Source organism: Ruegeria sp. YKSD179 (assembly GCF_059612885.1).
Genome location: NZ_JBXWRL010000039.1, coordinates 1 through 52,344, shown reverse-complemented (window position 1 = coordinate 52,344; position 52,344 = coordinate 1). Strand labels below are relative to the sequence as shown.

Here is a 52,344-nt window from a genome sequence, read left to right as displayed (position 1 = left end):
GGGTCAAATCACGCCCGGACTCTGTCCATTTCGCCAATTTGCGGAACTCGCATCTTAAACCCGCTGCCACACCGCGTTCTTGTTATCCAACCAAAACTTCGCAACGGAACCTTGTCAAGTCCTCACCAACAACTTCAGTAATATCCCAGGGCGGGGCTCAGACGATGCGCACCCTGTCTAACCCATCGTCATCGGTGACGGAACAACATATCGAGCGAAGAGTTCGTGGATAGCCGTAATCCCAGGGGCGCCCTCGGTGGAGTGTAGCGCGCTCGTCCCAAATCAGCACGTCGCCCACATTCCATTTGTGCGAGTAAACGTAATCAGGCTGCGTACAAAAGGCGATCGCCTCGTCCAGTATCTCTTGACTTTCTTCATGGCCCATACCTTCGATCGCAAAGGCGTGCGATGCGATAAACAAGGCTTCCTCACCGGTTACTGGGTTTGGCCAGACAGCGCGCCACGGTCGATCGGGCCAACGTGTCATGTTCGGTAATGCGGCAAGATCGGTCGATATCTTGGAACGAGAGTGTGACAAGCGGTGCCAGATGACAGCATCCTGTAGAACGGATTTCAAATGCTCGGGCATCTCAGACCATGCGGCGCGAGTCGATGCAATTTCGGTTTCCCCGCCAGAGGGTGGAACGACATGAGCCGTCAGAATGTTGATAAGGGCAGGCACCGGTAAAAAAGTGCTGTCGGTATGCCACAACATGTTGGCCTGCAAATCCAGCAATCTGAGATCATCCTTCGCCCGTACGCCAGACTTGGTTTGATTTGTAAGCTCGGGAACGTGAAACGAAACGTCGCGCCCGGCAGCCATTGCTTCGCGGTTTTCCAGCGGACCAAACAGCTCTCCCAATCGAATATGATCGTCATCGGTCAGGGATTGCGCCGGAAACAATAGTGCGGAATGCGTTTCGAAAGCTCTTCGGATTTCAGGATAAAGATTGCCCTTGTCAACTTCCCTGAGGTCGACGTCATGGATAGTGAGTCCGAATTTGGGGTGCAGCGGGGTCGAGTGCATTAGGTTCCTCCGTCACATGCCTAACCACAGCATGAGCGACACGTTGTGGGGCTTTCCGCTTTGATCGAGTCAAAGTTAGTCTTCTTCGAACGGGTCCCATTCGTCTTCCACCTCTGGCAGAGCTTCGGTCTCGACTTGGGCTGCCTTTTGTTCTGGTGTTTCAATATTGGTGATCCGAGCCTTTGGGAAATGCGCCAGAACCGCTTGAACCATCGGGTGTTGCTCTGCCTGATTACGCAAGGCTAAGTCAGCAGTGTCGCGAAGTTCCGCAATTGTAGGGGCCTCTCCCTCCGATACGATTGAGACGGCCCAACGATTTCCAGTCCAGCGCTGCAAAGCCGAACCCAGCCGGGCAGCCAAGTCAGAGGGTGCTTTATCGGCCGGTGTGAACTCGATCCGACCAGGCTGGTATGAAACAAGGCGTATGCCGTTCTCGACTTCGACCAGTAACTTTACGTCGCGGTTAGAACGGATCAGTTCGACAACATGGTCGAACGTCGGATACCGCGCCAGCGCGGTTTGAGTGTCTTGGGCCAAAGCAGCCGTCGGTGCGCCGGCGCTTCCACGTGGCGTGGCGGCATATGACGCAGGGGCCGACACATGCGTTGTAGTAACACTTTGGCCTCCATTCGGAATACCGCCGCCCGGGCCGCCGGGTGGCGGCGTCGGCGCATCTTGCAGACGTTTCACCAGCTCTTCCGGGCTGGGAAGATCGGCAACGTGCGTAAGACGAATGATTGCCATTTCCGCAGCCATCATACTGTTTGGCGCTGCGGACACTTCCTCCAACGCTTTAAGCAACATCTGCCACATTCGGGTCAGGACGCGCATAGGCAGCGTTGAGGCCATATCTTGACCGCGTGCCCGCTCATCCGGGGAAACAGTTGGGTCCTCCGCCGCGTCTGGTGTGATTTTCACAACAGAAACCCAATGTGTTATTTCGGCTAAATCACGCAGTACCGCCAATGGATCTGCGCCCTCAGCATACTGTGCGCTCAATTCCGTTAACGCACCTGCGGCGTCGCCCCGCAAGATCATATCCATCAGGTCCAACACGCGACCCCTGTCAGCCAAGCCCAGCATGGCACGAACCTGGTCTGCGGTGGTTTCGCCGGCACCGTGCGAAATTGCCTGATCCAGCAAAGAGGTCGCATCGCGGGCTGATCCTTCGGCTGCGCGGGTAATCAGCGCCAGTGCGTCATCTGCGATTTTAGTGTCTTCCGCCGCCGCGATCCGGCGGAGAAGTGCGATCATATCCTCGGGCTCGATCCGACGTAGGTCAAACCGTTGGCATCGCGACAGGACGGTCACCGGGACCTTTCGGATTTCCGTCGTGGCAAAGATGAATTTCACATGCTCGGGCGGTTCTTCCAGAGTCTTGAGCAGCGCGTTAAAAGCGCTGGTCGACAGCATGTGAACTTCGTCGATTATATAAATCTTATAGCGCGCGCTCGCTGCGCGGTAACGTACGCTGTCGATGATTTCTCGGATATCGTTCACACCCGTGCGGCTGGCGGCATCCATCTCCATGACGTCAACATGGCGGCCTTCCATTATCGCTATGCAATGTTCGCATTGACCGCATGGTTCAGTCGTTGGTCCGCCTTCGCCGTCAGGGCCGATACAGTTCATGCCCTTGGCTATTATTCTGGCTGTTGTCGTCTTACCGGTGCCTCGAATACCGGTCATGATAAAAGCCTGCGCGATCCTGTCTGCTGCAAACGCGTTCTTTAGCGTCCGAACCATAGCGTCCTGCCCCACCAGATCGGCAAAGGTTTCGGGACGATATTTTCGGGCGAGAACCTGATAGGCGGGGCTGGGCGTGTCGGTCATGTCTGCTTTCGCGGATTCGTATTCAGACCGCAGCGTAGAGGCCCCTGTCGTCCGCGTCCACAGCGGGTAAGCAGGATTTTGTTTTGGAAACTGCGCTGGCAGAGTTAAAATCACCGAGTCTGATGTCACGCGTAAGACTTACTGGGTAACGTTTCGGGGGGAACGGCAAGATGTCTCAAATGGTGATTCATGCGTTGCAAGTGGGCGGTGGCACACTTGCGCTAACCTCAATGCCTGGGCGGAATGGTGATTATTCCGGTGATCTTGAGATGATTTCCGGCTGGCGTCCGGGTCTTGTGATCTCGATGGCGACTGAAGTTGAGATGATCATGGACGGCGCTCGCGACTTTGGACGCGACGTACAAAGCCGCGCCAGCCGTTGGGTTCACCTTCCGGTCGAGGATTTTGGGGCACCATCGGCGGAAATCCGCAAACGCTGGGGTGTTGCCAGCGCATCAGCGCGGCAAGCGCTCTCCGGCGGTGGTCGCGTCTTGGTTCATTGCCGCGGCGGGTGCGGTCGTTCGGGAATGGTCGTACTCCGATTAATGGTCGAATGCGGCGAAAATCCCGATACGGCGCTGACGCGATTAAGGGCCCTTCGCCCCTGTGCGGTTGAGACTGATGACCAAATGCATTGGGCGACAGCGCCGGCTGTCGTTTTCGCGGCGCAATAGCCCTAGAGGATCGCACAGTAATCTGGTTCAGCCACATCTATTTCAGATATCGTTAGCGCCTGGAGCATGGCGCATGGGGGATTGTATGTCGCACTAGATGGCAGGATACCAAAATCTGTCCCAAACATTAGCTCGGCAAAGGTATCTAACAGATCCATTTGGGTGTCAGTTTCCACTCCGCAATAAAGGCGCACTTCGTCCACCCGTGCACGAAACTTTGCGGTGCATCCGTTTTTGCAATACGCCAGTTCAACGCTGCCTTCGATTTCGATATCGCGCGTTGCACTCCGTCCCGAGGCTAAGATGGATTTAGCCAGCTCACGGCCCGTGCGTGCCATCGCAGGGCACGCGGTGCCCGTGCGATGGCAAATCGTGGCCGTAAATCGATGTGTTTTCGTGTTCCAGATCATGATGTGCCCTCCGCACATTGGACGATGGGCTTTGTTCGGGAAGACCCGCGTATCACGGTCTGACCCCAACCGGACGCCCCGCCCGAGTTTCGGTTTCATTTTTTGATGGCAGGTCTCCTGACTTGCGGGTCGTCGCTTTGCCGACCTTCCCAGCCTGTTGGCCAGTGGTATTTCGGCATCGCTTTCCGCTTACAGTTGCGGGGGCAGTCTCGGACTTGAACCATTCCGGTATCCCAGGAAGGTCGCACCGTGTTCCCTTTTAATCCCGTCCTCAATCGAGGGCAGGGAAACCATCAGCCAACGGCTAATGGCCAAACCACACCCAAGTCAAGCTTGCTGTATTCTGGAGTGTGAGCTTAAGGCTCAAACTCAGGGAGAAAAACGCAAGGTAAATCCAAACATAGGGTTTTATCGGTTCACTCAGTTGGAACCTTTAGACTTCGGATTACGATAGGTCGAACACCTAGTGGTCGTTGCATATGGAAATGCAGCTGTTTGTCCCCGGATGATACCGGCATGAATATTGGGCGCCGGTTGCGCGGCGCCCAAATTTTAAATCCGCTTTTGTGCCTTCTTGTCCAGCATAACGGACCTTACCATTTTGCCGAATGCCTTGTCTCGAGCGCGGGCTTGCGCGACGGATTCTGAATTGTGCAATTCCTCACGTCGCAACTTGCGCCAACGATCAAGCCGTGCGGCATCCAATTCTCCCGCGGTGATAGCTGCCTGAATGGCGCAACCGGGTTCTGACAAATGTTGGCAATCAGAAAATCGGCACGCTCTCGCGAGGTCGATAACCTCCGAAAACACTTCATCTACACCCTCTTCGGCATTGAGCAACCGCAATGCCCGCATTCCAGGTGTATCGATAAGCCATCCGCCGTTTCGCATCTTGATAAGGGCGCGCGAGGTCGTTGTGTGCCGTCCTCGCGCATCATCTTCGCGGATACCAGCCGTTGTGTTGGACTGACCGGTCATCCCGTTTGCCAGCGTCGTCTTTCCAACGCCCGAGGACCCGACCAGAGCGCCAGTCTGACCCGTTGGGCACCATGACAGAAGATGTTGGATATCAGCCGCATCCAGCGCATTTACACTCAAGACAGTTATGAATGGAGCCAGGCTTTCAGCACGCGAACTATAGTCTGCTACGTCCTTGCAGGTATCGGCCTTGGTTAAGACAATCACAGGATAACATCCCGCCTGATGTGCCAGCGCCAGATATCGTTCGAGCCGAGGCAGGTTGAAATCAGCGTTGCAAGAGCTGACGATGAACAAGACGTCGACATTTGCTGCAATTAACTGTGACTTGGCATTTGTACCAGCTGCACGTCTTTGAAGCAGGCTGCGACGTTCCAACAAACGCTGAATGCGACCATGTTCATCGGCCAGTACCCAGTCGCCGACAGCAAAATCTCCGGTCGACTGATTTGGGGTCGTTAAAGGCACCTCGCCCTCAGGCGATAGGCCTATAAGGCGATCTCGATGAACCGCTGAAATACGATATGGATTCAGTGAGGCATCAACCGCGTGTTGTGCGGCAAAATGAGAGGACCATCCAAGGTCCGAAAGTGAAAAAACCATTGTTCTGCCTGTTTTCAGGTCAAAAGGCCAAGGGATGGCGAACGCGCATCCTCAGGTCGTGTGTTCAGGCAATGATCAGTTTGTGTGTTCTCAGAAACCATCAGCCCGAAGGGTCATTGCTACAATCATAAAGGCCCTCCTGCCGCTGATAGAATTTACGCGCGATACACGTTCGAGAGTGAGAGGCTGGACATCGACCCAAGCGGGGCTCGTTGTGGCTGCTTCCTTCCGGACCTGACCAGGTTGGCGAGGCGCTCGCCCGCGCCAACCTCTCACCGTGTGATATAAGTGTCAGGACATAAAATGGCAACCCATCACAGCGTGAGTTGGACTTGCATAAAGCCTTCGTCATCAAGTCCCAAATCAATCGGTCGGTACTCTGCAAGTTCATCAATGTAATTCCGCGCATTAGGCCCGGTTTTGAGGATTGCAGTTCTGCTGCCCATAGGGGCAAAAGAGAACGGTTTTACTGTTTCGGCCAAAAGGGTTGGCTGCAAATTCCCGGCCAGATAATCACGCAGTGCATCCTGAATGCGAAGCGATGGCAAAGAAATCAGTCGCTGGTTTTTCGCAACTGGAAAGTCGCCACCAGCATTTGCCCGATAGTTGTTTAAAACGACGACAAAAATCTGATCCTCCGTGATTGGCGTGCCATTGAAGCTTGCGTCGAGAATGCGTGAATTAGCAGCGTCTACCAGGCTACCGTCACAGTTAAAACGGGCAGGTTTTGAGAGGTCGATTTGCCAGGTCGCTCCGTAAAGGATGTCAAAGTTATGACCCGTCCAATGTGGATTAGTCAAAAGATGGGGGCCGTCTTTTGATAGCTGACTGAACAAGCCTGCAGACATTTCAAGCCAGTCCAGAATCTGTGCCCCGTTTGCAAGGACGGCGCGAAGTTCGTTTGGAAAAACGTGAATGTCCGCAACATGGCGCATCGAAATTTCACCGGCAGGCACATCGGTGTAGTATCGCGGTCCTGCCCTGCCACCGAATTTGGCTGGTGCGACCGCTGAGAGTACCGGAATATCCGCAAATTGCGTGTTGGCTAGAAACGGCTTCACAGCTGCGGCCTGTGCCTCGGCCAAAAGACTCAGGCTCCTGTCGGACCCACAATAAGAGAAATAGCTGTGCAGGGGTTTCGTAATTCGTCCAACCGGCTCGGCAGACTGTGCCCTGGTCTCTACATGGCCGGCCGCGAAAAAAGCCGAGATTTCTGCGTCCTCCGCCACTGTGGATCCGTCAACGTCCGATTGGATTGATCTTAGTTCGGCCTGGCTATTTTCGACCCGCCATTTTTTGTTCTGATCCCGTTTCAGGGATAGGTCAATGATCCCCAAATGTGATCCTGCCCATCCGGGCATAACGACGGGTTTGTCGTGTACAAGACCTCTTGCGTGGTCGACGTGTTTTAACCCCGCGTGCCCAGGACCCGGCAGTGTCAGGTGCGTGTGCCCTGCTATGATCGCATCAATGGCGTCTATTTCCGCCAAAGGTATTGCGGCGTTTTCCTGACCGTTTTCAAAAGTATCGGCTCCTAATCCGGTATGGGCCAGGGCCACAACCAAATCGCACCCCAATTGCTTCAAATTTGCGGCAGTGTGATGGGCAGAAGTGACAATATCCTCAACCTCGGCCTTACCTTTAAGTTTGTGGGCTTCCCATTGGAGTGTTTGCGGTGGCAACACTGATAAAACGCCGATGCAAATCGGTTCGTTATTGCCGTTTAAAACAACCGAGCGAGGAAGGATTGCATAAGGATGCCAAGGGCTTTTCAGGGCCTTGTACCGCATATTCGAACACAAAATCGGATACGTGGCCTTTTCAGCGATTTGTTCGAGAAATGCGACTCCGAACCCGAAGTCATGATTGCCCAAGCCTACGGCATCATAACCCAATGCAGCAAACGCTTGTGGTAGTGGATGGGTGTGCCGAATGGTTTGGGCTGCCCACTGACCGTAGGGTGTGCCCTGTAGGGAATCGCCGTTGTCAAACATCAAAACAAGGGCGTCATTCTGAACGGCTTGTTGCCGTGCTTCGCGGATCAAGGTTGCGGTTCGGGTGAGTTCGATCCGTGTGTCCGTGCAATCAGCGTAATAGTCGTAGCCAGTCACGTTCATATGGATATCGGAGGTGGCCAGAATCCGAATCATGGCGCGGTCGTCTTTGCGCTGGCCTACCGGCACTTTTGGTTTGGTGATCAAGTTATGAGCTTCTTGCGGTCAAAATATTTGTTTGTTCATAATGTTCGGGACGATTGCGACTTCCGCGGCGATTGTGCGGTTTTTCAAACGCGACATTTGCATTTTGCCCGATGAACGCCCGTTGCACCAGAGGGCAAGACGTGGCAGCCCTTGGTTCGGACTTGAGGGAGCAAAATAGTGAAACGCGCGGAACAGGTAACATTCGGCGGTTCGGGTTTGGACCGCGCGGCGCATATTCGAGGTGACGCGAAAATGCTGGCCAAGGTAAAGTCTGGTGGGGCCGCTAAATGTCATTTGATTTGGCGCGGTAAGGTTCTTGTGCAGGGAGAGGGGTTGGATTCACTTGCATCGGTCCCAATGCATCATGACATAATAACACAGGGGCCTGGCGGCGCGGTTGAACAACCTGTTTTTCTGGGTCTTGGCGATCAAGATGTGCCGCATTTTGCAATGGACATTTCAGGTTGGGACGCAGAAGGGTTGGACATTTCCGGTGTCGGCGCATTTGTAGATGGAAGTGAACAGCAGCATCCAGATTTGCCAACAGGCCATGTTTTTGCTGAGCTGCGTCGAATCATGACAAGGCTGTCACCGCGGGATGCGGAATTGGCCGCCTCCGCAAAGGCGGTCGTGGGGTGGCACGAAACGCATCGCTTCTGCGCCCGTTGTGGCGCGGGCAGCGAAATCTCGCAAGGAGGGTGGCAGCGCAGTTGTCCTGCGTGCGGGGCGCAGCATTTTCCGCGAACCGACCCCGTGGTGATCATGCTGATAACCCATGGAAATTCTGTGCTGATGGGACGGTCGCCCGGATGGCCGGAGGGGATGTATTCTCTGTTGGCCGGATTTGTGGAACCTGGTGAAACGCTAGAGGCCGCCGTCCGTCGTGAAGTGATGGAAGAAGCTGGAGTTCCCGTCGGCGCTGTGCAGTATTTGGCGAGCCAGCCTTGGCCTTTCCCGGCGTCGCTTATGATGGGGTGTTCGGGTCAGGCTCTGTCGCGCGACATTCAAATTGATCCGGTCGAAATTGAAGACGCCATTTGGGTCACCAGAACAGAAATGATGCAGGCTTACGCAGGTGAGCATCCAAAGCTGCTGCCTGCCCGAAAAGGAGCGATTGCACACTTTCTTTTGCAAAACTGGCTGTCAGACACGCTGGATTGACGAAAGCTTGGTTCGTAACAAAGACTAATAAGGCAAAAATGAAGTTTTCAGCGCAGGAAGACATCGAAGCTCCAATCGATGCGGTATTCGCCTTTGTGTCGGATTTCGATAGATTCGAGCGTTTGGCCGTTCGGCGAGGCGCTGACGTGCGACGAATTTCTGCGCAACACTCTGCAATCGTTGGAGCCAAATGGGAGACCGTAGTCAAAGTGCGAAGCAAACCTCGCCAGATCATGGTTGAAATGACTGAATTTGATCGGCCTTCTGCGATAAAATTTAGGGCCAACAGCAAAGGAATGAAGGGTGAAACTTCGATCGAGCTTCTAGCACTTTCCAAGGGTCGCACACGCTTGAAAATCTCAATGTCGCTAGCGGCCAAGACCCTTACGGCGCGTTTGTTGTTGCAATCCCTTAAACTAGGGCAGTCACGTGCCCGGCGCCAGTTTCAATCGCGACTGAGTGACTTCGCCCGCGATGCGGAGGAACGTTACCGTCACAGCATGTAGCCCGTCCACAGGTGGGTTTGGGTGCGCAGTGTTACGGTGACGCTGATCGTTAAATCGTTCTTCAAGGAGTTTCGTTCAGCTGTAAGACAGGACTGGTGCAGCGCTTAGCGGGGGTCCGAGATTCGTTGGTATAAATGTTCTAGCCTCTTGGCCGGGCCGCAGGGTACACGCCCAAAATTTCGACATTCGTTGTGAAGTGTTCAAGTTCGTCGAGGGCAAGTTGTACATTTCGGTCTTCTGGGTGGCCGACAATATCCGCGTAGAATTGCGTCGCAGTGAAAGATCCATCGATCATGTAACTTTCCAGCTTTGTCATGTTAACGCCGTTGGTGGCGAAACCGCCCATGGCCTTGTACAAAGCCGCGGGGATATTGCGCACCTGGAAAACGAAACTCGTGATCATTTCATGTTCGCCGCGTCGCGTCGTGTCGGCTTGCGGTGACATAACAAGAAAACGGGTAGTGTTGTCGCCGCGGTCTTCAACGTGCCGGGCCAAAACATTCAGACCATAAATCTCACCAGCCAATTCGCTGGCCAGGGCGGCCGAATGCCTGTCACCCAGTTCGGCGATCTCGCGGGCGGCGCGCGCATTGTCAGGGCTGACCCGGCCACGAATACCGTGTTCTTTAAGGAAACCTTCGCATTGTGGAAGCAACACTAAGTGGGAGTGAGCTTCGGTAATTTCTTCTAACGTCGCGCCGGGCACTCCCAAAAGGTTGATATGAACCCTAACAAAGGCTTCTTCGATAATATGCAGCCCACTATGAGGAAGCAGTCGGTGAATGTCGGCAACACGGCCATAAGTGGAATTCTCCACCGGCAGCATCGCCAAATCCGCCTCGCCGGAACGGACCGATTCGATAACATCTTCAAAAGTTCGGCAGGGTAAAGCATCCATTTCTGGCCTTGCATTGCGGCAGGCTTCGTGGCTGTAAGCGCCGGGTTCCCCTTGAAAAGCGATGCGTTTGGTCATTTGATCGATTCCGTGCAACAAGTTCCCACATTGGGCGTTTCGTCGCGGTGTCTATACCTTGCCTCTTGCGAGGGGAAGCCTTAGACACCCCGAAGACAGCTGAAATGGACTCGCGATCAATGTTCGACACGATGACAGTTACCAAGGCCGCAGCCGGCCTGTTCGGAACCTTCCTTGCGCTTCTTCTGGCCAAATGGGGCGGAGATATCCTGTATCATGTGGGTGGCCACAGCGCGGAGGCTGCTTACGTGATTGAGACGGAAAGCGCCGGTGAAAGTGCTGATGGTGAAGAGGTTGTGTTCGAAGAGCTTTTAGCAGCTGCAGACCCGGAGAAAGGTGCCCGTGTGTTCCGCAAATGCACGGCTTGTCACAAGCTGGAAGACGGCGCAAATGGCACAGGTCCATACCTGTACGCTATCGTTGACCGGCCGGTTGCGTCGGCCAAGGGCTTTACCGGCTATTCGGCGGCCATGCAGGCACATGGCGGCAATTGGACACCCGAAGCGCTTGATGCGTTCCTTGAACGTCCAAGCGGCTATATCTCGGGTACTTCGATGAGCTTTGCCGGCCTGAAAAAGCCTCAAGAACGCGCCGATTTAATTGCATATTTGCAAACCATCGGAAATTGATCCTGCTATTCCATCGCAAAGATTCAAGGCCGCCGCAAACCGCAGCGGCCTTTTTTTGTCTGATGAAATCTTCACAAAGCGTTCACGCAGTCTAAACTTGCAACAGGCAGTGTTGGACTTTTACCTAACATGAACGACATAAAAACCGTGATAGACACCAGAGGATGAGCACTATGATCTCCCTTTCGCCATCAACGCGCGTTTCAAAATTCCGGCCATGGGTGGCGGTTTTGGGTTTGTCTGCAACCGTTCTGTCAGGTGACCCAGCGCTGGCGTCAGAAGACAAGGTCACAAGCAGTCACGGATATTCCTATTTCGGGAATCTGGACTACCCGGCGGATTACACTCATCTGAACTATGTTAACCCAGATGCGCCCAAAGGCGGGGAGTTGTCTTTGGCGGCTTCGGGCACGTTCGATTCGCTCAACCCCTATTCCCGCAAGGGCCGCTCTGGTGCGTTGACGACATTGCAATACGATCGTCTGATCGAAAGTTCTGACGACAGCGTAGGGCAGTACTATGGGGTTCTTGCAGAAAGCCTGGAGTATGATGAGGGGCGCAACTACGTCATCTTTCACATGCGCCCGGAGGCAAAATTCTGGGACGGGACACCGGTCACCGCCGAAGATGTTGTTTACAGTCATAGACTGTTTATTGAACAGGGCCTCCCTTCTTACGCGCAGGCTGTAGGTCGGATGGTCACCGGTGCCGAAGCTTTGGACGATCACACCGTCAAGTTCACATTTAACCCAGAAGTTACAAGACGAAGCCTGATCGAAACGGTGGGTGCTACTCCTGTTTTCTCGAAAGCTTGGTTCGAAGCTGACGAATCTCGCAGGTTGGACGAACCTCGGCTCGAGGTTGCCGTTGGCTCCGGGCCTTACCAGCTGGATAGTTACGACATTAACCGACGCATCGTTTACAAGCGACGGGACGACTATTGGGGCAATGATGTTCCTTTCAATCGCGGGCGAAACAATTTTGACATTATCCGGGTAGAATACTTCGCGGATCAAACGGCTGCCTTCGAAGGTTTCAAGGCCGGAGAATACACGATGCGCATCGAGAGTGACCCAAAACTTTGGGCCACCGGATATAATTTCCCGAAGCTGAACGAAGGATCAGTGGTTCGAGACGAAATTCCTGACGGCAGCCCACCGACGCCTTCTGGGTTTGTGTTCAATCTTGGTAAACCTCAATTTACCGACAAGAACGTCCGCGAGGCTTTGGCTTTGGCATTTAATTTTGAGTGGACAAACGAGTCTCTTTTGTTTGGGCTGAATTCTCCTCGGAACTCCTTTATCCAAGGTACTCCGCTAGAGGCCACAGGTATTCCGCAAGGGGCCGAATTGGCTTTCCTGGAAGGTCTGGGTGATGTTGTTCCGGCGGATTTCCTAGCAGAAGAAGCAGTAGTCGTTCATGAATCGAACTCGGCGCGCTTGAACGATCGTCGGAACCTACGCAAGGCGTCTAAAGCATTGGACGAGGCAGGTTGGCCTGTTGGCGAAGGTAATCTGCGTCGCAATGCCGAGGGGCAGACACTAAAAGTCAACATACCATACCCGTCCAACCTCCCGACCTCGACCGCGACGATGATCGAGACCTATGTTCAGAACCTTCAGGCTCTGGGCGTGGATGCCTCGGCAGAAAAAGTCGACCCGGCCCAATACACCTTGCGTAGCCGTGAGCGGGACTACGACATGGTTTACTCAACCCGCTATGGATCGTTTTTGTCCACGGGTGGAGGCCTGAGCCAAATGTATGGATCAGAGGAGGCGGCATTCAGCCTTTTCAATCCGGCTGGTCTGGCAAGTCCATTGGTCGATGCAATTATCGAAGCATCCTTCGAAACCGACAATCAGGCTGATCAAGATGCGGCCCTGATGGCATTGGACCGAGCATTGCGTTACGAATTCTTCGTAATCCCAGTGGGGTACATCGCTGACTATTGGACGTCCTATTACGACATGTACGAGTATCCGGAAAACTTGCCCCCTTTCAGCCTTGGATATCTGGATCTGTGGTGGATCAACCCAGAAAAAGAGGCCGCTCTGAAAGCCAAAGGCGCGCTTCGATAACATGGGCGCCTATATCCTAAGACGTCTGCTGCTGGTCATTCCGACACTGCTGGGCATTATGGTCGTAAACTTCACGTTGGTGCAGTTCGTTCCCGGTGGGCCAATCGAACAGATTATTGCGCAGATTGAGGGTCAGGGAGACGTGTTCGCCGGGTTTGCCGGCGGTGGCGATGCCGGTGCAAGCGCCGAACCCGGAGGTGGCGTCTTTGACGACAAATATGTCGGGGCAAGGGGGCTGCCGCCCGAGTTCATAGCGGAGCTTGAAAAGGAGTTCGGTTTCGACAAACCGCCCCTTGCGCGGTTTCTAAGCATGATGGGCAATTATCTAACGCTCGATTTTGGTGAGAGTTATTTCAGGTCGATCAGCGTGATCGACTTGGTTTTGGAGAAGATGCCGGTTTCGATCTCGCTGGGTCTTTGGTCAACCTTAATTGCGTATCTGGTTTCGATTCCTCTGGGTATCCGCAAAGCCGTTAGGGATGGATCGCGGTTTGACACCTGGACCAGCGGCACGATCATCGTTGCTTATGCAATTCCCGGCTTCCTGTTTGCCATTTTGCTGCTGGTGTTGTTTGCAGGCGGATCTTATTGGCAGATTTTCCCGCTGCGTGGGCTGACATCCGACAATTGGGACAGCCTTAGCCTTTTGGGCAAAATAGCGGATTACTTCTGGCACATTGCGCTGCCTATTATCGCTCTGACAATCTCTGCCTTTGCTACACTGACCTTGCTGACCAAGAACTCGTTTCTTGATGAGATTAAGAAACAGTACGTTATGACCGCGCGTGCGAAAGGTTTGTCAGAGGGCAGAGTTTTGTATGGCCATGTTTTTCGCAACGCTATGCTGATCGTAATCGCCGGTTTCCCAGCGGTATTTATCGGTGTTTTCTTTGGCGGTTCGATCATAATCGAAACCATCTTCTCGCTTGATGGCTTGGGGCGGCTTGGGTTCGAAGCCGCGGTTGCGCGTGACTACCCGGTGATCTTTGGTACGCTTTTCATTTTCGGCCTTATGGGGCTGGTTGTGGGGATTATCAGCGATCTGATGTATGTGCTGGTTGATCCGCGCATCGATTTCGAAAAGCGGGAGGGGTAGATGGCTCTTTCCCCTCTCAATCAACGCCGCTGGCGCAACTTTCGCCGCAATGGACGGGCTTTCTGGTCGTTGATCATTTTCTCAGTTTTGTTTGGCGTGTCACTCTTCGCGGAATTCATCGCTAACGATAAGCCAATTTTGGTGAAGTACAGGGGTGAGTTCTACACGCCGGTTTTCAATTTTTATGCGGAAACAGAATTCGGCGGCGATTTCCAGACCGAAGCGATTTACAGAGACCCCGAGGTTCAGTGCCTTATTGACAGCGGTGGGCTGGACCAATGTTTCGATGACCCGGAGGGGATCATTGAAGAAATCCAGCAAGGCACGTTCCAGGCCGAAGGATTTGAGCGAGGCTGGGCCATTTGGCCGCCTATTCCTTATTCCTTCAACACCAGTGTGGACCGCCCTGGGGCCGCTCCTTTGCCGCCCAACGGACAAAACCTGCTAGGGACCGATGACACTAAAAGGGATGTCCTGGCGCGTGTTATCTATGGTTTTCGCCTGTCGATCTTATTCACATTGATAGTCACGGGCGCAGCCAGCCTGATAGGAGTTTTCGCAGGCGCAATCCAAGGATTTTTTGGTGGTTGGCTGGATCTGATTTTTCAACGGATTATCGAGATATGGTCGGCGACACCGTCTCTTTATGTAATCATCATTATGTTCGCGGTTCTTGGGCGAAGTTTCTGGCTACTGGTGATCCTAATGATCCTGTTCTCGTGGACTGGGTTGGTCGGCGTGGTCCGAGCGGAATTCCTACGAGCAAGAAACCTTGAATACGTGCGGGCCGCACGGGCGCTGGGCGTGGGGAACATGACAATCATGTTCCGGCACATGTTGCCCAACGCGATGGTTGCGACTTTGACTTTCATGCCTTTTATCGTGACAGGGACCATAGGCGGGCTTGCCTCGCTGGACTTTCTTGGTTTTGGCCTGCCGTCATCGGCCCCTTCGTTGGGTGAATTGACCTTGCAGGCTAAACAAAACCTTCAGGCCCCATGGCTGGCTTTCACCGCCTTTTTCACCTTTGCCATTATGCTGTCCTTACTGGTGTTCATATTTGAGGGCGTCCGCGATGCGTTTGATCCCAGAAAGACTTTTTCATGAGCTTGCTGGACGTGAATAATCTCAACGTTTCGTTCCGGCAGGACGGAAAGATATCGGCCGCGGTCAAAGCTGTCTCGTTCACTGTGGATCGTGGCGAAACCGTTGCGCTGGTTGGGGAATCAGGCTCGGGGAAATCTGTGACCGCTCTGAGCACCGTCTCGCTTCTAGGCGATAGCGCGGTTGTCGAAGGTTCGGTCACGTACGATGGCCAAGAGATGATAGGTGCATCCGAAGACCGCCTCATGCAGGTACGAGGCAACGACATCAGTTTCATTTTTCAGGAACCGATGACGTCGTTGAACCCATTGCACACAATCCAAAAGCAGATGGCCGAGTCTCTGGCCTTGCATCAGGGCGTTTCGGGAGATACCGCGCGTGAACGGATTGTCGAGCTCTTGACCAAGGTCGGTATCCGCGATCCCGAAGAACGGCTGGACAGCTATCCACATCAGTTGTCAGGTGGCCAACGGCAGCGTGTCATGATTGCAATGGCCTTGGCTAACAAGCCGGATATTTTGATTGCAGATGAACCAACCACTGCATTGGACGTGACGATTCAAGCGCAGATTCTCGACCTGTTAGCCGAATTACAGAAATCCGAGAATATGGGGATGCTGTTCATTACCCACGACCTAGTCATCGTGCGTCGGATTGCCGATCGGGTTTGCGTAATGAAGGATGGCGAAATTGTCGAGACTGGCCAAACTTCCGAAATATTTGATAATCCGCAGCATCCGTACACGCGTAAGTTACTGGCAGCGGAACCTTCAGGCAGCCCCGAACCAGTAGACGCAGACGCAGAAGAAGTGACCCGGACAGATCACCTGAAGGTTTGGTTCCCAATTCAGCGCGGATTTCTGAAGCGGACCGTCGGATATGTGAAAGCGGTCAACGACGCGACGCTGAGCGTGCGCGCCGGCGAAACGCTGGGCATAGTTGGGGAAAGCGGCTCGGGTAAAACAACTTTGGCATTGGCAATCATGCGTTTAATCGCATCTGAGGGCGGAATTACCTTTCGCGATCAGGATGTTCGTAGCTGGTCCACGCGTGAGTTGCGCCGCCTACGCAAGGATATGCAGATAGTGTTCCAAGACCCTTTCGGGAGCTTGAGTCCGCGCATGACATGTATGCAGATCATTGCGGAAGGTTTGGCAATCCATAAGGTAGACCCGGGCCGCCAACCCCGTGAGTTGGTTGCGGACGTGATGACCGAGGTTGGTTTGGATCCAGCAACAATGGATCGTTATCCACATGAGTTTTCCGGTGGGCAGCGTCAGCGCATTGCAATAGCCCGCGCGATGGTGCTACGCCCGAAATTGTTGGTTCTTGATGAGCCAACAAGCGCGTTGGACATGACCGTTCAGGTGCAGATTGTTGATCTGCTGCGTGATCTGCAACGCAAATATGGTCTGGCTTATTTGTTTATCAGCCATGACCTTAAGGTTGTCCGGGCGATGTCACACAATGTCATTGTAATGCGGAATGGCGACGTAATTGAAATGGGCACTGCCGACGCATTGTTCGAGAATGCTCAGACTGAATATACTCGCGAACTGATTTCAGCGGCGGGCTGAACACGGCCCGCCAAACTGGGATCAAGCGCTGGCCATCTTTTCCTTTTCCGCCGATTTGGGAACAGGGCCGCGCAATTCTTCGTAATGATCGAATTGCAATTTAACCCAACCGGTTCCGCGGGTTGCGCTGGCTAGAGTTCGATGCAATTCATCTTCGGCGACAGCAGGAAGTTGCGCGTTGAAGATCTCCCAACCGGAAGCGTTCGGATTTCCTTCGAATCCCAATACCTGCCCTTGCAACGAACTGATGGTGGGCACGAGATCGCCAACAAAATCGGACGGCAAATGGATTTCTGCATTCAGAATTGGTTGCAACACAACAGGCTTGGCCTGCGGCAAAGCCTCGCGTACTGCGTTTTTACCAGCAGTCCGAAACGCATAGTCAGAGCTGTCGACATTGTGGTGTTTACCGTCACTCAACGTTACTTTTACATCCACCACTGGGAAGCCTTCGGGACCTTGTACCAGAGCGTCCTTGGCGCCATGTTCGACTGATGGAATGTAGTTTTTCGGCACCGCGCCGCCTTTGACTATTTCTTCGAACTGAAAGCCAGATCCGCGGGGTAGTGGAGCAATTGAGATCACGACATCGGCAAATTGCCCCGCACCTCCTGACTGCTTGCGGTGGCGATGGCGATGTTCAATCGGCGCGCGGATCGTTTCGCGGTAGGCGGTTTCGACTGGATCTGCGGCAATTTCTATACCGAAATCCTCTGACAGTTTTGCGGTAACCCGGCGCATATGCTGAGGTCCCTGAGAACCTAGAACCGCGTGACCGCTTAACTCGTCTTGCTCCAGATACAGCCCAGGATCGATTTCTGCCATACGGCTGAGCGCGTTTGAAAGGCGAACGTCGTCACGCTCGTGTGCGGGCGAAACGACCTGACGGTGCGCAACCGGATGCGACGACGCCCATTCCGGCAACGGTGTCGCCAATTTACTGTCATAAAGATTGCCAGGGTTAAGGTGGTCCGACTTTACGGCCAACCCGATCTGACCTGCCTCAAGCGAGCCGATTTGAGTTTTGGCATCAAGTGTCGTCAGGTTACCGACTGTTTCACCGCCCAAAGACTCGTGTGCCTTGACACCATCACCCAATCCCCGAAGAACGATGATTTTTCCGATATGTTTCTTCACGTCGGCAAAACCAGCGATAGCGCGTGCGTTTTCTTCCGCTTCGTCGCGCCCCGCAGCGATGTCGAACTCAGGCGCCTCGTGACGCAATGCTTTCATCAGTCGCGTCAGACCATTGCCATGGCTTGCGGCACCAAGGCACGCTGGGATCAGCTGGTGCCTTTGCAATACCTGCGCAGCCAAATCGTAGACTTCGGCGCTGGGCGGTTGTTTGTCCTCGATCAGCTGTTCCAGTAAATGATCGTCGAAATCGGACAAAGTCTCTAGTAATTCTGTGCGGGCTTCCTGCTCGCGATCCTCGACTGATTTGGGCAGCTCGATCAAAGCCGAAGGCTGGCCCTCTTGATACTTCCAAGCGCGTTCCGAGATCAGGTCAACAGCGCCAACGATCGTGTCGCCTTCGCGGATTGGAACTTGCCGCAAGGCGATATGGTGCGTGCAGTATGTTTGGAGCGCCGCGATAATGTCACGAATGCGGCCGTTCGGATTGTCCATCCGGTTAATAAAGAGGAAGCACGGTATACCTGCCTCTTCCACCAACCGTAGGTAAGGAGCGCATAGAACTGCGGCATCCGGGTCAGGTGGAACGACCACTACAGCGGCGTCTGAAATGGCCATTGCAGGGCCAACGTAGGCCAGCGCGTCGCCGCCTCCGTCCACATCAATCGCGCACCAGGGCTCGTCCAGGTAAGAAAAACCGTGCAGGTGCACGGTTCCGGAAACATCGAATGTGGTGGGCCGCCCGTCGAGGCGGCTGATAGCCTCGACCAGAGTGGATTTGCCCGATTGGCTGGGGCCGAGGACGGTGAAAACGCGCATGAGTGCTGTCCCTCTTTCAAGTTGCATCATAGCTGCACGAAAAAGGCGGTCCGACACTGTGCGTCGGGCGGAACTGTCTGCAGATTTGCCTGCCTCAGGCCGTGGAATGTTGGATTTCCCACGTTCTGAGTGTGGAGAAAATCAGAGGTACACGTCAAGCCCCTGCAGATTAGGCGGTAAAACAGCTTTAAATTGCAGAACTATGGCCAGCTTTGCTTAGGTCATATGCGTCAAATTTACGGGCGATCATGCGGGTCAGTGCGCGAGCTTCGGGCGGAATGACAAGTCCTGCGTCACTAACATTTAGCAACCCATCAAATTCAGCGTTCACCGCATCGTACATCTGGATCAATTCAGAGCTGGTAACATCATGATCCCGCAAAATCTCGGTTGAATCGATTTGGAAATCGCACATTAATGCTTCGATCATGCGGGCCCGAAGAATGTCGCGACCCTTGAATACATGCCCACGCGCTGTCGAAAAGCGTTCAGCACGGATGGCTTTGATATAGGCTGACGTGGCAGCGGCATTCTGTGCGTATCCTTGTGGAAAGCGTGAAATCGAGCTGGCACCCAACCCGATTAGAACCGGAGCATCGTCGTCCGTATAACCCTGAAAATTCCGTTTCAGGCGCCCGGTGCGTTGCGCACGGGTCAGGCCGTCGTCCTTTGTCGCGAAGTGATCTATCCCAATTTCAGCATAGCCATCCCATAAAAACAGGCGCCGCGCGGTTTCGAATAAATCCAGCCTTTGCTCGGGCGTCGGTAATGCGTCCGAAGGTATCATCTGTTGGCGTTTTGCCATCCAAGGAACGTGAGCATATCCATACAAGGCTACCCGGTCTGGTGACAGTGACAGAAGTTTCTGGACGCTTTCGGTCATCCGTGACTTGGATTGGTTCGGTAAACCAAAGAGAATGTCGGCGTTCAGGCTCGAAATCCCCCTCGCTCGGATCATGTCTACTGCACGGCGAGTGGTGTCATAACCCTGAATACGACCGATTGTCTTCTGAATCTCTTCATCAAAGTCCTGAATTCCTATCGAAGCGCGGTTCATGCCCGCTTCGGCCAGTGTATCCAAGCGGGCCTCATCAATCTCGTTTGGGTCGATCTCAACTGAGAACTCACCGCAGCGTCCCAAAGGAACCGTTTCTTGAATGCGCGCCGCCAGATCTCGCATTAGCTCAGGCTTCAACAAGGTTGGCGTTCCGCCACCCCAGTGCAGCCGCGACAGTGTCACACCCTTTGGCAGCCGTGCAGCGAGCAAATCCAGCTCGGCTTTCAGAACATCCACATAGGCAATTACTGGATTGTCCGTTTGGGTTCCCTGCGTTCGGCAGGCGCAAAACCAGCAAAGCCTGCGGCAAAAAGGCACGTGAATATAAAGTGATATGGCGCTGTTCGGTCTTATGCCCGATATCCACGCGCCAAATGTGTCGGAATCCACGTCATTGCTGAAATGTGGGGCTGTCGGGTAACTTGTATAACGCGGTACTTTAGCGTCAAAAAGTCCAAGCTTTGCCAATTGCGGTTTTACTATCATGGCAATCCCGGTATACCGGAAGTCGCTCTGGTACTTTGACCGAGATCAATTGGGAATGTGAATGACACTCAAGGCCCTGTATGAGCATACAAATTGCGAAGAGTGCCCCATAAGGCATCGGGCCGTATGCGCGCATTGTGAAAAAGACGAACTCGAAGCGCTGGAAAAGATCAAATACTATCGCAGTTTTGAAGCCGGTCAGACGATTATTTGGTCAGGTGATCCAATGAACTTTGTTGGTTCGGTCGTATCTGGTATCGCCTCTCTGACACAAACCATGGAAGACGGACGCACGCAGATGGTCGGCCTGTTGCTGCCAAGCGATTTTGTAGGTCGTCCGGGCCGCGAAACAGCCCCGTACGATGTACAGGCAACTACTGATGTTGTGATGTGTTGTTTCAGAAAAAAGCCGTTCGAGGAGATGATGGCCAGCACTCCCCATATTGCCCATCGCCTGTTGCAGATGACATTGGATGAGTTGGATGCAGCGCGAGAATGGATGCTGGTATTGGGACGCAAGACCGCGCGTGAAAAAATCGCCAGCCTTTTGTCGATCATTGCGCGCAGGGATGCATCGGTTAACAAGACCGGCATTACTGGACCAATCGTCTTTGACCTTCCGCTAACGCGCGAGGCGATGGCCGATTACCTGGGCTTGACGCTTGAAACCGTAAGTCGCCAGATATCGGCCCTGAAGAAAGATACGGTTATCACCCTTGAAGGTAAGCGCCACGTCACCATACCCGATATGGGCCGCTTGATGGAGGAAGCGGGCGACGATGCCGACGGAGGTTTTCTAGTCTAAGGGCGCAGAAGGGCGCTGCAGAGTTCAATTGCTTCAGGAGAGTTTCATGGAATTTTCTAGCGTTTTGGCGATGCTTTTCATCGGCGCTATTGCTGGTTGGCTATCCGGAAAGATTATGGAAGGACGCGGTTTCGGCCTTATAGGTAATATTATTGTTGGTATCGTTGGCGCGTTTCTTGCCGGCACCGTCTTTCCTGCGCTTGGATTTTCTGTTGGTGGCGGACTATTTTCATCGTTCTTTTTTGCAACGATAGGAGCCGTGATTTTACTGTTCCTAATCGGGTTGGTCCGAAAGGTTTAAACGCGAAATGGCCGCTCAATCTGGCGGCCATCGAACGAGATCGGCACCTGCATCAGTGAGCCATAAAGATCGGGACAGCCGATTGTTCTAACATGTTGCGGGTTGCACCACCCAGAATGGCTTCGCGAAACCGAGAATGACCATAAGCTCCCATCACGATCATGTCGGCTTCTGTATCGGCGGCATGTCGGTTAAGAATGTCCGAAACTCGGGTCATCGTCTTGCTGAGCACGTCGATCTCGCATTTAACACCGTGCCGCGAAAGCATCTGTGACAGCATCCCACCAGGATCAGACCGATCTGGTCCGTGACGTGGCGGGTCGATCACGACAATCCGCGTTAGTTCCGCCTGTTGCAGAAAGGGCAACGCGCGGCGAATGGCTCGCATGGCTTCGACGCTTTCGTTCCAACCGACAAGAACCGTGCTGGGCGTTACAACAGGCTCAATGTCTTCTGGTACAATCAGTACCGGTGCATGTCCTTCGAACAAGGCGGATTCGACAATAGGTTCTGCTTCGGTCCCACAATCCTGTCCATACGGTTTCGGCAGTACGACAAGATCAGAAAACCGGGAACGGTGGGCGACGTGGCGGCCAATATCTGCGATCTGCGCAACGCCATTTTCGGCCGACCATCTAACTCCGGTTTTGCCAAGATAGTCCTTTGCAAAAGCCAGCAAGCTGTCTGCCTCGGCATTTGCCCGGGTCAGTGATTCCTGAAGAATCAGAGCGTTTGCTCCTGCGTAGTAATATCCGGTCTGCGTTCGGTCGACGCCCAGACAGAGAGCTTCGGCATGTGCATCTTGCGCGTCCGCCAAAACGGCGATCTGGGCTAGTGCCGCTCGTGCTTTTTCCGTTTCGGTCATGACCGTGAGAAGAGATTTGTACGCCATCTTGACCTCATTCACTTGGGTAACTTGGATCGCGAGACCAGTTAACCCATTCAATTATTTATGCGTGTCACAGAATTCAGGTTATTGTCTTGATACAGATCAAAGCAGTATTGGCTGCCGTCCGACAGAACTGCAGCCAGTCAAATAAGTTTCGCACGGCACGAGAACCGGGCGAGGCACGGCAAAGGGACGCAACATGTCGAATTACATCAAGCTGATCGTGCTTGGTCTTGTGGTGCTATTTGCAGCCATAGGATCCAATTATGCACGGGATTTGGCGTATCAGGTGCATGCGATTCTGGTGATGCTAATCGCCGCAGGATTGTTCATCTGGACGCTTCGCAACACCGATGAGCCAGATATTATTGTAGATCGCTCGGCGGAATACATGGATGACGTCATCCGATATGGCGTGATCGCGACGGCGTTTTGGGGCGTCGTTGGTTTTTTGGCGGGTACGTTCATTGCGTTCCAGTTGGCTTTTCCCGGGCTAAACTTTGAATGGGCTCAGGGTTATCTGAATTTTGGCCGTCTGCGTCCGCTGCACACGTCGGCGGTAATTTTCGCATTCGGCGGCAATGCACTGATTGCGACGTCTTTCTATGTGGTGCAACGAACCAGTGCCGCCAGATTGTGGGGCGGTAACCTGGCATGGTTTGTGTTTTGGGGTTACCAGTTATTCATTGTTCTGGCCGCGACAGGCTATGTGCTTGGCGGCACACAGTCCAAGGAATACGCAGAGCCTGAATGGTATGTTGATTTGTGGCTGACAGTCGTCTGGGTCGCATATCTGGCCGTATATCTTGGCACGATCGTAAAACGGAAAGAGCCTCATATCTATGTGGCCAACTGGTTTTACCTGGCCTTCATCGTTACGGTTGCAATGTTGCATCTGGTGAACAACATGACAATTCCGGTCAGCATCTGGGGATCGAAATCGGTCATCGTTTGGTCCGGTGTGCAGGATGCTATGATCCAGTGGTGGTATGGTCACAATGCTGTCGGCTTTTTCCTGACCGCCGGTTTCCTGGGGATGATGTACTACTTCATTCCGAAACAAGCCGAACGTCCGGTGTTTTCATATAAATTGTCCATCATCCACTTCTGGGCGTTGATCTTCCTGTATATCTGGGCAGGTCCACACCATCTGCATTACACTGCGTTGCCGGACTGGGCCTCGACGCTGGGCATGGTGTTCTCAGTCGTGCTTTGGATGCCGTCTTGGGGTGGTATGATCAACGGACTGATGACGTTGTCAGGTGCTTGGGATAAGCTACGTACCGATCCGATCATCCGAATGATGGTTATTTCCGTGGGCTTTTATGGCATGTCCACCTTCGAGGGTCCGATGATGTCGATCCGTGCGGTGAACAGCCTCAGCCATTACACCGACTGGACCATTGGCCACGTGCATTCGGGCGCGCTGGGCTGGAATGGTATGATAACCTTTGGTGCGCTGTACTTTCTGGTGCCTGTCCTGTGGAAGCGCGAGCGCCTTTATTCGCTGCAAATGGTCAGCTGGCACTTCTGGCTCGCCACCATCGGCATCGTGCTGTACGCCGCGTCGATGTGGGTTACCGGCATCATGGAAGGCCTGATGTGGCGCGAAGTGGACGCCAATGGTTTCTTGGTGAATTCATTCGCTGACACAGTTGCAGCCAAGTTCCCAATGTACGTGGTGCGCGGTTTAGGAGGAGTACTGTTCCTCGCTGGCTCGGTAATCATGAGCTACAACCTGTGGATGACCGTCCGAAAGGCACCGGCCAAAGAGGCCAGCCTGACCGTCGCGGTCCCGGCTGAATAAGGAGGGCCGGAGCAATGGCAATTCTCGACAAACATAAAATCCTCGAGACCAATGCGACCCTCCTGCTGATCTTCAGCTTTTTGGTCGTTACCATTGGTGGCATCGTTCAAATTACCCCGCTTTTCTATCTTGAAAACACCATCGAAAAGGTTGAGGGCATGCGTCCTTACACCCCGTTAGAGATGGCTGGCCGGGAAATTTATCTGCGCGAGGGCTGCTACGTCTGTCACAGTCAGATGATCCGTCCGATGCGGGATGAGGTCGAACGTTACGGACATTATTCGCTGGCCGCTGAATCGATGTATGACCATCCATTTCAATGGGGGTCAAAACGGACGGGGCCAGATCTGGCCCGCGTTGGCGGCAGATATTCGGACGATTGGCACGTTCGGCACCTGCGAGATGCCCAATCTGTGGTGCCGGAGTCGGTGATGCCAAAATACGGCTTCCTCGAAAACCGAAAGCTGGACGGTGAGTATATCGGCGACATTATGGCTGCAAATGCGGTTGTTGGAACGCCTTATACAGAAGAAATGATCGCGAATGCTAAGGCCGACTTCCGTGCCCAGGCTGACCCGGACAGCGATTATGACGGTCTGCTTGAAAGATACGGCGATAAGGTGAACGTGCGAAACTTTGATGGCCAACCCGAGTTGACCGAAGCGGACGCGCTGATCGCGTATTTGCAGATGCTGGGTACTTTGGTCGATTTCTCGACTTTCACCCCGGACCCGAGCCGCTAGGGAGGGTGCAATGGAAGAATACACAATCCTAAGGCAGTTTGCGGATAGTTGGATGTTGCTGCTGCTCTTTGCCTTTTTCATAGGCATCGTCATCTGGGTTTTTCGCCCAGGTGCCAGCAAAGAGTACAAAGACACGGCGAACATTCCATTCCGCCATGAAGACAAACCCGCCACATCCAAGGAGGCGCGGAAATGAGCAAGACACCTGAAAAACAACCGGGTGATCCGCAGACAACCGGTCACAGCTGGGACGGTCTGGAAGAGTTTGACAACCCGATGCCGCGTTGGTGGCTTTGGACGTTCTACGCGACTATTTTTTGGGGCGTGATTTACACGATCATGTATCCCGCGTGGCCTTTGGTTCAGTCGGCTACAGCTGGTGTCCTGGGGTGGTCTTCACGTGCTTTGGTACAAGAGGAGATGATCGCTTTCCAAGAGGCGAACGCGCCCTTGAACGCGAAGCTTGTAGAAACCCCGTTGGATAGTATCGCAAGCGATGCAGAGCTTCAGCAATACGCCGTAAATGCGGGCGGCGCGGTTTTCCGTACGTGGTGCGCGCAATGCCACGGCTCAGGCGCGGAGGGTGCTTCGGGTTTCCCCAACTTGTTGGATGATGCCTGGCTGTGGGGTGGTACGATGGAAGACATCGAATACTCGGTAGCCTACGGCATCCGCAACGAAGAAAGCGACGATGCGCGGTACTCTGAAATGCCTGCATTTGGCGAAATCCTTGAGCAAGATGAGATAACACAAGTTGTTCAATACGTAATGTCTTTGACAAATGCGCAGACAGATGACGGTGCAGCGCAAGCCGGCGAAGTCGTCTATGCGGACAATTGCGCGGTTTGTCACGGTGAAGACGGTAAAGGCGATGTTACTCAAGGCGCGCCGAACCTGACAGACGCGATCTGGTTGTTCGGCGGAAGTGAGCAGGAACTGACTGAAACGGTTACTTACAGTCGCTACGGTGTGATGCCCGCATGGGAAAACCGCCTGACCGAAGCACAAATCCGAGCAGTTACCGCCTATGTGCATCAGCTGGGCGGCGGCCAGTAACGATATGGAGATACCTTCGGACGGCTTTTCGCCCGAAGGTCTCGGCACCGGTTGTATCATCTGTTCGCGCGTTTCCTGAACAGCCGGTGCCGATTTTTCAAGAATATAACCTAGAACCGATTGGGTCCAGAAACTGGTTTGGTTCGGCAATCACAGATGGCGCAAGTCGATATCGCGTTTTCTTTGCAGCCACCAGTGGCCATTGGGTAGCCAATGTCGTTTCGCACTCTTGCGTCGCGGCGCATCCACGATGGTCGGTGCGTTAATGCGCGTGGCGGTCATGAACGATTTTGCGTAGATCGATAGCATAGAAACTCTCCTGCATGTGTTTGACAACTGCTTTCAAGATTGACCTTTGACGGTAGAAATGCGACTCAATTACTATTTCGATATGTAAGTCTGGATTACATATGAATTGGAAATCACTTCCGCCTTTGACATCGTTGAGAGCATTCGCTGCATTCGCAGAAAAGAAAAATGTTGTTCAGGCCGGAGTCGCGCTAAATGTTAGTCACGCTGCAATAAGCCAGCAATTGCGAGTTCTGGAAGAGCACATGGGAGTCGCGCTGTTGGATCGAAGCGGTAAGACCATGTCGTTGACCGCTGAAGGCGAACACCTCGCCCGCGCTTTGCATCTGGGGTTTGGGGCGATAGGCGTAGCGGTCGAAGAACTCGTCCGATCAGGTTCAGACCGACCGGTGCATGTTTCCCTGACATCTTCATTCGCCGCATCTTGGCTAATGCCTCGGCTTCCTGCGTTTCGCGCAGTCCATCCCGAAATTGGCCTAATTCTGGATCCTTCCCCAGAGCTGGTTGAACTGCGCCCGGGCGGAGTTGATATTGCGATCCGTTACGGTGAAGGCGGTTGGTCAGGTGTCGACTCGCAAATGCTGCTCAGGTCTCCGATGGTGATAGTGGCTGCGCCGGAGCTTTTGGAAGACAAGTCCGACTGGACCCCTGCCGATTTGGCCGAGCTGCCCTGGCTGCAAGAGGTTGGTACAACCGAAGCGTCGATGTGGCTTGCTGGCCGCGGTGCGGAAATTGGGCCGGGTGCAGGCCGTATCGAAGTTCCCGGAAATTTGGTGTTAGACGGCCTAAGGGCAGGGCAGGGGGTCACTATTACTGTGCGACACTTTGTCGAACAGGACATTCTGAATGGTCGAATTGTTGAGCTATACTCAGAGCCAGACGCAGCCGGATACCATATTGTTACGGCCCGATCTCCGATGCGGGCAGAGGTCAAAACATTCGTAGGCTGGCTAAAACGGCAAGCTCGGCAGGTGTGACAAAAGGTGTCTTTGTGATGTGCTTTTGACCCAAATCAAAGTTCTTGGTTGTATGATCTGGAAGAAGTCGCCTGAAAAAGCCAGAACCGGAGCCACCTTGTGAGCGATTCCAACCCAGCCCCGAGCCTTTACGCGGCCAGGGAGCCGATCTTCCCCCGGCGCGTATCCGGGCCATTTCGCAACCTGAAATGGATCATCATGGCGGTCACTTTGGGGATTTACTATCTGACGCCGTGGATCAGGTGGGATCGTGGGCCAAGCCTGCCAGATCAAGCAGTGTTGCTGGATTTGGCGAACCGTCGCTTTTATTTCTTCTGGATCGAGATTTGGCCGCATGAATTCTACTTCGTTGCAGGGCTTTTAATCATGGCGGGGTTGGGGCTGTTTCTGTTCACGTCGGCGTTGGGCCGGGTGTGGTGCGGATATGCTTGCCCTCAAACTGTTTGGACGGATCTGTATATTCTGGTTGAGCGCTGGATCGAAGGCGATCGGAACGCGCGATTGCGATTGCATCGGCAAAAGAAACTGGATCTTAGAAAAGCACGATTGCGATTGACGAAATGGGTAGTCTGGTTGCTGATCGGTCTGGCGACAGGCGGGGCCTGGGTTTTCTATTTCGCTGACGCGCCTACCTTGGCGCGCGATCTGATCACCGGAAACGCGCACCCGATCGCATATACGACCGTACTCATCCTAACTGGCACCACCTTTTTGTTCGGGGGGTTCGCCCGAGAACAGATTTGTATCTATGCGTGCCCATGGCCCAGGATTCAGGCTGCGATGATGGACGAAGACACGCTTGTGGTCGGATATCGTGAATGGCGGGGCGAACCTCGCGGCAAAGGTAAGAGAACTGCTGATTCTGAATTGGGCGACTGCATTGATTGCATGGCCTGCGTGAACGTGTGTCCGGTCGGGATTGATATCAGAGATGGACAACAGTTGGAGTGTATCACCTGCGCACTCTGTATCGATGCCTGCGATGACATGATGGCCAAGATCGGGAAGCCGCGCGGACTGATAGACTACATGGCACTTAGCGACGAAACGCGCGAACGTGCAGGCGAAAAGCCAAGGAATGTCTGGAAGCATATCTTTCGACCAAGAACTATCATGTACACAGCACTTTGGTCGCTCGTTGGGTTCGCAATGTTGTTTGCCTTGTTCATCCGCTCGGATATTGATCTTACGGTCGCACCCGTGCGCAATCCTACTTTCGTTACTTTGTCTGATGGCACAATCCGTAATACGTACGACGTGCGTTTGCGCAACAAACATGGCGAAGAACGTTCATTCAGGTTGTCGCTGGTCGGCGATCCGGCAATGCAGATTGAAATCGAAGGTGTCGAAGGGGAAACCGTATATGTCGCAGCAGACACCGCGCAGTTAACGCGGGTCTACATTGCTGCGTCCAAAGACACCGACCCTGCGGGAGCTGATACAACCTCGGTACGTATTTGGGTTGAAGATCTTGAAAGCGGCGAACGTGCATACAAAGACACAACGTTCATAGGTCGGGGGGACTAGGTATGTCGGAACGGCAGTTCACCGGAAAACACGCTCTGGCTGTGTTTGTAGCGGCCTTTGGCGTGATTATTACGGTTAACCTTTTATTGGCCTATAAGGCGGTCAAGACCTTTCCGGGACTCGAGGTGAAGAATTCCTATGTTGCTAGTCAGGAATTCAATGAGCGCCTACAGAATCAGCAAGCCTTGGGCTGGGATGTTCGGGCGGAGTTCAAAGGCGGGCTTTTGATCCTCCATATCACGGACCAAACAGGATCTCCGGTAAAGGTATCCGATTTGCAAGCGGTTGTGGGACGAGCCACAAATGTGAAGGAAGATTTCTCGCCCGATTTCACATTTGATGGATTAGCGTATGCGGCGCCTGCCGTTCTGGGAGAGGGAAACTGGAATATTCGTCTTTTGGCCACAAACCATGACGGAACAGAATTCGCGCAGCGCATTCCGCTGTATGTGAAAGGTTAGGTCGTTGACGGGGCAGACTTCTAGTAGCGCGGCAGCTTGTCCGGGTTGTATAGCGTCACCTGCTGAGCCTGCGCGAGTTACTCCTCGGGATGCACAAATCGCACTTTCGCTGCCCGGAATTCAGTGCTCGGCGTGTATCGCAACAGTTGAACGCGAACTGAACGCATTTCCTGGTGTCGAAGACGCCAGGGTAAACCTGACACTGAAAAGGGCCATGGTTAAGGCTGCGCCGGATCTGAACGCTAGAGATTTGATACCAGTTTTGGAACGTGCGGGATATGAGGCACACGAATTGGATCCGGGCGCTCTTTCCGCCACGCAGACGGATAAGACCGGGCGGGAATTGCTGATGCGTCTGGCGGTCGCCGGGTTTGCTTCGATGAACGTTATGTTGTTGTCTGTCTCGGTCTGGTCGGGAGCGACCGACGCGACCCGCGATATGTTCCACTGGATTTCGGCTGCAATTGCCCTGCCTGCAATCGCGTTTTCCGCCCAGCCATTTTTTGCAAATGCATGGGGTGCACTGCGTGTTCGAAGATTGAACATGGACGTGCCTATTGTTCTTGCCATTCTGTTGGCTTTGGTGACCTCACTTTGGGAAACTGCGTTAAGCGGAAAGCATGCGTATTTCGACGCTGCGCTGACGTTGACCTTCTTTTTGCTTGCCGGTCGCTATCTGGACTACCGCACGCGCGCGATCGCACGATCAGCGGCAGAAGAACTCACAGCGCTTGAAGTGCCCAGAGCAACTCGGCTTGTTGGGGGGATCGAGGAGGAAGTCGCTGTAGCAGATTTGAAACTTGACGACCTTGTACTTGTCCGCCCCGGTGGGCGAATGCCTGTTGACGGCGAGATTGTCTCAGGTCGGTCAGAGCTGGATCGATCGCTTCTGACAGGAGAAACCACCCCGGTTTTTGCCCAAGAAGGGCTGAAGGTAAGCGCCGGCGAGGTCAATTTGACCGGCCCTCTTACTATTCGCGCAACTGCCGTAGGCGAGGATACGTCACTGCATCAGATGGCGGATTTGGTAGCCATCGCCGAGTCAGGGCGTTCACGCTATACCTCATTGGCGGACAAGGCCGCCAAACTTTACGCGCCGGGCGTGCATATACTCGCCGCTTTCAGTTTTCTAGGTTGGTATGTGTACTCAGGCGATATTCGAACTGCACTGAATGTCGCGGCAGCAGTACTGATTATTACCTGCCCCTGTGCATTGGGCCTCGCTGTTCCTGCCGTGACAACTGCCGCATCAGGTCGTTTGTTTCGAAATGGCATGTTGATCAAGCATGCCACCGCTTTGGAGAGGTTGGCCGAAGTGGATACTGTCGTGTTTGACAAAACCGGTACACTTACAGACGGCAAGCCGGAGGTCACCGATCTGAGTTCGCACTCTGAAGATGATCTGCAGGTTGCGCTGGCTTTGGCTGAAGCATCTGCGCATCCTTTGTCTGTGGCATTGGCCCGAGCCGCACGCGAGGCAGGAATTGAGCCAGCCAATTTGCAAGACATCAAAGAGGTGCCGGGTTTCGGAACCGAGGCCGCATACAATGGTCAGAGGGCCCGCTTTGGTCGTGCGGCTTGGACTGGCGGGGAGGCTGAAAATGTGACGGCGGCTTGGTTGGCAATTGGAGATCAAAAGCCGGTGGCGTTTTATTTTTCCGATAGTTTGCGCAAAGGTGCGGCAGAGGCCGTGTCAGCTTTCCAATTGGCGGGAAAAGTTGTCATGCTGATATCGGGCGACACACAGGGTGCGGTGGAAAATCTCGCTAACTGGCTGGGAATTCATGCGTGGGAGGCGGAAGCATTGCCCCAGGACAAAGCAGCAAGAGTTCAGGAGATGGGCGATCAGGGCCGCCGCGTTCTCATGGTCGGTGATGGCTTGAACGATACAGCAGCATTGGCTGCCGCACATGTGTCGATTTCACCTGCGTCGGCGTTGGATGCCGCTCGGGTGGCATCTGACATTGTGTTGCTTGGAAACGATCTTTCCCCGATTTCGGAGGCTTGCCAAACAGCGAATACGGCAACACGACGTATTCGTGAGAATTTTCGGATCGCCACGGTATATAACGTTATTGCTGTCCCGTTGGCGGTGGCAGGGTTGGCAACCCCATTGATCGCAGCTTTGGCAATGTCGGCATCTTCGATTACAGTATCACTGAACGCACTGAGGTTAAGGTGAACTGAATGGAAGTCCTGGCCTATCTGATCCCTATTTCCCTGTTTCTGGGCGGTATTGGTCTGGTTGCTTTCCTATACACAGTCCGGTCTAATCAATACGAAGACCCAGAAGGCGATGCGCGCCGGATTCTCAACAATGATTGGGATGACCGCCCTAAGCCATAGCTAGCAACCCTACAGCCCTTGAAATTGCCGCATTGCCCAGTTATGTCCGACCCATCCTTTAGTAGAGAGTAAAAGGCTGATGGCCACTACAAACCCAATACAGTTCATTCAGCAGGTCCGTGCCGAAGTTTCCAAAGTCGTTTGGCCGACACGGCGCGAGGTGCTGTTGACCACGGTAATGGTCTTCATAATGGCGGCTTTGACGGCCGTATTCTTTGCGTTGGTCGATCTGGGTATCCGCGGTGGCCTGCAGCTGGTTCTTGGCGCCTTCAGCTAAGACGGGTCGGGTTGAAACCAATCGCTACTGCCCCCTTGCACAGAGCGTCGTGTCAGAGTAGTTGACGCGGAACTATTCGGAATGGGCGTGCGGCGATTCGGGCTGTGCGCCGCTTTTTATTCCGGAGACGGTGATATAATTTCAATGATGGGCATGTCCAAGAATTAGGATATGCCGAAGGCAAACAAGGGCGACAGGTTCATGGCGAAACGGTGGTACTCGGTCAGCGTTCTTTCGAATTTCGAAAAGAAGATCGCAGAGCAAATCCGTACTTCCGTCGCAGAGCATGGCCTTGAAGAGGACATAGACGAGGTTCTAGTTCCCACCGAAGAAGTGATCGAAGTTCGCAGGGGCAAAAAAGTCACGACGGAACGCCGCTTTATGCCAGGCTACGTGTTGGTTCACATGGAAATGTCTGATCAGGGTTATCACCTGATTAACTCGATAAACCGTGTCACTGGATTCCTTGGGCCGCAAGGCCGCCCAATGCCTATGCGAGATGCCGAGGTTAACCAAATCCTCAACCGCGTTCAGGAAGGCGAAGAAGCGCCAAAGTTGATGATTACCTTCGAAGTTGGCGAGAAGGTGAAGGTCAACGATGGCCCTTTCGAAGATTTCGACGGCATGGTCGAAGGTGTCGACGACGAGAATCAGAAATTGAAAGTCTCTGTTTCGATCTTTGGCCGGGAAACGCCGGTGGAACTGGATTTCACTCAGGTCACGAAACAATCCTAGGTTTGTTTGTTCGCCGGGAGTGATCGCGCTTGGCAAAGCGCGACCCGGGACATAAGCTGCGCGGAGTATTTAGTGTACCCGCGCGGTTTTTATGAAAATTGTGGTGATTTCGACCAATGCTGGAACGGATATGGGAGGAGAGGCGATAAAAGCCTTTCAGTTCTTTCGGTTCCTTCTTGAAAACGACTACGACGCATATCTTCTGACACATGAAAGATGTAAAGCCTCGCTTGAGGGACACTTTGCTGATGACCGAGTGATTTTCGTCCGGGATTCTGCATTAATGGTTCTGTGCTGGCGCAGTCGAATTTTGGGCTCTTTAGTCGACACCCTGTTTCATCTTGAAATCAAGAAGATTTGCCGAGATTTCGACCCAACCATAACGATTTTGCATTACCTCTGCCCGATCTCACCTACGACGCAACGTTTTCCGCCCGCGGGGTATCGTCACGTTGTCGGGCCGCTCTCGGGTAATATTTTCTTTCCCTCCGGGTTCAGTGATCGTCAGAGTAAAGGAGAGCGTGTTCAGCAACGTTTTTACAAACCAATCCAGAACTTTTTAGGGTCGACGTTGGGAATAATGAAGAAGGCCGATAAACTGCTGGTATCGGGAGGCGAACGTACCCGCAGAGCTCTTGGATGGGCAGGTTGCGATCGGGGGAAAATGATCTCAGTCGCAGATGCCGGGATCTCGGAAGAAATATTGTCCGCGCCGCCAATTACTCATGAAGGTTGGAATGGCGAGTTTGTCTGGATCGGACGGATGGTGAACTACAAGGGAGCGGACCTTGCAATTCGAGCTGTTGCCGTGTCCGAACAGCCTGTCAAATTGACGATTTACGGTGAAGGTTCCGAAGGCGCCAAATTGGTGGAACTGGCTGAAAGCCTGGGAATCGCAGATCGCGTGACTTTTCCCGGCTGGTTGGATCATTCCAGTTATGTGAAGGACATGTCTCGATTTCGCGGGTTTATTTTTCCAACTCTGGCAGAAGCGAACGGTATTGTTATGCAAGAGGCGATGGGTCTTGGATTGCCGGTTGTCACACTTCGATGGGGTGGGCCGGTACAGTTGGCTACGGATGAAGAGGCTATATTTGTTGAGGCAAGTGACCCGGATACTGTGGTCCGCGGCGTCGCACGCGCGATGGATCAACTCTCCTCTGACGCTAGTTTCGCGCAAAAAATTTCTCAGAAGGCACGCTCTCGCGCTTTGCGGGACTACGCTTGGCCGACTGTCGCTTCGTCTTGGATGTCTGCTTACGAAGGTCTTCTGAACACTGATTGAGAAGACAAGGCTTGATATCAGAGAAGTTTCGATATAACCCGCATCGTCGTTTGCGAATCCAATCGATAAGCGGATAATAAAGCGTGGGAGGCGCGCGCAACGCGATGTGCAAACCGGACCACACAACTTAAAACCCCAAAGACGCGTTTGCGGGGTGTTGGAAAAGGAGAAACCAGATGGCTAAGAAGCTTGCTGGTACAATGAAGCTGCAGGTTCCTGCAGGTCAGGCGAACCCATCGCCACCAGTTGGTCCGGCGTTGGGTCAGCGCGGTATCAACATTATGGAATTCTGTAAGGCGTTCAATGCCAAGACCGCTGATATGGAGCCGGGTGCACCTTGCCCGACTGTGATTACCTACTATCAGGACAAGTCCTTCACCATGGACATCAAGACGCCGCCCGCGTCTTACTACCTGAAAAAAGCGGCTGGACTGAAGCCGGTGGGTAAGCGCAATCGCCCACGCGGTGCAGAAAACCCCGGTCGCGAAACGGTGGCGACAGTTACCTCTAAGCAGGTACGCGAAATCGCAGAAGCCAAAATGAAAGATCTGAATGCCAATGACGTCGAAGGCGCAATGCAGATCATCCTGGGCTCGGCCCGCTCTATGGGCATAGAGGTGAAGTAAGATGGCAAAACTTGGCAAACGTACGCGCGCAGCGCGCGAAGCTATCGCCGGCAAGGAAAACCTGTCGGTTGAAGAAGCTGTTTCACTGGTCAAGGGTAACGCGACTTCTAAGTTCGACGAAACCATCGAGATAGCGCTGAACCTGGGTGTCGACACGCGTCACGCGGATCAAATGGTTCGTGGCGTTGTCGGCCTGCCTAACGGGACCGGTAAGGCAATGCGCGTCGCTGTATTTGCACGTGGACCCAAAGCCGACGAAGCAAAGGAAGCTGGCGCAGATATCGTGGGTGCAGAGGATCTGATGGAGACCATTCAGGGCGGCACCATTGAATTTGACCGCTGCATTGCAACCCCTGACATGATGCCAATCGTTGGCCGTTTGGGTAAAGTCTTGGGTCCACGTAACCTTATGCCGAACCCCAAAGTTGGCACTGTGACCATGGACGTAAAAGCGGCTGTAGAGGCGGCTAAAGGCGGCGAAGTTCAATTCAAGGCGGAAAAAGGCGGCGTTGTGCACGCTGGCGTTGGCAAAGCGTCGTTCGACGAAGCCAAGCTGGTTGAAAACGTCCGCGCCTTTATCTCGGCTGTTGCGAAGGCCAAGCCGTCGGGAGCCAAAGGCACATATATGAAGAAAATCGCGCTTAGCTCGACAATGGGCCCTGGCGTGACACTGGATGTGGCAGCCGCGTCGGGCGAATAAGCTCTGCGCATAAAATTTGAGTTTTGGTCCCGGATGGTGAAAGCCAACCGGGATTTTTCTTGCATAAAATTTATCGAAAGTTACCCTCGTCTAGTGTGTTTTTAACTGTGAAGATAGACGTACCCTGAACCTTTTCTCAGTCGAAAAAAATGTTTGAGATAGTTAAGACGTGATTGGTCAGGGCAATGTCCGTTTTCACAAATGGGTGTTAGGTTCGCAATTATGCCGGAACTTCGAATGCTGATGCTTACGCCGGCGCCCGTGGTTGAGACAAGTCACGGCTATGAACTGGATTCGAAGTTTCTGGAAGGCATGAAGCTTCAAAGCAGTATGTGGCCCGGTTCATTTGATTGCCTAATGAGAGAAGGCGCGACAGAAATCCCGTTCGGGGCGCGTCCGTATCAACCAGAAACAGCGGGTTTCCAACTGCACCTCATATCTGAGCACGAAGAGGTAAGACCGGAACATTTGAGCGGCTATGATTTGATTTTCTGCAGCGCTGATGACAAGAGAAATTTTAGTGTTCCTGATCTAGCCCGCTCTGTCGGAGCCAAAGTAGCAACGACACTGGAGTATAACCTCAATACGCGACTGCGGATTGCTTTTCTCGACCAAGACCGCAACGCTATTCGAAGGATATATACCGCGGCAAAACTGGTGCTGCAGGAGTTTCGGAGGCGAAAATTCCTTGGGAAAATGGATGCCATTCAGGCGAACGGGTATCCAGCTTTTGAAGTATGCAAGAAGTTCGATCCGAACACACTTTTGTTCCTCGACAATCGTATGACCGCAGACCTTTATGCGACACCCGAGGAAATGCAACATAGGCGCAACAGGTTGTTGGCAGGTGACCCCTTGCAATTGGTCTACACGGGGCGATTGGAAAAGATGAAGGGTGCCCACGACTTAGTTCCACTGGCGTTGGAACTACGGTCATTGGGCGTACCTTTCATGTTGAAGATCTTCGGCACTGGCAGCTTGGAGGGTCAAATCGACAATGACATCGCGCAAAATAATCTTTCAGAAAATGTTCAACGCCTGGAACCATTGGACTTTAGTTCAGAGTTGGTTCCGTATCTCAGATCAAATTGTGACATCTATGTATGCTGTCACCGGCAATCAGACCCGTCATGCACGTATATCGAGAACATGGGATGTGGGCTTTCGGTGGTCGGCTATGGAAATGAAATGTGGTCGGACCTGCAAAAGGACTCTCGGGCCGGATGGGTCTCACCGATAGGTCAGGTAAAAAAGCTGGCTGCAGTCATCGCTCAAATTGAAAAGTCCAGATCAGATATTGCGCACAGATGCGAGCTTGCGGCAGCATTTTCCAAGCAGAACAGTTTTGAAGCGCTGAGCCGGGCCCGGATGCAACATCTTGAAGACTTAGCCCGCAGCGATACCAATTGATTGCCTGCTGCAAAGAAAATTGAGTTTTAGATTTCTTGGCACTGGGTTGGGCAAACAGCGACGGATACAAAGCGTCGTTCTTTCTAGCCGCAGAAAGCCCGAATTTACCCCTTGGAAACCTCGCCTAAGTGGCCTAAGTAGAGCTGCGGAATAAAGCGTGCGATTCGTCGTGCGCTTTATTTCGTTTCGTCCAAGACGGTGGGTGGGCCCGACCGGTCCCTTAATTTCCTGCCTGAGACGGGTAAGACCAAAGATTTCTGAGGGTCCTGACCCTTGGGCGCATTTTGGCTAATCCCGTAACAACGGACCTGAACGCCGGAGCTTTGGCTGTGGCAAATATGAGCCGGGGTGAAATATCGCCCCTAACTTGGAGAGAACTGTGGATAGAGCCCAGAAAGAGAAAGTGGTCGAGGAACTCGGCCAGATCTTTGAAAGCTCTGGCGTCGTAGTGGTTTCGCATTACGCCGGTCTGACAGTTGCTGAGATGCAGGACCTTCGCGCGCGTGCTCGTGAAGCGGGTGGTTCTGTGCGTGTTGCCAAGAACAGGCTCGCCAAAATCGCCCTTGAGGGTAAGCCTTGTGAAAGCATGGCCGACCTGCTGACAGGGATGACCGTTCTGACCTATTCCGAGGACCCGGTGGCAGCAGCCAAGGTGGCCGAGGACTACGCCAAGGAGAACCAGAAGTTCGAAATCCTTGGCGGTGCAATGGGCGAGAACGCTCTGGACCGTGCTGGTGTTACAGCAGTTTCGAAAATGCCGTCTCGTGAAGAGCTTATTGCTTCGATCGTTGGCTGCATTGGCGCACCTGCCTCGAACATTGCCGGCGCGATTGGCGCACCTGCAAGCAATATCGCAAGCATCCTTTCCACCATCGAAGAGAAGGCGGAAGCTGCGTAAGCGGTTGGCACTGAATGATCTGCGTAGGGTGAATACCCAGACGTTGGAACACATGATTGTAAACGGAAAGAGCTGATACAATGGCTGATCTGAAGAAACTGGCAGAAGAGATCGTTGGTCTGACCCTGCTGGAAGCACAAGAACTGAAAACAATCCTTAAGGACGAGTACGGCATTGAGCCCGCAGCTGGCGGCGCTGTAATGGTCGCAGGCGCAGCTGGCGATGCCGGCGGTGCAGCCGAGGAAGAAAAGACCGAATTCGACGTCGTTCTGAAGAACGCTGGCGCTTCGAAAATCAATGTCATCAAAGAAGTTCGCGGCATCACAGGCCTGGGCCTGAAAGAAGCCAAAGAACTGGTCGAAGCTGGCGGCAAGATCAAAGAAGGCGTGGACAAGGCAGAAGCAGAAGAGATCAAAGGCAAGCTGGAAGCAGCTGGCGCCGAGGTCGAACTGGCCTAAGTCAGTCCATTGGCGCATTAATGATGCGTCGAAATTTGGCTGGGCTCGAAGAAATTCGGGTCCAGCCGAACCTGTCTTAGAAAGGGCCTCAATCTCTGAGGAGTTTTCTAAGATACGGTTCGCGGATCGGGAGGCCGCCACTCGGGACGGTGGCCATGAATTGATCCGGACGTGTCGTCTCGAATGTGCAAGGCGCCGGGGCCCGACGGTGTCTTTGCCCGCTGAGAACATCGAAAGGTGACATCTGACATGGCTCAAACGTTCCTTGGCCAGAAACGTCTTCGTAAATATTACGGCAAAATCCGCGAAGTTTTGGAAATGCCAAACCTCATTGAGGTCCAGAAATCTTCTTATGACCTATTCCTTAGATCCGGCGATGCCGAACAGCCCACTGATGGCGAAGGAATCAAAGGTGTTTTCCAGTCGGTTTTCCCGATCAAAGACTTCAACGAAACCTCTGTTTTGGAGTTCGTGAAATACGATCTGGAAAAACCCAAATACGATGTCGAAGAGTGCATGCAGCGCGACATGACTTACAGCGCGCCGCTCAAAGTCACCCTGCGACTAATCGTGTTCGATGTCGACGAGGATACTGGCGCCAAATCTGTGAAGGACATCAAGGAACAGGACGTGTTCATGGGTGACATGCCTTTGATGACGCCAAACGGGACGTTCATCGTGAACGGTACCGAACGCGTTATCGTGTCGCAGATGCATCGTTCGCCGGGTGTGTTCTTCGACCATGACAAGGGAAAAACTCACTCTTCGGGTAAATTGTTGTTTGCATGCCGCATCATCCCGTATCGCGGCAGTTGGCTGGACTTTGAGTTCGACGCCAAGGACATCGTGTTCGCCCGTATCGACCGTCGCCGCAAGCTGCCTGTCACAACACTGCTGTACGCATTGGGACTGGATCAGGAAGCGATCATGGATGCGTATTACGAGACGGTCTCGTACAAGCTGGACAAAAAGAAGGGGTGGGTTGCACCCTTCTTCCCCGAACGTGTGCGAGGCACCCGCCCATCCTATGATTTGGTTGATGCCAAATCTGGCGAAGTGATCGCCGAAGCGGGCAAGAAAGTTACTCCGCGCGCCGTCAAAAAGTTGATAGACGAGGGCAGTGTTACAGAACTCCTCGTTCCGTTTGATCATATCGTTGGCAAATTCGTCGCCAAGGACATTATCAACGAAGAAACCGGTGCTATCTATGTTGAAGCCGGTGACGAGCTGACACTGGAATACGATAAAGATGGCGAACTGATCGGAGGAACGGCGAAGGACCTGATCGACGCCGGCATCACCGATATTCCGGTTCTGGACATCGACAACGTCAATGTCGGCCCCTACATGCGCAACACTATGGCCCAGGACAAAAACATGAACCGCGAGAGCGCGCTCATGGATATTTATCGTGTCATGCGTCCGGGTGAGCCGCCCACCGTCGAAGCGGCTTCGGCACTGTTTGATACTCTGTTTTTCGACAGCGAGCGTTATGATCTGTCGGCCGTTGGTCGTGTGAAAATGAACATGCGCCTGGCGCTCGATAAGCCGGACACGCAGAGAACACTGGACCGCGAAGACATTGTGGCCTGTATCAAAGCTCTGGTTGAGCTTCGTGACGGCAAGGGCGATGTGGACGATATCGACCATCTGGGTAACCGTCGCGTTCGTTCGGTCGGCGAACTTATGGAGAACCAGTACCGTGTTGGTCTGCTACGCATGGAACGTGCGATCAAAGAGCGTATGTCTTCGGTCGAGATCGACACCGTGATGCCGCAAGACCTGATCAACGCGAAGCCAGCTGCTGCCGCTGTTCGCGAATTCTTCGGGTCGTCGCAGTTGTCGCAGTTCATGGATCAGACCAACCCGCTGTCGGAAGTCACCCACAAACGCCGCTTGTCGGCGCTTGGCCCCGGTGGCCTGACACGTGAGCGCGCTGGTTTCGAGGTGCGCGACGTGCACCCGACTCACTATGGCCGGATGTGCCCGATTGAAACGCCGGAAGGTCCGAACATCGGTTTGATCAACTCGCTGGCTACATTTGCCCGCGTGAACAAGTATGGCTTCATCGAAACACCTTATCGTGTCGTTAAAGATGCCGAGGTGACCGATGAGGTTCACTACATGTCCGCGACCGAGGAAATGCGCCACACGGTGGCGCAGGCGAACGCAACGCTGGATGCTGATGGCAAGTTCATCAACGATCTGGTGTCGACCCGTCAGGCCGGTGACTACACTCTTGCCCCGCGTGAGAATGTGGACCTGATCGACGTGTCACCGAAGCAGTTGGTATCAGTCGCTGCATCGCTGATCCCGTTCCTTGAAAACGATGACGCCAACCGTGCTCTGATGGGTTCGAACATGCAACGTCAGGCAGTTCCCTTGTTACGGGCTGAGGCGCCGCTGGTCGGTACCGGGATCGAAGGTAAGGTTGCGATCGACTCGGGCGCTGCGATTCAGGCGAAACGCGCCGGTATCATCGACCAGGTCGATGCCCAGCGTATCGTTATCCGTGCCACCGAGGATTTGGAATTGGGTGACGCGGGCGTTGACATCTATCGCTTGCGTAAGTTCCAGCGCTCGAACCAGAACACCTGCATTAACCAGCGTCCGCTGATAAAGGTGGGTGACACCGTCCAAAAGGGCGAGGTCATCGCCGATGGTCCATCGACCGATATGGGTGAACTGGCCCTTGGCAAGAACGTGGTCGTCGCGTTCATGCCGTGGAACGGTTACAATTATGAAGACTCGATACTGATTTCCGAACGTATCGCGCGTGACGACGTCTTTACGTCGGTACATATCGAGGAATTCGAAGTTGCTGCTCGGGACACGAAACTGGGCCCTGAAGAGATCACTCGCGACATTCCGAACGTTGGTGAAGAAGCGCTGCGTAACCTCGACGAGGCTGGCATCGTTTACATCGGTGCGGATGTTGAGCCGGGCGATATTCTGGTCGGCAAGATCACTCCGAAGGGCGAAAGCCCGATGACCCCGGAAGAAAAGCTTTTGCGCGCCATATTTGGTGAAAAGGCATCTGACGTCCGCGATACCTCGCTGCGCGTGAAGCCCGGCGATTATGGCACTGTGGTGGAAGTCCGCGTTTTCAACCGTCATGGCGTCGAGAAAGACGAGCGTGCACTGCAGATCGAGCGTGAGGAAGTCGAACGTCTCGCCCGTGACAGGGACGACGAGCTGGCGATCCTTGATCGCAATATCTATGCCCGTTTGAAAGGTCTGATCCTTGGCAAAACCGCTGTAAAAGGCCCGAAAGGCGTTAAGCCGACTTCGGTAATCACCGAGGACCTGCTGGAAATGCTGACCCGAGGACAGTGGTGGCAGTTGGCACTGGAAGACGAGAAGGATGCGCAGGTCGTAGAAGCTCTGAACGAGCAGTACGAAGTGCAGAAACGTGCTCTGGACGCCCGTTTTGAGGACAAGGTCGAAAAGGTTCGCCGTGGCGACGACTTGCCGCCAGGTGTGATGAAGATGGTCAAAGTCTTCATCGCGGTGAAGCGTAAGCTGCAACCGGGCGACAAGATGGCCGGTCGTCACGGGAACAAAGGTGTGATCTCCAAGGTTGTTCCGATGGAAGACATGCCGTTCCTAGCCGATGGTACCCCGGTCGACTTCTGTCTGAACCCGCTAGGTGTGCCTTCGCGGATGAACGTTGGCCAAATCCTGGAAACCCATATGGGTTGGGCTGCGCGTGGTCTTGGCCTGAACATCGACGATGCCTTGGGTGAATACCGCCGCTCCGGCGACCTGACCCCCGTTCGCGAAGCGATGAAGCTGGCTTACGGCGAGGATGTCTATGACGAAGGCATCACCGGTCTGGACGAGGAAGATCTGGTCGAGGCCGCTGGCAACGTAACCCGCGGTGTTCCGATTGCGACCCCGGTCTTTGACGGCGCCAAGGAAGCAGACGTTAACGACGCTCTGGTCCGCGCTGGTTTCTCGGAAAGTGGTCAGTCGATATTGTTCGACGGTCGCACCGGTGAGCAATTTGCAAGGCCGGTCACCGTAGGCATCAAATACCTTCTGAAACTGCACCACTTGGTGGACGACAAGATCCACGCGCGTTCGACCGGGCCGTACAGCCTGGTGACCCAGCAGCCGCTGGGTGGTAAGGCGCAGTTCGGTGGACAGCGCTTTGGTGAGATGGAGGTCTGGGCTCTGGAAGCTTACGGCGCCGCCTACACCCTGCAAGAAATGTTGACCGTTAAATCGGATGACGTTGCAGGCCGGACCAAGGTCTATGAGTCGATCGTCAAAGGCGAGGATAACTTTGAAGCGGGCGTACCGGAATCGTTCAACGTTCTGGTGAAAGAAGTCCGTGGCCTCGGCCTGAATATGGAACTCCTGGATGCGGAGGTTGAGGAGTGAGGGCGCTGCCCTTTCTCCCGTCCCCCCTTCCGCAAGATTTGAGGTAACAAATGAACCAGGAAATCACCAACAACCCGTTCAACCCGCTGACGCCCCCGAAGGTCTTCGACGAGATCAAGGTCTCTCTGGCGTCGCCCGAGCGGATCCTGTCTTGGTCTTATGGCGAGATCAAGAAACCCGAAACCATCAACTACCGTACGTTCAAGCCCGAACGCGACGGTCTGTTCTGCGCGCGTATCTTTGGCCCAATCAAAGATTACGAATGTCTGTGCGGCAAATATAAGCGGATGAAGTATCGCGGCGTTGTCTGCGAGAAATGCGGTGTGGAAGTCACCCTGCAGAAAGTCCGCCGCGAACGTATGGGCCACATCGAACTGGCCGCGCCCGTTGCACACATCTGGTTCCTGAAATCGCTGCCGTCCCGCATCGGCCTGATGCTGGACATGACGCTGCGCGATCTGGAACGCGTTCTGTACTTTGAAAACTACGTCGTCATCGAGCCCGGTCTGACCGACCTTACCTATGGCCAGATGCTGACCGAAGAAGAGTACATGGATGCGCAGGATGCCTATGGCATGGACGCGTTCACCGCCAATATCGGTGCCGAAGCTATCCGTGAGATGCTGGCCCAGATCGATCTGGAAGCCGAAGCCGAGCAGCTGCGCGCTGATCTGGCCGAAGCAACCGGCGAACTGAAGCCCAAGAAGATCATCAAGCGTCTGAAGGTTGTTGAATCCTTCCTCGAGTCGGGCAACCGGCCCGAGTGGATGGTTATGACCGTGATCCCGGTCATTCCGCCGGAACTGCGTCCGCTGGTTCCGCTGGATGGTGGCCGTTTTGCGACGTCGGATCTGAACGATCTGTATCGCCGCGTCATCAACCGGAACAACCGTCTGAAGCGTCTGATCGAGCTGCGCGCACCTGACATCATCGTCCGCAATGAAAAGCGGATGTTGCAGGAATCCGTTGACGCGCTGTTTGACAACGGTCGCCGCGGCCGCGTCATCACCGGTGCGAACAAGCGTCCGCTGAAATCGCTCAGCGACATGCTGAAAGGTAAGCAAGGCCGCTTCCGTCAGAACCTTTTGGGTAAGCGCGTCGACTTCTCGGGCCGTTCGGTCATTGTGACCGGTCCGGAACTCAAGCTGCACCAATGTGGTCTGCCCAAGAAGATGGCGTTGGAGCTGTTCAAGCCGTTTATCTACTCGCGCCTTGAAGCCAAGGGTCTGTCTTCAACTGTGAAACAGGCGAAGAAACTGGTCGAGAAAGAGCGTCCCGAAGTGTGGGATATCCTCGACGAGGTGATCCGCGAACACCCTGTCATGCTGAACCGTGCGCCAACACTGCACCGTCTTGGCATTCAGGCGTTCGAGCCGGTCCTGATCGAAGGTAAGGCGATCCAGCTGCACCCGCTGGTCTGTTCGGCCTTTAACGCCGACTTTGACGGCGACCAGATGGCGGTTCACGTCCCGCTGAGCCTTGAGGCACAGCTGGAAGCGCGTGTTCTGATGATGTCGACGAACAACGTTCTGTCCCCTGCAAACGGCGCGCCGATCATCGTTCCGTCGCAGGATATGATCCTAGGTCTGTACTACGTGACCTTGGAACGCGAAGGCATGCCGGGCGAAGGTAAGGTCTTTGGTTCGATCGAGGAAGTTCAGCACGCGCTGGACGCGGGTGAGGTGCATCTGCACTCGAAAATCACCGCGCGGATCACGCAGATCGACGACGAAGGTAACGAAGTTCAAAAGCGTTACGAGACCACTCCGGGCCGTCTGCGTCTGGGTGCGTTGCTGCCGATGAACAACAAGGCGCCGTTCGAACTGGTCAACCGCCTGCTGCGGAAGAAAGAAGTTCAGCAAGTCATTGATACTGTCTACCGTTACTGCGGTCAGAAAGAGTCGGTTATTTTCTGCGACCAGATCATGTCGATGGGCTTCAAAGAAGCGTTCAAGGCGGGCATCTCGTTCGGTAAAGACGACATGGTTATCCCCAATGACAAGTGGGGCATCGTAGATGACACTCGCGATCAGGTGAAAGACTTTGAACAGCAGTACATGGATGGCCTGATCACCCAGGGCGAAAAGTATAACAAGGTCGTCGATGCGTGGTCAAAGTGTAACGACCGTGTCACCGAAGCGATGATGAGCACAATCTCGGACGTCGCTAAAGACGACTCCGGGGCAGATATGGAGCCGAACTCGGTCTACATGATGGCCCACTCAGGCGCGCGTGGCTCGGTTACGCAGATGAAGCAGTTGGGCGGTATGCGTGGTTTGATGGCCAAGCCGAACGGCGACATCATCGAAACGCCTATTATCTCAAACTTCAAGGAAGGTCTTACCGTTCTTGAATACTTCAACTCGACCCACGGTGCCCGTAAGGGTCTGTCGGATACCGCTCTGAAGACGGCGAACTCGGGTTACCTGACGCGTCGTTTGGTGGACGTTGCGCAAGACTGCATTGTTCGCGAAATCGACTGTGGTACAGAGCGTGCGATCACGGCAGAAGCAGCAGTTAACGACGGTGAAGTTGTTGCCTCGTTGGCCGAACGTGTGCTGGGTCGTGTGGCTGCAGATGACATCCTGCGTCCGGGCACGGATGAGGTGATCGTGGCCGCAGGACAGTTGATCGACGAGCGTATGGCGGACGCTATTGATGAAGCTGGCGTTCAGTCGACCCGTATTCGTTCGCCTTTGACCTGCGAGTCCGAGGAAGGCGTTTGTGCCACCTGCTACGGCCGTGACCTGGCTCGCGGTACTATGGTGAACACCGGTGAGGCTGTTGGCATCATTGCCGCCCAGTCCATCGGTGAACCGGGTACGCAGCTGACCATGCGGACATTCCACATCGGTGGCGTTGCGCAGGGTGGTCAGCAGTCTTTCCAAGAAGCAAACCAGGAAGGCATCATCGCGTTCGAGAACCCGCAGATTCTGGTAAATGCCGCAGGCGAAAGCCTGGTCATGGGCCGGAACATGAAGGTTGTTATCAACGACGAACATGGCGAAGAGCGTGCCAGCTTCAAGCTGGGTTACGGTTCTAAACTGTTCGTCAAAGAAGGCGCCAAGGTTGCGCGTGGCGACAAGCTGTTCGAATGGGATCCGTACACCCTGCCGATCATTGCCGAGAAAGCCGGTACCGCGAAATACGTCGACCTTGTTTCAGGCCTTGCTGTCCGGGATGAAACGGACGAAGCGACTGGTATGACCCAGAAGATCGTGATCGACTGGCGTGCGGCCCCCAAAGGCAGCGACCTCAAGCCTGAGATCATTCTGGTCGGCGAAGATGGTGAGCCGGTCCGCAACGATGCGGGTAACCCAGTGCACTATCCAATGTCGGTGGATGCGATCTTATCAGTCGAAGACGGTCAAAAGATCGAGGCCGGTGATGTTGTCGCGCGTATCCCGCGTGAGGGGGCCAAGACCAAAGATATCACCGGTGGTCTGCCGCGTGTGGCCGAACTGTTCGAAGCTCGCCGTCCTAAAGATCACGCGATCATCGCTGAAGCTGATGGTTACGTGCGCTTTGGTCGCGACTACAAGAACAAGCGCCGCATTAGCATCGAGCCGGCGGACGAGTCGATGGAAACGATCGAGTATATGGTGCCCAAGGGCAAACATATCCCGGTCGCGGAAGGCGACTTTATCCAGAAGGGTGAATACCTGATGGACGGTAACCCGGCTCCGCACGACATCCTGTCTATCATGGGCGTCGAAGCACTGGCGGATTACATGATCGACGAGGTGCAGGACGTCTATCGTCTGCAGGGCGTGAAGATCAACGACAAGCACATCGAGGTCATCGTGCGCCAGATGCTGCAGAAGTGGGAGATCCTGGATTCAGGCGACACCACCCTGCTGAAAGGCGAACATGTCGACAAGCAGGAGTTCGACGCTGCCAACGAGAAGACCCTCGCGCGCGGTGGTCGTCCGGCACAGGGCGAGCCGATCCTCTTGGGGATTACCAAAGCCTCGCTGCAGACGCGTTCGTTCATCTCGGCGGCATCCTTCCAGGAAACCACTCGTGTGCTGACCGAGGCCTCGGTTCAGGGCAAGAAAGACAAGCTGGTTGGCCTGAAGGAAAACGTCATCGTTGGTCGCCTGATACCAGCAGGTACTGGTGGAGCGACCCAGGCCGTGCGTCAAGTTGCTCAGTCACGCGATAACGTCGTGATCGAGGCACGCCGGGAGGAGGCTGAAGCCGCAGCTGCACTTGCTGCACCGATTATGGACGACGATCTGGTTGGTGGCGAACTGGATGTTCTGGTGGAAACGCCCGAAAGCCGCGAGTAAGGCTAAGCAAAACAAAAATCTGAAAAGGCCCTGCGGTTTCGCGGGGCCTTTTACGTTTGGGTTATGTAAAACTAGTCGGTGCCATCACAATCAGGGTTTTGATCGAACGAAGAGAACGAATCTTCTTAATCTGAAGGTACCTAGAGCTTTGATAGTGTCGCACAGCGAACCGGACAGGACTGCGTTGTCCTGATTTCGTCAAAGTACGCGCTACCGGCGGCTTTCGAAATCCGGCGATTGCTCGTGAAACAAACAAAAAGCTTAGAGCCGACCAATGCTCGTTTTGACAATTCTGGATCACCCCAACCCTGCTTCATTCAGTGCGGCTGTCGCCCGAAATTTTATGGACGGAGCCATTTTGGCGGGTCATACGGTTGAGCTGGCGGATTTGCACGCCGAAGGTTTCGACCCACGCTGGTCCATGGCCGAGATTGAGGCGAACAACCAAGAACAATCCTTGCCTGATATCGTCGCGGAACAAGCAAGGATCGCCTGAGCGGATGCGATTTGCATGGTATTTCCTTTGTTCTGGTTGGGGTATGCCTTCGATGATCAAAGGCTGGGTCGATCGGGTTTGGAGTTGGGGATGGGCCTATGATCAGCTACACGACCCCGAGCTGTCACTTCAACGGCCACGGTCCGGGTTGCTTTTAGTCCCGGCAGGTGCGCGTTCCGACGAAATAGTACGCAAAGGGTATCTGGCTGCTCTGGAAACTGTTTGGATGAAGGAGACGTTTGGCTATTTTGGTTTCTCTCCTAGCAGACTGGAACTGCTTTGTGGCGCTACAGGTTCTAAGAAACGGCGACAGGAAATTTTAGAGAGAAGCCATCAGATTGGCTACACCCTTCCGCCGCCGCGCCATGTGAGCCAAACAGATTAGGCGGGGTCATGACATGAGTTGACATTGTATTCACGGACGGGGCCTATGCGATGACTCGACTGTGAACGGGCTTTTAAGAAATGACACCAAACGCCAGAGGCGCTTTGCTGATGATGGGCAGCATGGCAGCTTTCACTGTAAACGACACGCTTGTGAAATCGGCGGGGCAGGATATTCCTTTGTTCCAGTTGATAGCGATGCGAGGTGCAGTCGCCACTATCCTAGTCTACCTGTTGGCGCGGAATTTGGGTGCCCTGCATCTAAATTTTTCGCGTCACGACAAATGGCTTGTCGCTTGTCGCTGTTTGTCAGAATTGCTTGCTACTTTCTTTTTCTTGACGGCTCTGATGCATATGCCGCTGGCTAATGTCACTGCCGTACTGCAGGTACTGCCGCTGACCGTTACGTTAGGGGCTGCGGTGTTTTTTGGTGAGACCGTTGGCTGGCGACGTATCCTAGCCATTTGTCTGGGTTTTGCGGGAATGTTGCTTATTGTGCGGCCCGGTCCCGAAGGATTTAGCATATATTCCATTTATGCTTTGCTTGCGGTCGCTTCCGTCACGGTTCGCGATTTGGTCACCCGAAGAATGTCTCCCGAAGTGCCTACGATGATAGTTACGCTTGCAACGTCTCTGGTAATCACTCTGACTGCAGCAGGGGTTTCAGCATTCGAAGGCTGGGTGCCAGTTTCTCGAACGGCGGGTGTCATGGTCGGCTCGGCTGCTGTGTTCGTTCTTATGGGATATTTGTTCAGTGTTATGGTAATGCGCGTGGGAGAAGTTGGTTTTATCGCCCCATTTCGATATTCAAGCCTTCTGTGGGCTTTGGGCCTCGGCTGGATCGTTTTTGGCGACTGGCCAGACAGTGTCACCTTAATCGGCGCTGCATTGGTGGTAGGGGCGGGGCTTTTCACTTTGTTCCGGCAAAGAGCGGTTCAGACATCAGACTAAGCCTGTTCTAAAACGCCAATATCGATGGCAAAACGCTTTGCGAAGGTGGTCCGGTGATTGTTGGCTCGCGTCTCTAACTCCTGTCTTTCCCGGCACGCGTTTTTTGAATTGTTGGAACCGTTCAGGGTGCGTAACCACATAGGCCCATCGGGGTAACTAACGACAGGCATTAACCGACTCATATTTTGATGGGCAAAATTCATGACTGTCAGCTCTCAACCACCGCCCACTATTACAAGGTCGAAGACATTGATAGTTTGTGCGCGCAAACTGGGTAAAGTAACTCTTCCAAACAGCCGAAACCGCTTGTTCAATCGGTCAGGGTTATAAAGGTAGAGCAGCCGGGTCTCAGTTGAATCGTGTTCTGGGGGATATGCTGAGATCATGCCGATGCAACGTAAACCCGGCAACTGCCAGACGGCATGATTTGTCTTACAAACGACCGCTTGCTTAGGTGCTGTTGACACTTAGGCCGACTCCCCCTATACGCCCGTCATCTCGGAACCGGGGGCCGCCCCGCAACCGATTTCAGTAATGAACTGGTCAAGGCCCGAACAATTTTGCAGTTCGCGCCCTCTGATAATCAACCGCGACGTTCACCTCGGAATGGGAACGCTCGCGGGTTTTGCGCTTGTGGACGCATAAGTGCAGCAAGTTTAACCGCACGCAACGCGCGTGCATGTCATGTGTGTTGCAAAACGGGGAAGAAACCGGAATGCCAACTATTCAACAGCTGATCCGCAAACCGCGGCAGCCAAAAGTAAAACGCTCGAAGTCTATGCATCTGGAGCAGTGCCCGCAAAAACGCGGCGTTTGCACCCGTGTGTATACAACTACACCGAAGAAGCCGAACTCGGCTATGCGTAAAGTTGCCAAGGTGCGCCTGACCAACGGATTCGAGGTCATCTCTTACATCCCTGGTGAAAGCCACAACCTGCAGGAACACTCGGTTGTTCTGATCCGTGGCGGCCGTGTAAAAGACCTTCCCGGTGTGCGTTACCACATCCTGCGCGGTGTTCTGGATACCCAGGGCGTCAAAGACCGTAAACAGCGTCGTTCGAAATACGGCGCGAAGCGTCCCAAGTAAGAAGGAGAGGCCGAGATGTCCCGTCGTCACGCCGCCGAAAAACGCGAAGTCCTGCCTGACGCCAAATTTGGCGACAAGGTCCTGACAAAATTCATGAACAACCTGATGATCGACGGCAAGAAGTCGGTCGCAGAGCGCATCGTTTACAACGCGTTTGACCGCGTTGAGAACAAGGTAAAGCGCGCTCCTGTCGAAGTGTTCCACGAAGCACTCGACAACATCAAGCCGTCGGTCGAGGTTCGCTCGCGCCGGGTTGGTGGTGCAACCTATCAGGTTCCGGTCGAAGTGCGCCCCGAGCGCCGCGAAGCACTGGCCATCCGCTGGCTGATCACTGCTGCGCGTGGCCGTAACGAAAACACGATGGAAGAACGCCTCGCCGGTGAACTGCTGGACGCTGTACAGTCCCGTGGTACAGCCGTGAAGAAGCGCGAAGACACCCACAAGATGGCTGAGGCGAACAAAGCCTTCAGTCACTATCGTTGGTAATCCTAGAGGCTCAGACCAATGGCACGCGAATATCCGCTCGAACTATACCGTAACTTCGGTATCATGGCGCACATCGATGCAGGCAAAACCACCTGCTCGGAGCGTATCCTGTATTACACTGGCAAATCCCACAACATCGGTGAGGTGCACGATGGTGCAGCCACCATGGACTGGATGGAGCAGGAGCAGGAACGCGGCATAACCATCACTTCGGCTGCGACAACCACCTTTTGGGAACGCACCGAGGACGGTCAGACCGCCGATACCCCTAAGCACCGCCTGAACATCATCGACACCCCCGGCCACGTTGACTTCACCATCGAAGTTGAACGCTCGCTGGCGGTTCTCGACGGTGCAGTCTGTGTTCTGGACGCAAACGCTGGTGTGGAACCACAAACCGAAACCGTGTGGCGTCAGGCTGACCGCTACAAAGTTCCGCGTATGGTTTTCGTCAACAAGATGGACAAGATCGGCGCTGACTTCTTCAACTGCGTCAACATGATTGAAGACCGCACTGGCGCGCGCGCTGTTCCAGTTGGTATTCCGATTGGCGCCGAGTCTGAGCTGGAAGGCCTGATCGACCTGGTCACCATGGAAGAGTGGCTGTGGCAGGGCGAAGATCTAGGCGCAAGCTGGGTCAAAGCTCCGATTCGCGACAGCCTGAAAGACATGGCTGAAGAATGGCGTGGCAAGATGATCGAAGCGGCCGTCGAAATGGATGACGACGCGATGATGGAGTATCTGGAAGGCAATGAGCCGGATATTCCGACACTGCGCGCGCTACTGCGCAAAGGTACGCTGGAAATTGCATTTGTTCCTGTATTGGGCGGCTCGGCGTTCAAGAACAAAGGTGTTCAGCCGCTGCTTAACGCTGTTATCGACTATCTGCCCAGCCCGCTGGACGTTGTCGATTACATGGGCTTCAAGCCTGGCGACGAGGACGAAGTTCGTGACATCGCACGTCGCGCCGACGACAACATGGCTTTCTCAGGTCTGGCGTTCAAAATCATGAACGACCCGTTTGTCGGTTCGCTGACATTCACCCGCATCTATTCGGGTGTCATGAACAAAGGCGACTCAATCCTGAACTCGACCAAAGGTAAGAAAGAGCGCATCGGCCGTATGATGATGATGCACTCCAACAACCGGGAAGAGATCGAGGAAGCGTTTGCAGGCGATATCATCGCATTGGCAGGTCTGAAAGACACTACCACCGGTGATACTTTGTGCGACGCCAAGGATCCGGTGGTTCTGGAAACCATGACCTTCCCCGATCCGGTGATCGAGATTGCGGTCGAACCCAAAACCAAGGGCGACCAGGAAAAGATGTCTCAGGGTCTGGCCCGTCTGGCCGCCGAAGATCCGTCCTTCCGTGTGGAAACCGACCTGGAATCGGGTCAGACCATCATGAAGGGTATGGGCGAACTTCACCTGGACATCCTGGTTGACCGTCTCAAGCGCGAGTTCAAGGTTGAAGCGAACATTGGTGCACCACAGGTGGCCTATCGTGAAACCATCTCGATGCCGGTTGAACACACCTATACCCACAAGAAACAGTCGGGTGGTTCGGGTCAGTTCGCGGAAGTCAAGCTGGAGATCCAGCCGACGGAGCCAGGCGAAGGGTACTCGTTCGAAAGCCGTATCGTCGGCGGTGCTGTTCCGAAGGAATACATCCCGGGCGTCGAAAAAGGCATCCAGTCGGTTATGGACAGCGGCCCGTTGGCCGGCTTCCCTGTTATCGACTTCAAAGTTGCGCTTTTGGACGGTAAGTTCCACGACGTTGACTCAAGTGTTCTGGCGTTCGAGATTGCGGGCCGTATGTGCATGCGTGAAGGTATGCGCAAAGCCGGCGCGAAATTGTTGGAACCGATCATGAAGGTCGAAGTGATTACCCCGGAAGAATATACCGGTGGCATCATTGGTGATCTGACATCGCGTCGGGGACAGGTATCTGGTCAAGAGCCCCGCGGGAATGCCATCGCTATTGATGCTTTTGTTCCGCTGGCCAACATGTTCGGCTACATCAACACTTTGCGTTCGATGTCTTCGGGCCGTGCCCAGTTCACCATGCAGTTCGACCACTATGATCCTGTTCCGCAGAACATCTCGGACGAGATTCAGGCGAAATACGCATAGCGAAAATTTGAGGGAGCTCGCGCCGCGGGCTCCCTTCATTACCGAAAAAGGAGGCCATCATGGCAAAGGAAAAGTTTGAGCGTACGAAACCGCATGTCAACATTGGCACGGTTGGTCACGTTGACCACGGCAAGACGACGCTGACGGCAGCGATCACGAAGTATTTTGGT

At 54.0% G+C, this 52,344-nt stretch carries 48 protein-coding genes, 1 other RNA gene and 1 riboswitch; of the genes, 36 read left to right on the top strand and 13 right to left on the bottom strand.

Going from position 1 to position 52,344, the window contains the following annotated elements; all coding sequences use genetic code 11:
• Positions 1-157 precede the first annotated feature (157 nt).
• Together AC2FNE_RS17225 and AC2FNE_RS17220 are read right to left on the bottom strand one after the other, a co-directional pair.
• Positions 158-1,027 (bottom strand): TauD/TfdA dioxygenase family protein, encoded by an 870-nt coding sequence (locus tag AC2FNE_RS17225; protein WP_170603319.1) that lies wholly within the window; start codon positions 1,025-1,027, stop codon positions 158-160.
• A gap of 75 nt (positions 1,028-1,102) precedes the next feature.
• Entirely contained in the window at positions 1,103-2,860 is a 1,758-nt protein-coding gene (locus AC2FNE_RS17220; RefSeq protein ID WP_170603321.1) for a DNA polymerase III subunit gamma/tau, read from the bottom strand.
• Positions 2,861-3,030: 170 nt separating this feature from the next.
• Between AC2FNE_RS17220 and AC2FNE_RS17215 the strand changes: the two genes are divergently transcribed.
• A complete protein-coding gene (locus AC2FNE_RS17215) occupies positions 3,031-3,534 on the top strand; it encodes a protein-tyrosine phosphatase family protein (protein WP_170603323.1) in 504 nt (167 codons plus the stop codon).
• A 2-nt stretch (positions 3,535-3,536) separates the two neighbouring features.
• Here the strand turns inward: AC2FNE_RS17215 and AC2FNE_RS17210 are convergent, their stop codons facing one another.
• From AC2FNE_RS17210 to AC2FNE_RS17195, 4 genes are all read right to left on the bottom strand, one after another.
• A complete protein-coding gene (locus tag AC2FNE_RS17210) occupies positions 3,537-4,043 on the bottom strand; it encodes a hypothetical protein (protein ID WP_170603325.1) in 507 nt (168 codons plus the stop codon).
• A riboswitch (cobalamin riboswitch) is annotated at positions 4,035-4,254 on the bottom strand. (Overlaps the previous gene by 9 nt.)
• A gap of 242 nt (positions 4,255-4,496) precedes the next feature.
• On the bottom strand, positions 4,497-5,525 hold the full coding sequence (gene rsgA / locus AC2FNE_RS17205; protein WP_170603327.1) for a ribosome small subunit-dependent GTPase A: 1,029 nt from the start codon (positions 5,523-5,525) through the stop codon (positions 4,497-4,499).
• A gap of 176 nt (positions 5,526-5,701) precedes the next feature.
• An RNA gene (ffs, locus tag AC2FNE_RS17200) (signal recognition particle sRNA small type) lies at positions 5,702-5,800 on the bottom strand.
• A gap of 39 nt (positions 5,801-5,839) precedes the next feature.
• Positions 5,840-7,675 (bottom strand): bifunctional 2',3'-cyclic-nucleotide 2'-phosphodiesterase/3'-nucleotidase, encoded by a 1,836-nt coding sequence (locus tag AC2FNE_RS17195; RefSeq protein ID WP_496805872.1) that lies wholly within the window; start codon positions 7,673-7,675, stop codon positions 5,840-5,842.
• Between the two features lie 228 nt (positions 7,676-7,903).
• Here AC2FNE_RS17195 and nudC point away from each other — a divergent pair, with 228 nt between their 5' ends.
• Together nudC and AC2FNE_RS17185 are read left to right on the top strand one after the other, a co-directional pair.
• On the top strand, positions 7,904-8,887 hold the full coding sequence (gene nudC / locus AC2FNE_RS17190; RefSeq protein ID WP_170603329.1) for an NAD(+) diphosphatase: 984 nt from the start codon (positions 7,904-7,906) through the stop codon (positions 8,885-8,887).
• A 38-nt stretch (positions 8,888-8,925) separates the two neighbouring features.
• Positions 8,926-9,393, top strand: coding sequence for an SRPBCC family protein (locus AC2FNE_RS17185; RefSeq protein ID WP_496805871.1), 468 nt, complete (start codon positions 8,926-8,928; stop codon positions 9,391-9,393).
• Between the two features lie 139 nt (positions 9,394-9,532).
• Here the strand turns inward: AC2FNE_RS17185 and AC2FNE_RS17180 are convergent, their stop codons facing one another.
• Positions 9,533-10,366, bottom strand: a complete 834-nt coding sequence (locus AC2FNE_RS17180) for a prephenate dehydratase (protein ID WP_496805870.1) — start codon at positions 10,364-10,366, stop codon at positions 9,533-9,535.
• Positions 10,367-10,485: 119 nt separating this feature from the next.
• Between AC2FNE_RS17180 and AC2FNE_RS17175 the strand changes: the two genes are divergently transcribed.
• The 5 genes from AC2FNE_RS17175 to AC2FNE_RS17155 all read left to right on the top strand — a co-directional run bounded on the left by AC2FNE_RS17175 (position 10,486) and on the right by AC2FNE_RS17155 (position 16,850).
• Positions 10,486-10,995: a c-type cytochrome gene (locus AC2FNE_RS17175; protein ID WP_170479668.1), complete on the top strand. Its 510-nt coding sequence runs from the start codon at positions 10,486-10,488 to the stop codon at positions 10,993-10,995.
• A gap of 173 nt (positions 10,996-11,168) precedes the next feature.
• Complete coding sequence (locus tag AC2FNE_RS17170) at positions 11,169-13,073, top strand: extracellular solute-binding protein (RefSeq protein WP_170603334.1); 1,905 nt, start codon at positions 11,169-11,171, stop codon at positions 13,071-13,073.
• Between the two features lies 1 nt (position 13,074).
• Entirely contained in the window at positions 13,075-14,169 is a 1,095-nt protein-coding gene (locus AC2FNE_RS17165) for a microcin C ABC transporter permease YejB (protein ID WP_170603336.1), read from the top strand.
• Positions 14,170-15,276 carry an ABC transporter permease gene (locus AC2FNE_RS17160; RefSeq protein WP_170479108.1) on the top strand — a complete coding sequence of 369 codons (1,107 nt, stop codon included), beginning with the start codon at positions 14,170-14,172 and terminating at the stop codon, positions 15,274-15,276. It begins immediately after the preceding gene.
• On the top strand, positions 15,273-16,850 hold the full coding sequence (locus AC2FNE_RS17155; protein ID WP_496805869.1) for an ABC transporter ATP-binding protein: 1,578 nt from the start codon (positions 15,273-15,275) through the stop codon (positions 16,848-16,850). The genes AC2FNE_RS17160 and AC2FNE_RS17155 overlap by 4 nt, the downstream gene beginning before the upstream one ends.
• Positions 16,851-16,871: 21 nt before the next feature.
• Here the strand turns inward: AC2FNE_RS17155 and AC2FNE_RS17150 are convergent, their stop codons facing one another.
• On the bottom strand, positions 16,872-18,803 hold the full coding sequence (locus AC2FNE_RS17150; RefSeq protein WP_170603340.1) for an elongation factor G: 1,932 nt from the start codon (positions 18,801-18,803) through the stop codon (positions 16,872-16,874).
• A gap of 187 nt (positions 18,804-18,990) precedes the next feature.
• Positions 18,991-20,346: an oxygen-independent coproporphyrinogen III oxidase gene (hemN, locus tag AC2FNE_RS17145; RefSeq protein ID WP_170603342.1), complete on the bottom strand. Its 1,356-nt coding sequence runs from the start codon at positions 20,344-20,346 to the stop codon at positions 18,991-18,993.
• 61 nt (positions 20,347-20,407) lie between these two features.
• Here hemN and fnrL point away from each other — a divergent pair, with 61 nt between their 5' ends.
• Positions 20,408-21,151: a transcriptional regulator FnrL gene (gene fnrL / locus AC2FNE_RS17140; RefSeq protein WP_170479100.1), complete on the top strand. Its 744-nt coding sequence runs from the start codon at positions 20,408-20,410 to the stop codon at positions 21,149-21,151.
• 46 nt (positions 21,152-21,197) lie between these two features.
• Complete coding sequence (locus AC2FNE_RS17135; RefSeq protein ID WP_170603344.1) at positions 21,198-21,452, top strand: GlsB/YeaQ/YmgE family stress response membrane protein; 255 nt, start codon at positions 21,198-21,200, stop codon at positions 21,450-21,452.
• Positions 21,453-21,504: 52 nt separating this feature from the next.
• Here the strand turns inward: AC2FNE_RS17135 and AC2FNE_RS17130 are convergent, their stop codons facing one another.
• Positions 21,505-22,344 (bottom strand): universal stress protein, encoded by an 840-nt coding sequence (locus AC2FNE_RS17130; RefSeq protein ID WP_170479096.1) that lies wholly within the window; start codon positions 22,342-22,344, stop codon positions 21,505-21,507.
• Positions 22,345-22,540: 196 nt separating this feature from the next.
• On the opposite strand from AC2FNE_RS17130, the gene ccoN reads away from it, so the two are divergent.
• The 4 genes from ccoN to ccoP are packed head-to-tail and all read left to right on the top strand — an operon-like array spanning position 22,541 to position 25,947.
• Positions 22,541-24,148 (top strand): cytochrome-c oxidase, cbb3-type subunit I, encoded by a 1,608-nt coding sequence (gene ccoN, locus AC2FNE_RS17125; protein WP_496805868.1) that lies wholly within the window; start codon positions 22,541-22,543, stop codon positions 24,146-24,148.
• 14 nt (positions 24,149-24,162) lie between these two features.
• The gene (gene ccoO, locus AC2FNE_RS17120; RefSeq protein ID WP_170603348.1) at positions 24,163-24,891 is read left to right on the top strand and encodes a cytochrome-c oxidase, cbb3-type subunit II; all 729 of its coding nucleotides are present in this window, start codon (positions 24,163-24,165) and stop codon (positions 24,889-24,891) included.
• Between the two features lie 10 nt (positions 24,892-24,901).
• Positions 24,902-25,087 (top strand): cbb3-type cytochrome oxidase subunit 3, encoded by a 186-nt coding sequence (locus AC2FNE_RS17115; protein WP_170479091.1) that lies wholly within the window; start codon positions 24,902-24,904, stop codon positions 25,085-25,087.
• Positions 25,084-25,947, top strand: a complete 864-nt coding sequence (ccoP, locus tag AC2FNE_RS17110; RefSeq protein WP_170479089.1) for a cytochrome-c oxidase, cbb3-type subunit III — start codon at positions 25,084-25,086, stop codon at positions 25,945-25,947. Before AC2FNE_RS17115 ends, ccoP begins: the two co-directional genes overlap by 4 nt.
• Positions 25,948-26,097: 150 nt before the next feature.
• On the opposite strand, the gene AC2FNE_RS17105 is transcribed toward ccoP, so the two are convergent.
• Positions 26,098-26,256, bottom strand: a complete 159-nt coding sequence (locus tag AC2FNE_RS17105) for a hypothetical protein (protein ID WP_170479087.1) — start codon at positions 26,254-26,256, stop codon at positions 26,098-26,100.
• Positions 26,257-26,357: 101 nt separating this feature from the next.
• Between AC2FNE_RS17105 and AC2FNE_RS17100 the strand changes: the two genes are divergently transcribed.
• The 18 genes from AC2FNE_RS17100 to AC2FNE_RS17015 all read left to right on the top strand — a co-directional run bounded on the left by AC2FNE_RS17100 (position 26,358) and on the right by AC2FNE_RS17015 (position 48,465).
• Positions 26,358-27,233, top strand: a complete 876-nt coding sequence (locus AC2FNE_RS17100; RefSeq protein ID WP_170603350.1) for a LysR family transcriptional regulator — start codon at positions 26,358-26,360, stop codon at positions 27,231-27,233.
• 99 nt (positions 27,234-27,332) lie between these two features.
• Positions 27,333-28,760, top strand: coding sequence for a cytochrome c oxidase accessory protein CcoG (ccoG, locus tag AC2FNE_RS17095; protein ID WP_170603352.1), 1,428 nt, complete (start codon positions 27,333-27,335; stop codon positions 28,758-28,760).
• A gap of 2 nt (positions 28,761-28,762) precedes the next feature.
• Positions 28,763-29,221, top strand: coding sequence for a FixH family protein (locus AC2FNE_RS17090; RefSeq protein WP_496805867.1), 459 nt, complete (start codon positions 28,763-28,765; stop codon positions 29,219-29,221).
• Between the two features lie 4 nt (positions 29,222-29,225).
• Entirely contained in the window at positions 29,226-31,403 is a 2,178-nt protein-coding gene (locus AC2FNE_RS17085; RefSeq protein ID WP_496805866.1) for a heavy metal translocating P-type ATPase, read from the top strand.
• Positions 31,404-31,408: 5 nt separating this feature from the next.
• Complete coding sequence (gene ccoS, locus AC2FNE_RS17080; RefSeq protein ID WP_170603358.1) at positions 31,409-31,567, top strand: cbb3-type cytochrome oxidase assembly protein CcoS; 159 nt, start codon at positions 31,409-31,411, stop codon at positions 31,565-31,567.
• 79 nt (positions 31,568-31,646) lie between these two features.
• Positions 31,647-31,844: a preprotein translocase subunit SecE gene (gene secE, locus AC2FNE_RS17075; protein ID WP_170460241.1), complete on the top strand. Its 198-nt coding sequence runs from the start codon at positions 31,647-31,649 to the stop codon at positions 31,842-31,844.
• A 201-nt stretch (positions 31,845-32,045) separates the two neighbouring features.
• Positions 32,046-32,579: a transcription termination/antitermination protein NusG gene (gene nusG / locus AC2FNE_RS17070; protein ID WP_170479666.1), complete on the top strand. Its 534-nt coding sequence runs from the start codon at positions 32,046-32,048 to the stop codon at positions 32,577-32,579.
• Between the two features lie 91 nt (positions 32,580-32,670).
• Positions 32,671-33,864: a glycosyltransferase family 4 protein gene (locus AC2FNE_RS17065; protein WP_496805865.1), complete on the top strand. Its 1,194-nt coding sequence runs from the start codon at positions 32,671-32,673 to the stop codon at positions 33,862-33,864.
• 176 nt (positions 33,865-34,040) lie between these two features.
• Positions 34,041-34,490 carry a 50S ribosomal protein L11 gene (rplK, locus tag AC2FNE_RS17060; RefSeq protein WP_010440985.1) on the top strand — a complete coding sequence of 150 codons (450 nt, stop codon included), beginning with the start codon at positions 34,041-34,043 and terminating at the stop codon, positions 34,488-34,490.
• Between the two features lies 1 nt (position 34,491).
• On the top strand, positions 34,492-35,190 hold the full coding sequence (gene rplA / locus AC2FNE_RS17055; protein WP_170479074.1) for a 50S ribosomal protein L1: 699 nt from the start codon (positions 34,492-34,494) through the stop codon (positions 35,188-35,190).
• A gap of 237 nt (positions 35,191-35,427) precedes the next feature.
• On the top strand, positions 35,428-36,600 hold the full coding sequence (locus AC2FNE_RS17050) for a glycosyltransferase (RefSeq protein WP_496805864.1): 1,173 nt from the start codon (positions 35,428-35,430) through the stop codon (positions 36,598-36,600).
• A gap of 379 nt (positions 36,601-36,979) precedes the next feature.
• On the top strand, positions 36,980-37,498 hold the full coding sequence (gene rplJ / locus AC2FNE_RS17045; protein WP_170479071.1) for a 50S ribosomal protein L10: 519 nt from the start codon (positions 36,980-36,982) through the stop codon (positions 37,496-37,498).
• A gap of 80 nt (positions 37,499-37,578) precedes the next feature.
• Positions 37,579-37,956: a 50S ribosomal protein L7/L12 gene (gene rplL / locus AC2FNE_RS17040; protein ID WP_093964343.1), complete on the top strand. Its 378-nt coding sequence runs from the start codon at positions 37,579-37,581 to the stop codon at positions 37,954-37,956.
• 249 nt (positions 37,957-38,205) lie between these two features.
• Complete coding sequence (gene rpoB, locus AC2FNE_RS17035) at positions 38,206-42,342, top strand: DNA-directed RNA polymerase subunit beta (RefSeq protein WP_170603362.1); 4,137 nt, start codon at positions 38,206-38,208, stop codon at positions 42,340-42,342.
• 50 nt (positions 42,343-42,392) lie between these two features.
• A complete protein-coding gene (gene rpoC / locus AC2FNE_RS17030) occupies positions 42,393-46,634 on the top strand; it encodes a DNA-directed RNA polymerase subunit beta' (protein ID WP_170603364.1) in 4,242 nt (1,413 codons plus the stop codon).
• Positions 46,635-46,908: 274 nt separating this feature from the next.
• On the top strand, positions 46,909-47,130 hold the full coding sequence (locus AC2FNE_RS17025; protein ID WP_496805863.1) for an NAD(P)H-dependent oxidoreductase: 222 nt from the start codon (positions 46,909-46,911) through the stop codon (positions 47,128-47,130).
• A gap of 4 nt (positions 47,131-47,134) precedes the next feature.
• Complete coding sequence (locus tag AC2FNE_RS17020) at positions 47,135-47,515, top strand: NAD(P)H-dependent oxidoreductase (RefSeq protein WP_496805862.1); 381 nt, start codon at positions 47,135-47,137, stop codon at positions 47,513-47,515.
• Positions 47,516-47,595: 80 nt separating this feature from the next.
• Complete coding sequence (locus tag AC2FNE_RS17015) at positions 47,596-48,465, top strand: DMT family transporter (RefSeq protein ID WP_496805861.1); 870 nt, start codon at positions 47,596-47,598, stop codon at positions 48,463-48,465.
• Here the strand turns inward: AC2FNE_RS17015 and AC2FNE_RS17010 are convergent.
• Together AC2FNE_RS17010 and AC2FNE_RS17005 are read right to left on the bottom strand one after the other, a co-directional pair.
• Positions 48,462-48,668, bottom strand: a complete 207-nt coding sequence (locus AC2FNE_RS17010; RefSeq protein WP_367648125.1) for a glycosyltransferase — start codon at positions 48,666-48,668, stop codon at positions 48,462-48,464. The genes AC2FNE_RS17015 and AC2FNE_RS17010 overlap by 4 nt on opposite strands.
• A gap of 12 nt (positions 48,669-48,680) precedes the next feature.
• Positions 48,681-48,851 carry a glycosyltransferase gene (locus AC2FNE_RS17005; RefSeq protein ID WP_170603372.1) on the bottom strand — a complete coding sequence of 57 codons (171 nt, stop codon included), beginning with the start codon at positions 48,849-48,851 and terminating at the stop codon, positions 48,681-48,683.
• A gap of 329 nt (positions 48,852-49,180) precedes the next feature.
• Here AC2FNE_RS17005 and rpsL point away from each other — a divergent pair, with 329 nt between their 5' ends.
• From rpsL to AC2FNE_RS16985, 4 genes are all read left to right on the top strand, one after another.
• Positions 49,181-49,552, top strand: coding sequence for a 30S ribosomal protein S12 (gene rpsL, locus AC2FNE_RS17000; RefSeq protein ID WP_005621086.1), 372 nt, complete (start codon positions 49,181-49,183; stop codon positions 49,550-49,552).
• Positions 49,553-49,567: 15 nt separating this feature from the next.
• Positions 49,568-50,038, top strand: a complete 471-nt coding sequence (rpsG, locus tag AC2FNE_RS16995; protein WP_010441203.1) for a 30S ribosomal protein S7 — start codon at positions 49,568-49,570, stop codon at positions 50,036-50,038.
• 18 nt (positions 50,039-50,056) lie between these two features.
• Positions 50,057-52,174 carry an elongation factor G gene (fusA, locus tag AC2FNE_RS16990; RefSeq protein WP_170479057.1) on the top strand — a complete coding sequence of 706 codons (2,118 nt, stop codon included), beginning with the start codon at positions 50,057-50,059 and terminating at the stop codon, positions 52,172-52,174.
• Between the two features lie 59 nt (positions 52,175-52,233).
• The coding region (locus tag AC2FNE_RS16985; protein WP_496773987.1) for a GTP-binding protein at positions 52,234-52,344 on the top strand (111 nt) is incomplete at its 3' end.

Coding starts and splice junctions, on each gene's coding strand:
- ccoP (WP_170479089.1), top strand. CDS start 25,084: ATGAGCAAGACACCTGAAAAACAACCGGGTGATCCGCAGACAACCGGT.
- rpoC (WP_170603364.1), top strand. CDS start 42,393: ATGAACCAGGAAATCACCAACAACCCGTTCAACCCGCTGACGCCCCCG.
- AC2FNE_RS17005 (WP_170603372.1), bottom strand. CDS start 48,851: ATGATCTCAGCATATCCCCCAGAACACGATTCAACTGAGACCCGGCTG.
- AC2FNE_RS17150 (WP_170603340.1), bottom strand. CDS start 18,803: ATGCGCGTTTTCACCGTCCTCGGCCCCAGCCAATCGGGCAAATCCACT.
- AC2FNE_RS17220 (WP_170603321.1), bottom strand. CDS start 2,860: ATGACCGACACGCCCAGCCCCGCCTATCAGGTTCTCGCCCGAAAATAT.
- nusG (WP_170479666.1), top strand. CDS start 32,046: ATGGCGAAACGGTGGTACTCGGTCAGCGTTCTTTCGAATTTCGAAAAG.
- rplL (WP_093964343.1), top strand. CDS start 37,579: ATGGCTGATCTGAAGAAACTGGCAGAAGAGATCGTTGGTCTGACCCTG.
- AC2FNE_RS17185 (WP_496805871.1), top strand. CDS start 8,926: ATGAAGTTTTCAGCGCAGGAAGACATCGAAGCTCCAATCGATGCGGTA.
- AC2FNE_RS17165 (WP_170603336.1), top strand. CDS start 13,075: ATGGGCGCCTATATCCTAAGACGTCTGCTGCTGGTCATTCCGACACTG.
- rpoB (WP_170603362.1), top strand. CDS start 38,206: ATGGCTCAAACGTTCCTTGGCCAGAAACGTCTTCGTAAATATTACGGC.
- AC2FNE_RS17180 (WP_496805870.1), bottom strand. CDS start 10,366: ATGACCAAACGCATCGCTTTTCAAGGGGAACCCGGCGCTTACAGCCAC.
- rplA (WP_170479074.1), top strand. CDS start 34,492: ATGGCAAAACTTGGCAAACGTACGCGCGCAGCGCGCGAAGCTATCGCC.
- rpsL (WP_005621086.1), top strand. CDS start 49,181: ATGCCAACTATTCAACAGCTGATCCGCAAACCGCGGCAGCCAAAAGTA.
- rsgA (WP_170603327.1), bottom strand. CDS start 5,525: ATGGTTTTTTCACTTTCGGACCTTGGATGGTCCTCTCATTTTGCCGCA.
- AC2FNE_RS17100 (WP_170603350.1), top strand. CDS start 26,358: ATGAATTGGAAATCACTTCCGCCTTTGACATCGTTGAGAGCATTCGCT.
- AC2FNE_RS17175 (WP_170479668.1), top strand. CDS start 10,486: ATGTTCGACACGATGACAGTTACCAAGGCCGCAGCCGGCCTGTTCGGA.
- AC2FNE_RS17160 (WP_170479108.1), top strand. CDS start 14,170: ATGGCTCTTTCCCCTCTCAATCAACGCCGCTGGCGCAACTTTCGCCGC.
- AC2FNE_RS17105 (WP_170479087.1), bottom strand. CDS start 26,256: ATGCTATCGATCTACGCAAAATCGTTCATGACCGCCACGCGCATTAAC.
- rpsG (WP_010441203.1), top strand. CDS start 49,568: ATGTCCCGTCGTCACGCCGCCGAAAAACGCGAAGTCCTGCCTGACGCC.
- AC2FNE_RS17010 (WP_367648125.1), bottom strand. CDS start 48,668: ATGAATTTTGCCCATCAAAATATGAGTCGGTTAATGCCTGTCGTTAGT.
- AC2FNE_RS17015 (WP_496805861.1), top strand. CDS start 47,596: ATGACACCAAACGCCAGAGGCGCTTTGCTGATGATGGGCAGCATGGCA.
- fusA (WP_170479057.1), top strand. CDS start 50,057: ATGGCACGCGAATATCCGCTCGAACTATACCGTAACTTCGGTATCATG.
- AC2FNE_RS17215 (WP_170603323.1), top strand. CDS start 3,031: ATGTCTCAAATGGTGATTCATGCGTTGCAAGTGGGCGGTGGCACACTT.
- AC2FNE_RS17090 (WP_496805867.1), top strand. CDS start 28,763: ATGTCGGAACGGCAGTTCACCGGAAAACACGCTCTGGCTGTGTTTGTA.
- ccoO (WP_170603348.1), top strand. CDS start 24,163: ATGGCAATTCTCGACAAACATAAAATCCTCGAGACCAATGCGACCCTC.
- AC2FNE_RS17135 (WP_170603344.1), top strand. CDS start 21,198: ATGGAATTTTCTAGCGTTTTGGCGATGCTTTTCATCGGCGCTATTGCT.
- ccoS (WP_170603358.1), top strand. CDS start 31,409: ATGGAAGTCCTGGCCTATCTGATCCCTATTTCCCTGTTTCTGGGCGGT.
- AC2FNE_RS17195 (WP_496805872.1), bottom strand. CDS start 7,675: ATGATTCGGATTCTGGCCACCTCCGATATCCATATGAACGTGACTGGC.
- AC2FNE_RS17155 (WP_496805869.1), top strand. CDS start 15,273: ATGAGCTTGCTGGACGTGAATAATCTCAACGTTTCGTTCCGGCAGGAC.
- AC2FNE_RS17225 (WP_170603319.1), bottom strand. CDS start 1,027: ATGCACTCGACCCCGCTGCACCCCAAATTCGGACTCACTATCCATGAC.
- AC2FNE_RS17065 (WP_496805865.1), top strand. CDS start 32,671: ATGAAAATTGTGGTGATTTCGACCAATGCTGGAACGGATATGGGAGGA.
- AC2FNE_RS17130 (WP_170479096.1), bottom strand. CDS start 22,344: ATGGCGTACAAATCTCTTCTCACGGTCATGACCGAAACGGAAAAAGCA.
- AC2FNE_RS17020 (WP_496805862.1), top strand. CDS start 47,135: ATGCGATTTGCATGGTATTTCCTTTGTTCTGGTTGGGGTATGCCTTCG.
- AC2FNE_RS17115 (WP_170479091.1), top strand. CDS start 24,902: ATGGAAGAATACACAATCCTAAGGCAGTTTGCGGATAGTTGGATGTTG.
- fnrL (WP_170479100.1), top strand. CDS start 20,408: ATGACACTCAAGGCCCTGTATGAGCATACAAATTGCGAAGAGTGCCCC.
- AC2FNE_RS17210 (WP_170603325.1), bottom strand. CDS start 4,043: ATGAAACCGAAACTCGGGCGGGGCGTCCGGTTGGGGTCAGACCGTGAT.
- ccoN (WP_496805868.1), top strand. CDS start 22,541: ATGTCGAATTACATCAAGCTGATCGTGCTTGGTCTTGTGGTGCTATTT.
- AC2FNE_RS17170 (WP_170603334.1), top strand. CDS start 11,169: ATGATCTCCCTTTCGCCATCAACGCGCGTTTCAAAATTCCGGCCATGG.
- AC2FNE_RS17025 (WP_496805863.1), top strand. CDS start 46,909: ATGCTCGTTTTGACAATTCTGGATCACCCCAACCCTGCTTCATTCAGT.
- AC2FNE_RS17050 (WP_496805864.1), top strand. CDS start 35,428: ATGCTGATGCTTACGCCGGCGCCCGTGGTTGAGACAAGTCACGGCTAT.
- hemN (WP_170603342.1), bottom strand. CDS start 20,346: ATGATAGTAAAACCGCAATTGGCAAAGCTTGGACTTTTTGACGCTAAA.
- secE (WP_170460241.1), top strand. CDS start 31,647: ATGGCCACTACAAACCCAATACAGTTCATTCAGCAGGTCCGTGCCGAA.
- rplK (WP_010440985.1), top strand. CDS start 34,041: ATGGCTAAGAAGCTTGCTGGTACAATGAAGCTGCAGGTTCCTGCAGGT.